Below are 57,671 nucleotides of genomic sequence, written 5' to 3'. Positions count from 1 at the left end.
CATCGAGCGAGCCATCGGCCAGCGCGATATTGGGGGTCACGTAATCGGTGAACTCCACCAGTTTGACCTTGTAGCCCTTGGCCTCCAGCTGCGGCTTGATGGAGTCGGTCACCATGTCGGCAAAGTCCCCGACTGTCGTGCCAATCACTATCTCTTTTTTGACCGGATCGGCGGCAAGAACGGAAAACGGCAGGCTGCTGGCCAGCAGTGCCAGCGCTGAGAGGGTAAAAAAGGAACGACGCTGCATAAGGGACTCCCTGTCAAAATAATCATCAAAAGGTGGCAGGATGACGGCGACGACTACAATGGGCTTCTCGCCATAACCATCTAGCCATCCAAACGGCTGATGCGTGCAACCATAACAGAGCCTCTTCCCGTCGCCAAGCAACAAAACAGGGCAAGCTTAACCAAGCAACAGCCAAGCCCACACTTCATGCCTTGCTGGCCTTGATGCAGAAAATCTTTGATAAACCACACAGTATTGCCTTTGCCCCCTCCCCTAACAGGCCTCAACTGGCTTATTGTGATCATCAGTCGGGTCTGGGTAGCCAGAGCCCTTTGTCAGGCTCACCTTGCTGAAGAAGGCGCTCACTGGCAGCGTCATTCAGGGGCGGTAGCGTCTATCTTGGCAACAGAGCCCTGCTAGCTCGCATAGCAGGAGATAGTCTTATTCAATCCGTCGAGGAGTTACCGTGATCGATCACGTTGAAATCAAGACAGTGCATTTTGACGACTGCAAGCGCTTCTACCAAACCGTACTCCATCCACTGCATGTGGAACTCAAGTGGGCAGATGACGCTGCTGCCTGTTCGGCCGTGACAAGGTGAGCTTTTTGATCGAAAGGGGCGAGCGACATACACACTGCCATCTTGCCTTCAGCGCCACGACTCAGGCACAAGTCGATGCTTTTCACCTGGCGGGTATCCAGGCAGGCTTTCGCTGCAACGGACAACCAGGCTTTCGTGCTCACTATGCTCCTGATTATTACGCCGCATTCTTGCTTGATCCTGATGGGAACAATGTAGAGGCAGTGGCATATATTTAATGATGATAGGTTTTAAAGAAAGCATTACTTTGGGTTCGAGATAGAAAAGAGCAATTAAACAGAATAAACAGAAAGAAACGCTAATTATTTCGAGTAATTCCTCCTTTACCAACCAATTAAAAATATTGAAGGCTCGTAGAGGCAGAACTAGAGGGCTAGATAGAAACAGCATTATTTATTTTTTCCAAAAAAATCATATAAAAATATAACATTGGGTTGAAAATCATATTCTTGGCGATATAAACACCATCACAGCCCTCGCGCTCGTAAGAAACTTCTGACCACTCAATCTTTTACCAGGAATGCGCCTACATTCCCGCTTCCTAAAGCAGATAATGCAAAATGTCATAATTGTATGGCTGTTACTGAATTTACAATTTGAATTACTTTATTTTTGACTGATGCTGGCATTGCGGGTAGGTTTATGGGCCTTATCGACAGGGTGCCGTGACTCATATTTTATACGTCACCATGTCAATGGCGAACGACATGGAAGGCACGCTAAATCACGAGCAGGGAGCAAGACCACACCCTATTCAAGGAGTATTCATGAGCCCCAAACAACAGCTGATCGCCAAAGGCATCTTCATCGCTTCGACGCTTTTTTCTTTGGCCCTGATAGCGTTTGTTGCATGGTCCGTCGTCACGGTCAGCCCGCTGCACCCGGCCGGATCAGCCCCGTCACAGGGGGTCAGCATCGGCCTCGCACTGGCCATTGGACTGTTTGTCATGGCATTCAACTATGTAGCCTATCGCGGGCTCACTGAGCCGGTGAAGGGCTTCAAGGTCGTCTTCTGGTGCTTTATTGCGCTGCATCTGTTCGCCTTGCCGATCGGTACCGCCATCGCGTTGACCCTCATCTATTTGTGGAACCAGTCCCGTTCAACAGTTATCCGTCCACTGAGCGCCACACACTGATCTGACCCAAGGAGCCATCATGCTGACCGCCTCTACCACAGGCCTGCTGGTCGTCGATATTCAGGGCAAGCTGGCACGGCTCGTCGAGGATAGCCCCGCCCTGATTGCCAATAGCGCACGGCTGGTACAAGGGGCCCAGGCGCTGGGCTTGCCGGTTGTCTGGCTGGAACAGAATCCGGACAAGCTGGGGCCGACTGTGCCAGAGTTGCAGCCGCTGCAGAGCGGTGCCCCCGTGCTGACCAAGTTCAGCTTCGGCGCGCTGGGGGAGCCGGCAGTGGCAGCCGCCCTCGCCCGGACCGGCAGACGCCATTGGCTGGTGTGCGGCATAGAGGCTCATATCTGCGTCTACCAGACTGTGCTGGGGCTGCTCGGCAGCGGCGCCGATGTCTCCCTGGTGGTGGATGCGGTGTCGTCCCGCAGCGCCGCCAACCGCGACTTGGCCATCGCTCAGCTGGCCACCCGCGGCGCGCGGCTCACCTCGGTGGAAATGTGCCTCTATGAGCTGCTGGGGGATTGCCGCCATCCGGCGTTTCGCCCGATCCTGGCCTTGATTAAATAGCGGCTGACCACTCTCGGTCAGCACCTCACACACACGCGGCGCCACTGGCGCCGTTTTTATTGTCACTTGAGCACAAAACCCGCTGTCGGCATGGCAGGCTTGCCTGCCACACAACGCCAGCTTGGGGATGAGCCATATAAGATCAAGGCCTACTCAAAGCGGCAGCCTCGGCACGACCGCAGCCAGGGTGAATGATGAGTTAATAACATCTTGATCTATAAAGACAAACATCAATATCCACCAACTGAGAAATGTTCTCAATACAGCACATAAAGGGAATCGCAGGAACCCCCACATGGTTTGAAAAAGATTTGTAATGAGATTTTTTTGAGCCTTATCCCAGAACTGAAATGAGCGCTTTTTGGCTCTGTTTTTCCCGTGTATAGATGCCAGTCGCACCCAGGACGGTGCGATATAAGATGGAGTTTATCAATGAGAAAAACATCGTTGGCGTTGGCAATCTCGGCCCTGCTCTCGGCCCTGCCTATCGCTTCAGTTCAGGCTAATGAGAGTTGCACCCCACTCACCGGCAAAGAGGCCGGACTCGATACCGGCCGCAGCAGCGCAGCGCGCTGTCTGCCCGGCATCAATCCCCTGCAGGACCAGCAGTGGCATCTGCTCAACAGCGGCCAGAATGCCTTCAGCCCTCGCGGCGGCGTGGCGGGCAATGATCTCAACCTCTGGTGGGCACACCGCACCGAAGTATTGGGTCAGGGCATCAATGTGGCTGTGGTGGACGATGGCCTGGCCATAGCGCACCCGGATCTGGCAGACAATGTGCGCCCGGGTTCACGTAACGTAGTGACCGGCAGCGACGATCCGACTCCGACCGATCCCGACAGTGCCCACGGTACTTCGGTATCCGGCATCATAGCCGCGGTGGACAACAGCATAGGCACCTTGGGGGTAGCCCCTCGCGCCCAATTGCAGGGCTTCAACCTGCTCGATGACAACAGCCAGCAGCTGCAAAAAGATTGGCTCTACGCTCTTGGCGGCAACGCCGTCACCGCAGACAACCGGGTCTTCAACCAAAGTTACGGCATGAGCCTGGTCGATCCTGAAGGGGCCAACGGGCTGGATCAGGTGCAGCTCGATCGCCTGTTCGAACAGCGGACCCAGCAGGCCCAAGGCGCAGCCTATATCAAGGCAGCGGGCAACGGCTTCAACCGGATTGCTGCCGGCAACTATGTGCTCAACCGTACCGGCAACCTGCCCAAGCTGCCGTTCGAGAACAGCAACATAGACCCCTCCAACAGCAACTTCTGGAACCTGGTGGTGAGCGCCATCAATGCGGACGGGGTACGTTCTTCCTACTCCAGCGTCGGCAGCAACGTCTTCCTGAGCGCCCCCGGCGGGGAATACGGCACGGATGCGCCAGCCATGGTGACCACGGATCTGCCCGGCTGCGACATGGGTTACAACCGGGTGGACGATCCCAGCACCAACCGGCTGCACAACAACCCGCAACTGGATGCCAGCTGCGACTACAACGGCGTGATGAACGGCACCTCCTCGGCCACCCCGAACACCACAGGCGCCATGGCGCTGCTGATGTCCGCCTATCCGGACTTGTCGGTGCGGGATCTGCGCGATCTGCTGGCCCGCAACGCCACCCGACTCGACGCCAATCAGGTGCCCGTACAGATAAGCTACACGGCCGCCAACGGCCAGCGCCGCCAGGTGACGGGTCTGGAGGGGTGGGAGCGCAACGCGGCCGGCCTCTGGTACAGCCCGACCTATGGTTTCGGCCTGGTGGATGTGAACAAGACCCTGGCACGCGCCGCCAGCCACGAACCGCTGCCGCCACTGGTGCAGCTGCCCTGGCAGAAGGTGACGATCCGGGATCGCGTCGTTGGTGCCATCCCGGATGTGGGCAGCAGCCCGACCCGCTCCAGCACGCAGGTCGATCAGCCATTGACGGTCGAGGCCGTGCAGGTGATGGTGAGCCTGGATCACCAGCGGCTGCCCGACCTGCTGATCGAACTGGTCTCGCCATCCGGTACCCGCAGTGTGTTGCTCAACCCCAACAACAGCCTGGTGGGACAATCCCTCGACCGGCAGCAGCTGGGCTATGTGCGCACCAAGGGGCTGCGTGACATGCGCATGCTCTCCCACAAGTTCTACGGCGAACCGGCCCAGGGCGAGTGGCGCCTGGAGGTGACCGACGTGGCCAATGGCAGCCGCAAGGTCTCGCTGCTCGATCGCAGAACCAACACCCGCAGCACCCTGACCGAACGCAACAACAGCCAGCCGGGTCAACTGCTCGACTGGTCCCTGCGGGTACTCGGTCACGACGCAGCCCGTTCCTGATCACAGAGGAGTCATAACATGAAACACAGCTTACTCAGCCTTGCCCTAGCAAGCCTGCTGGCCTCGGTCTGCGTGCACGCAACGGCCGACGAATCGGTGGTGATCGATGGCAAGCAGTACAACACCATAGAGGTGAATGGCAAAACCTACCTGACGCCGGATAACGGCAGCAAGAAACGGGTCGCCCGCAGCCTGGATGGCAAGGTGCCACAACAGACCCTGCGCAGCGGCGACGTCCTGCTGCAAGGGGTCGCCAGCCCTGAGCTGACCGTCAGCGGTACCCTGCTGGTCGAGGCCGATGACAATCAAGCCAAGACGCTGGCGGGTCGCCACGGTCTGCAGTTCAAGCAGAGCAGCGGCGGTATCGCCCTGCTGGAGGCCAAGCCCGGCACGGATCTGAATGCCATCGCCACCCAGCTCAAGCAACAAGGAGTCAGGGTGCAGATCGAACTGGCCGGTGCACTGAAACAGCCAAAGTGAGCAAGCCCTTGCGCTGAGAAGCCCAAGGTATCTCGCACGCAGAGGGGGGCCGCTGGCCCCTCTCTTCTTGCCCGAGCACCTGTACCCTGCACCATGCGCCCTGCACCTCGCGGCAAATCGCAACCCAAGCCGGACCGCCCTGTTGCCACCATCCTCAATGGTGGGTCATCCAGCCTCCCCTTTCCCCTCCCTGCCGCGCAGCCTGTGATGCGACCCCTGTCACAACTTGGCACCCTTGCTCCCAACTGCACATTTCTCGCTCCGCCAAGGCAAGGCGCAGCCAGCCCGACTTGCTAACCTGCCTGCGGCTCCGGCCATGGCTGCACCCTTGCACATGCACCCTGGCCCACCCTGAGCCGTCATCGATATCCATGGGAACCCGCCATCAGAGCGGCCGCCCGGCCCGATCACTTGCCGGTGTCGATATCGCACTTGCCTTTTTATTCAGACAGTTACGAGGAAGTCTTCATGCCTATCACGACAAAAATGAAAGCGGTTTCACTCGGTGTCAGCCTGGCGCTGGCCGGGCTGCTGGTTGGCTGCAACCAGAACGACTCGGATCCCCTGGTAAAAGACGATGCCTACTACCGCGGCCAGGCCGAAGCCATGGTGGCCAAGCTCACCCTGGGGGAGAAGCTGGACCTGCTCTCCGGCCCAGGTTATGGCAGCGCCAACGGCGCCATCAACCTCAAGCAGGATGTCGCCGGGGTGGCGGGCTACATCAACGGAGTGGCGCGCAGTGCCGACGGCATCGACATTCCAGCCCTGAAATTGGCCGATGGTCCAGCGGGCCTGCGGATCAGCGCCAACCGCGACGGCGACAGCGCCACCTATTACGCCACCGCCTGGCCCATCGGCTCCCTGCTCGCCTCCAGCTGGGACGTCAGCCTGATCAAGTCCGTGGGTGAAGCCATGGGGGACGAGGTGCGCCAGTACGGGGTCGACATCCTGCTGGCCCCCGGCATGAACATCCAGCGCAACCCGCTCAATGGCCGCAACTTCGAGTATTACTCGGAAGACCCGCTGCTGACCGGCAAGATAGGCGCCGCCATGGTCAACGGGGTGGAGAGCAACGGCGTCGGCACCACCATCAAGCACTTCTTTGGCAACAACTCGGAGACCAACCGCAATCAAATCAACGACATCGGTGAGCCGAGAACCTTTCGTGAGATTTATCTGCGCGGCTTCCAGATTGCGGTAAACGAGGCCCAGCCCTGGGCAATCATGACCTCCTACAACAAGTTCAACGGCACTTATGTCAACGAGCGCAAGGATGCCGTAACCGATGTGCTGCGCGGTGAGTGGCAATTCGACGGCCTGGTGATGTCCGACTGGTTCGCAGGCGACGTGGCCAACAACGCCTACAAGCAGGTGCTGGCCGGGCAGGATTTGATTGAACCTGGCAACGTCAAGGAGCAGTTGCAGCAATCCATCGAGCAGGGCGATCTCGACGAGGCCAAGGTGACCGAGGCCGCCATCCATATCCTGACCCAAGTGATGAAGAGCCCCTCCTACAACCAGCTGGCCGTCAGCAACAGCCCGGATCTGACCGCCCACGCCAAACTTGCTCGCCAGGCCGGAGCCGAAAGCATGGTGCTACTGCGCAACGAAGCCGCCGCCCTGCCCATCGCCGTGACCAGCAAGGTGGCCAGCTTTGGCATCAACCAGATCAACACCTACAAGGGTGGCACCGGCAGCGGGGACGTGAACGCCGCCAGCACCACCACCATAGCCCGGGGGCTGGCCAGCCGTTTCCCGGTCAACGACACGCTGCAAACTTACTACGGCGATTTTTATGAGGCCAACAAGGTCTATCACGAGGGGCAATTCGGCGCCAAAGGCTACTACACCTGCGATGAGGCCACCGTCAGCCCCGAACTCGCCGCTTTGATCACTACGGCTGCCGGTGAGCAGGATGTGGCGGTCATCAGCATAGGCCGTCAGGCCGGTGAGGGGGCAGATCGCACCGACAGCAAGGGCGACTACCTGCTCGGCGATGACGAAATCGCCCTTATCGATGCGGTGAGCACCGCCTTCCACGCCCAGGGCAAGAAGGTGGTGGTGGTGCTCAACGTCAACGGCGTCATCGACACAGCCCAGTGGAGCCACAAGGTAGACGCCATACTGCTGGCCTACATGGCGGGTCAGGAAACCGGCCATGCGGTGGCCGACGTGCTGTCGGGGGCAGTCAACCCCAGTGGCAAACTGGCCCAGAGCTTCCCGTTAAGCTACGCCAGCGTGCCCTCCGCCGGCACCTTCCCGGGTGAAGATACCGACGGTGACGGCGAGCCGGACGATCTCTACTACAACGAGGGGATCTATGTGGGCTATCGCTACTACAGCACCTTCGACAAGGCGGTTTCCTACCCGTTCGGCTTTGGCCTCTCCTACACCAGCTTCGGCTACACCAGCCCCGCCATCACCAGCAATACCCTGGCCGATGGCGCGGCCGGCAGCCTGGTGCTGACGGCAACCATCACCAACACGGGCGCCGTGGCAGGCAAGGAGGCGGCCCAGGTCTATGTCACCGCCCCCGAGGTCAAACTGCAAAAACCGACCATAGAGCTCAAGGCCTTTGCCAAGACCAAGCAGCTGGCACCGGGCGCCGCCGAGCAGCTGAGCTTCACCATTCCGGCCAGCATACTCGCCAGCTTCGATGAGGCCAGCAACCAGTGGATAGTGGAGCCGGGCAGTTACAGCGCCTACATCAGCCCCTCTTCGGATGTCTCCGCCACCACGCCGGTCACCTTCACGGTGAGCAAGGAGATAGTGGTGAGCAGCACGACCCCGGGCACCCTGGCACTGCCGGAAGGCGTGGACCCTGCCACAGTGACCACTGTCACCAAATAAGCCGGCGACAGTGACAGCATAAAATGATGGGAGCGGCGTGCTAACGTGCGCTCCCATTTTCTGTACCGGGAACGCTTGACGAGACCAGCGCCGTTATTATTGGCGAGTATTTCGGTAAGCCAGCGGCGTCATATTGGTATTGGCCTTGAAGAAACGATTGAAGGCACTCTGGGAGGAAAAACCTACCAGGTCGCTGATATTTTGCAGTGGCTGGTCCCCATCCCCCAATAAACGGCACGCCTCCATCATCTTGACCTGTTTCAAAATAGCCGAGAAGCTGCTGCCCTCCCCCTGCAATTTCCGGTTCAGGGTCCAGCGGCTGATATTCATGGCCGAACAGACATCCTTAAGTAAATTGTCATCGCCCTCCATGACACCACTGCGAATGTTATGGCGGATCATATCAGCCACCAGATTGGCAAAGGGCACCCGCTCATCAATGTCGAGGCAGATATGCTCAAGCTGGCTTGTCTGCAAACGGCAAAGGGGTCTGTTATAACCATCGGCTCGGCTATCCAGCAGGGCATTGCTTATGGTCAGGGTGCTGCCAGGCTGATCCCAGCGACAGTGGGTACCAAAGAAGTGATCCAGCTGGCGGTGAGAGCCCAGCGGCGTGCCAATGAGCCCCACCGACACCGTCAGGTTTGGCACATAGACCCGCAGGATCCGGTAGAGGATGACAAAATTGGGGATGGCCTGGCTGGCGCCCAGGGCGGCAGGCCCTTGATTGATATATTCATATCGGGTGTGAAACGCCCCCTCCCTCACCTGAAAATCGTCGCAGTTGCCGATGACGGTGCGATAGGCCAGCAGGGCTTCGATGGCGGCGCGAGGGGACGGCTGGTTCAGGCAGAGGCTGATGAGCGCCGGATAGTGCTGGTAGAGCTCGGCGATATCGTAAGACAGTATGCCCTCGTGAAAGCCATTCAGATGCCGCTGCATCAGGCCCAGCATGCGGTAATGGCTGTGGGCCTGGATCCGGCCATGCTCACGGTGGATATCGAATGGCGTCAGACCGGCAGCCATCAGGATGGCATCCGTATCTCCCCCTTGCTGCTGACAGGCTGCCAGCATTCTTCTGATCACTTGATTTGATACGCTCTGTGACATTTGCCAGCCTTGGCCACATTAATAACAAGAAACATATTTATTGATGAATCGAGTACAAGTGGAACCTATATTTTCAACCTGACCCGACATGAGGTGAATATGGTGATCCGCCAGTCTGTCCATGACATGGCAGGGTTATTATGGCGTGGTGAGGCAGTGAACCTATGTAACGGAGTGTAAGATCAGGATCTGGCGCGCTTATTTTGGCAGAGAAGTAAAAATACGACGTAAAAATAACACCGAGCAGTTATTAAAAGATAAAAACGGCGCCCTGTCAGGGCGCCGTTTTTATTATCACAGTTGTTAATCAACACAGACTCAGCAAGCCTTGTGTTGCTCCGCCAGATAGAGCCAGGTATCGACCACTGTATCCGGGTTGAGAGACACGGAGTCTATGCCCTGCTCTACCAGCCAGGCGGCAAAGTCAGGATGATCCGAGGGGCCCTGACCGCAGATGCCGACATACTTGCCCGCCTTGCGCGCAGCCTGGATGGCCATCGACAACAACGCCTTGACCGCTTCATTGCGTTCGTCAAACAGGTGGGCGATGAGGCCCGAATCCCTGTCCAGTCCGAGTGCGAGCTGGGTCATGTCGTTGGAGCCGATGGAGAAGCCATCCACGTGCTGCAGGAACTGATCCGCCAGCAGGGCGTTGGAGGGGATCTCGCACATCATGATCACCTTCAATCCTCGCTCGCCACGGCGCAGCCCGTTTTCGGCCAGAATGTCCATCACCTGGGCGGCCTCACCCACTGTGCGCACGAAGGGGATCATCACCTCGACGTTGGTCAACCCCATGACGTCGCGCACCCGCTTGATGGCTTCACACTCCAGCGCAAAGCAGGGACGGAAACTGTCGGCTATGTAACGTGCCGCGCCACGGAACCCTATCATGGGGTTCTCTTCGTGGGGCTCATAGTCACGCCCGCCGACCAGGTTGGCGTACTCGTTGGACTTGAAGTCCGACATCCGCACTATGACCCGCTCCGGCCAGAACGCGGCACCCAGAGTGGCGATCCCCTCGGTCAGCTTGGCGACATAGTATTCCCGCGGGTTGTCGTAGCCTGCGATCATCTTAGCGATGGTGGCCTGAAGCTCCGGGCTCTGCTGGTCGAATTCCAGCAAGGCCTTGGGATGCACACCAATCATGCGATTGATGATGAACTCGAGCCGCGCCAGACCCACACCGGCATTGGGCAGCTGGGCGAAATCAAACGCCCGGTCCGGATTGCCGACGTTCATCATGATCTTGATGGGCAAGGGTGGCATGTTGCCCACTTCGGTCACAGCCACATCGAAATCGAGTTCGCCGTCATAGATTAAGCCGGTATCCCCTTCCGCACAGGAGACGGTGATGAGCTGACCCGGGGCAATATGATCGGTGGCGTTGCCGCAACCCACCACGGCCGGAATACCCAGCTCCCGGGCTATGATGGCGGCGTGACAGGTACGCCCGCCCCGGTTGGTGACGATGGCGGAGGCCCGCTTCATGATGGGCTCCCAGTCCGGATCCGTCATGTCGGTAACCAGCACATCGCCGGGCTGCACCTCGTCCATCTGGCTGATGGAGGAGATGACCCGCGCCGGGCCCGCACCAATCTTGTGGCCGATGGCTCGCCCTTCGATCAGCACCTTGCCCGCCTGTTTAAGGGCAAAACGCTCCAGGGTGTTGGCCTCCTGGCGGCTGCGTACCGTCTCGGGACGCGCCTGCACTATGTAGAGCTGGCCATCCTGTCCATCCTTGGCCCACTCGATATCCATGGGGCGACCATAGTGCTGCTCTATGATGAGGGCCTGCTTGGCCAGCTCCATCACCTCGGCATCCGTGATACAGAAGCGGTTGCGCTCGGTCTCGGTCGTGTCGACGATCTTCACCTGACGGCCATGACCTGCATCGTCCGAGTAGGTCATCTTGATAAGTTTGGAGCCGAGGGTCTTGCGCACCACGGCAGGGCGCCCGCCCCTGAGGGTTGGCTTGTGCACATAAAACTCATCCGGGTTGACTGCGCCCTGCACCACCATCTCGCCCAGGCCCTGAGCGCCTGTAATAAAGACCACGTCATTAAAACCGGATTCGGTATCCAGGGTGAACATGACGCCGGAGGCGGCGAGATCCGAGCGCACCATGCGCTGGACGCCGGCCGAGAGCGCCACGCCCTTGTGGTCATAACCCTGGTGCACCCGATAGGAGATGGCGCGGTCGTTGAACAGTGAAGCAAACACATGCTTGACGGCAATCATGACGGCATCGATGCCGCGTACGTTGAGGAAGGTCTCCTGCTGACCGGCAAAGGAGGCGTCCGGCATATCCTCGGCGGTGGCGGAAGAGCGCACCGCGAAAGAGGCATCCAGACCCGCACTCAGCTTGTCGTAAGCGGCGCAGATCGCCTGCTCCAGTGCTGGCTGGAACGGGGCTTCGATCACCCAGTCGCGGATCTGCTGACCCGCCCGGTTGAGGGCGCCTATGTCGTCCACATCCAGGGTATCGAGCAGATCATGGATCTTGCCGTTGAGGCCGCTTGACTCCAGAAACTCGTTAAACGCAAAGGCCGTGGTCGCAAAGCCACCCGGCACGGATACACCGGCACCAGAGAGGTTGCTGATCATCTCGCCAAGGGATGCGTTCTTGCCGCCAACTCGTTCTACATCTTGCATTCCGAGTTGTTCGTACCAGAGTACGTACTGTTGCACTTGCATGTCTCCAGGTTGGTGGGCTCGGGTGCCATGGCACCTTCTGCGCCAAATTAGGTGCGTGAGTTATATGCGTTATTGTCCGTTTCTACTGTTGCCAACGACCATGAAAACGTTTTCTACTTGTTGTCAAAAAAATCCCCGAGCAAGATTTGGGGATGGTCGAATGACACAGACATTCTACAATGCCAACACAAAAAGGTAACGACTCAGGTTTGCAAGCCACTTCACAACTTGGGAACAGCAGACCGGTTGACAAAATAGATATGGTTTCGAGAGATACTGACTGCTCGCAACCTCGCCAACCCGTATCACAGGAGCGTCCCGTGCACACCGTATTCTATGTATCCGACGGCACTGCCATCACGGCCGAAGTATTCGGTCACGCCGTGTTGAGCCAGTTTCCACTGGTGTTCGAACAAGTCACCATCCCCTTCGTAGAGACCCTGGAGAAAGCCAGGCAAGTGCGGGCGCGTATCGACGAGCAGTTCCGCCAGACCGGGCTGCGCCCCATACTGTTTCACACCATAGTCGACCCCCTAGTACGAGAAGAGGTGCTCAAAGCCCAGGCGAGCGGCCACGACTTTCTCAACACCTTCGTCAGCCCGCTGGAACAGGAGTTGGGGGTCAAGGCCGAGCCGAGACTCCATCGCACCCACGGCATGGAGAACCGCAAGCTCTATGACGATCGCATCGAGGCGGTCAACTTCGCACTGGCCAACGACGACGGCATCACCACCAAGGAGTATGAGGAGGCGGACATCATCCTCATCGGGGTCTCCCGCTGCGGCAAGACGCCGACCAGCCTCTATCTGGCGCTGCAATTTGGCATTCGTGCCGCCAACTATCCCTTTATCGAACAGGACATGGGCACCCTGGTGCTGCCCACCGCCCTCAAGGCCAATCGCCACAAGCTGTTCGGCCTCACCATAACGCCCCAGCGGTTGCACGAGATCCGCAATCAGCGCCGCGCCAACAGCCGCTACTCTTCGCTGGAACAGTGCGAGCAGGAGTTGGCAAGCGTGGAGCGGCTGTTTCGCCAGGAGGCGATCCGCTTCCTCGACACCAGCTCTCACTCGGTGGAGGAGATAAGCGCGAAAATTCTGGAGGCTACCGGCATGCGCCGTCAGCTCTATTGAAAGGGGAAAATATCTCGGAAATCAACACATTGCCGACTTCATCTCAGGTGGCAAGTTGACGGGACAGATAAGCAGAAATGAAAACGGAGCCCAATGCTGTAGCATATGGCTCCGTTTTTGTGGCACAGCTAGCGGGGACGAGAGCCAGTGCTGTTCAACTCCTTGTTGTTCATCAGCATGGCGTAAAAATTGAGTACGCCATAGCGCCTGCGTACTCGTTCAGTCAACCAGAGCGCCGGCAGCAGACCAACAGCGCCAGCTGTCAGCAGCACGGTTCGAAAGTGCATCACCAGATAGTCGTCACCCTGCACTGCCCAGACCAGCATGCATCCCGCCGCCATGGTCAGCAACAGGGGCGAGAGCCAGACCGTCAACCAGAGCGCGACGCCCAACAAGCTGCCAATAATACGTTGCATGAAGCCTGTCCTTTTCACTGAGGAGGCTTTATAAAACAGGAATCACTGAAAGAGTCAACTGAACAGCATTCGATTGTTCACAATACAGCCAGCCACTCCTCTTTTTGTATTTGGAGTCCTTAAAAACCTGCTTTATGCCGAAAAAACCAACGAATGATAAGGAAAACAGGTGCGTTGACCGCTGATTATCACTATTCTGCTTCCGTTGGTAGCCGCTACAAAAAACAACAAGCGACCTACCGTAACGAAATAAATACGGATTTCGTCACGTTTCAAGCACGCATTGCCGTGCAAGGTCACATGGAGTGACTCGACGGGCGAGATGACAGACGAGTGACATCAGAGACGTAAGGAAGGAAGAATGGATCTTCAACAAGACGGCGAGGAGCTGAAGCGCGGCCTGAAAAACCGCCATATCCAGCTCATCGCATTGGGCGGTGCCATAGGGACCGGCCTGTTTCTCGGCATTGCCCAGACCATCAAGATGGCGGGCCCCTCAGTGCTGCTCGGCTATGCCATCGGCGGCTTTATCGCCTTTCTCATCATGCGCCAGCTGGGCGAGATGGTGGTGGAAGAGCCGGTAGCGGGCTCCTTCAGCCACTTTGCCTACAAATACTGGGGTGACTTCGCCGGTTTCGCCTCCGGCTGGAACTACTGGGTACTCTACGTGCTGGTGAGCATGGCCGAGCTGACGGCGGTCGGCATCTATGTCCAGTACTGGTGGCCCGAGATCCCGACCTGGATGTCGGCTGCCGTCTTCTTCGTGCTGATCAACGCCATCAACCTCTCCAACGTCAAGGCGTTCGGCGAGATGGAGTTCTGGTTTGCCATCATCAAGGTGGTCGCCATCGTCGGCATGATTGGCTTTGGCGGCTACCTGCTCGCCAGCGGCAACGGCGGACCGGATGCCAGCATCACCAATCTGTGGGACCAGGGCGGTTTCTTCCCCAACGGCATCAGCGGTCTGGTGATGGCGATGGCGGTGATCATGTTCTCGTTCGGTGGTCTTGAACTGGTGGGGATCACGGCCGCAGAAGCGGATGACCCCGAGAAGAGCATACCCAAGGCCACCAATCAGGTGATCTACCGCATCCTGATTTTCTACATTGGCGCCCTGGCCGTGCTGATGTCTCTCTACCCCTGGGGCAAGGTCGTGGAAGGCGGCAGTCCCTTCGTGATGATCTTCCACGCGCTGGATAGCAACCTGGTGGCAACCGTGCTCAACATGGTGGTGCTGACCGCTGCGCTGTCGGTCTACAACAGCTGTGTCTACTGCAACAGTCGCATGCTGTTCGGTCTGGCCAAGCAGGGCAACGGCCCGCGCAGCCTGCTCAAAACCAGCAAAAGCGGTGTGCCCGTAGTGGCCATCTCCGTCTCCGCAGCGGCAACCCTCTTGTGCGTGCTGATCAACTACCTGATGCCGGGCAAGGCGTTCGAGTTGCTGATGGCACTGGTGGTCTCGGCACTGGTCATCAACTGGGCCATGATAAGCCTTGCGCACCTGAAGTTTCGCAAGAGCAAGCAGGCCGAAGGGGTTGAGCCCAAGTTCAAGGCGTTCTGGTATCCGCTGGGTAACTATCTCTGCCTCGCCTTCATGGCCGGTATTCTGGTCATCATGTACCTGACCCCGGGCATCCAGATCTCGGTACTGCTCATCCCGGTCTGGATCGTTGTGCTGGCCATTGGCTATCAGCTCAAGCTGAAACGTCAGGAACGTCTTGCCGCCGACCTTGGCTGATTTTTCCGACGCTCGTTATTCAAATGCCGGTCACTGACCGGCATTTTTCTATCCCTCTTCTACCTGCTGCCAGGTACTGAGCACAGGGATGCAAGCCATCAAGCCTGCCCCCCTTGCCTGCCATCAAGCCTGCAAGAGCGGGAACCTGCTGCCCGCCAGGCGATATCACTTGCTCGCTGATGCGCGCAAACAACTGCCGTAAAAACAACAAGCCCGAGGGGTGAGCCTCGGGCTTGGGACAGGTGAGGGACAGGGCCGGAGGCCATCACCTCACTCCAGCAGGAAGACGGCTTCCACGTTGTCCGTGATGCTGATCTGCTGCTGTTGATAACTGTTTTCCATCATGTCGGCGGCAGGGGCCATGGCGGCGGCCTTGAGTGCACGGCTATAGATGGGCATGGGGGTATTGTTGCGGTACTCCACGCTGTAAACCTTGCCAAGCTTCATGCCGAACGCCTTGGCCAGGGACTCCGCCTTGTTCTTGGCATCCTCGACCGCACCAATACGAGCCTGCTCCTTGATGATCTGCGGCGACTTGAGACCGTACTCAATCTGGGAGACTGACTCCAGACCCGCCTTGAGAGCGGTATCCATCAGCTCGCTCAGTTTGTCGAGCTGGTAGAGTTTGACCGCGAGTTGACGCTGGGCACGGTATCCCACCAGTTCCGGTTTCTTGTTCTGCGGATACTGATACTCGGGAGAGATCACCAGGTTGCCCGCTTCCACATCGTTGCGCTTGATGCCCAGCCCTTCCAGCTGACCAAAGAAGGCCGCAACCTTGCTATCGACCTGCTGCTTGGCCTTGATGCCCTGCTTTTCCAACGCAGTGACCGCAACATTGAGGGTCAGCATATCGGGTTCGGCCTTTTGCTCGGCATAACCACTTACCACCAGATGTGGGGCTTGCGGTACTTCGAGCGCGAATAACGGAGCACTGACAACCAGAGCGGAAAGGGTAAGAAGGGAACGCCACATATAAAAAAACCTCAATCAATTAGAGTGAGGTCATTATGCCCGTGGCTGAATGGGATTCATATATCGTGCAATGGCGGTATCTGATCCAGTACCTGATTGGTCATATCGATGCTGATGCTGATCTCATTGCCCATCGGCTCAGGATGACTCGAGGCAACAGGTGCGACACTGCGGGAAGTGATCAGGTCTTCATCATCAAAATGGAACGAATCCCACGACAGAACATGTCCCTGTACCTGGCTAATGGGGTCTGCCAGCGTGGATGTGGTCAGTGGAACACAGTCGATACTGTCGGAGTGAATGAGCAGATCCTGCAAGCAGGCATGGCTCAAACTCTGCAGCGAATACTCCTGCTGCCCCTCATCATGCCCGACCAGCACCACCCTGTGAGGTGGCTCAGCATCCATTGCCGGATTAAATGCGATGGTGGCCGCCGCGAAATCCACATTGAGGGAACCCGCCACGTCGCCATCTTCGCTTTCAAGATCCAGCCCGTCAATCCGGTCACCCGCCATGGTTGCCTGATAGCCAAACTGGCCGGTGCAGGTAATGCTGCCCTGCCCGTCCCAGCTATAGCGAATGCCATCAATATCGACCCAATTAAATGACTGCATGGTGACCCTCTCCTCTACTGCCGCTATCTTAGCCGCCCCCTCAGTCAAAAAACAGGGGCCAGGCATAGCCCGGCCCCGCTACCTGATTACGGATCAACCTTGAGGTTACCATCATCCAGCAGTTGCTTGATGATATCCTGGTTAGACCCCAGGGAGGCAAGATCAAGGGAGTTCTGGAACTGAATCGTCAGCTCGGAACCACCGACCACACCATCAGGGTCTATCGTCAACGTCTTGTTGGCGGTATCAAACTGCAAGTAACTGTCCAACGCCGCCGCCAAATCATCGTTGCTGCCGCCAGTGGGAACCCCAACCAGCAAATCAGACAGATCCAGCACATCCCCCCCACTGGCCATATTCCCCAGGGTAAAGTCCGTGATGTTGTCCGTACTGCCATCTGCATCGCCAGCAAGCCACTTGAAGGTATCGCTGCCAGCGCCCCCTGTCATGGTGTCGCTACCGAGGCCGCCGATCAGAATGTCATCACCCAGACCACCGATCAAAGTGTCGTTGCCTGAGCCTCCATGCAGGTAATCATCCCCTTCACCACCATCAAGGGTGTCATTGCCTTCCTGACCAAAGATAATGTCATTGCCAGCCCCGCCCAGAAGAGTGTCATTACCACCGCTACGACCACCTTCAACACTCAGCTCTGTGAGATGGGTACGGATATAGTCCACCGTCTGTTCACGGGTCCAACCGTGACTTGTTTCCAGGGTTTCGAATACCAGCCAACCTGATCCTGCAGGCAAGGTCAGGCCCAACTGGGTTGCCAGCGCATCAGTATTGAGCGCATCACCAAACAAAATGTCATTGCCTGCGCCCCCATCGACCACATCATTGCCAGCCCCAAGCAGCACGGTTATCTGATCACCCTCGGTCAGTGCCGCCGTCAATTGCTCGGCACTGGTCACAATCTGGGCTTCCCCTATCGGGGCGCTGAAACCCTGCTCGACCCGGATATTGTCTATTCGCACTTCGGCAGTGCGACTGCTGGAGTTATCAAGCAGCTCAAACACAAAGCCATATTGCCCGGCTGCAAGCCCGTTGGTGGTGATGGTACTGTAAGATGTTGTCCCAGATGTACCAATACCGGTGATCGTGCCACTTTGTAGTGGGCTGGCCAGATCCCAAGCACCGCCATCGAGCCTTACCAGCTTCCAGGTGAAGCTGTCACTGGAATTGACAGAACTCAAGGCATACTGGAACTGCAGGCTTGCGCCAGCTTGTGCCGCCGAAATCTGGATAGCGTTGGCAACGGCCAGCGCCAATACGGTTCTGTCAGTATCAGAACTCGTACGGTCATCCCTGATACGCAAGTAGCCTCCAGTGACAGTATGGGCCCCCTGTGGATCACCGCTACGTACCCACCCCGAGGCTGCATTGATGCCACTGCCTCCACTGCCAAAGGTAGCCAGATCGAGGAAGCTGCCAGCGGAGTAGAACTGCGAGCCGGTTTCCGTCGTGTTGTCAAAGAACTTGAGCAGCTCCTGATTGACGCTGTTGGTCACCCCGATGGCATTGACCTGACTGATGCTGCTCAGCGATTCAAACGCATCGACAGACTCCTTGACCACCGTGTAGGTAGTACTATCGCCCGGACCGGCAACCTGATTGCTGTCGTTGATGTAGTAGGTTGGATTGCCATCCGTGACAAAGAAGGTCAGGTTTTCATAATCGGGATCTGCCTGACTGCCGTTATTGAACCACTGCACAGCCTGATTGAAGGCTGCCTCATAGTTGGTCCCTCCATTGGCAACCAGAGTATCAATGGCACTGGTCAAGTTGATCACATTGCTGGCATCCAGACCTACAATGGTCACGCGTTCACTGGCATTGGTGGCAAAACTGATCAGGGTGATATTGATCTCGCCATCATGATCTTTGAGCTGATTGGCCAGATGGGTCAGGGATGCCTTGAGCATGCTCAGGCGTCCGCCTTCCATACTGCCGGACACATCGACAACCAGAGCGATATTGTAGCTCTGGCCCGGGATGAAATTGGTGGTTGTGCCACCCACATCCCCGACCAGAATATCGTGACCAGCACCGCCTGCCACAACACCATCCACATTGCCATCCGAGTTGGGTACCTTGTGATCGTCGCCTGTGCCTGGTGTCCCCGTGCTGTCGGCGGTATCCGAGGAGTTGCTGCCCACCACCAGGATATTAGACGCCACAGGGGGCTCATTGCTCTTGACCGATACAGTGAAGTTGGCGCTGGCCTGATCGCCATCGCCATCCGTCAAGGTAGCGCTGAAGTCGAGCTCAATATCGGGGGGCGTTATCTTGTCTATCACCCCTAAGTTCTCAATTCGTACCGAGTCATTACCATCCAGCACAAAACGCACGTAGAGCTGACTGAATTCGCCGTCGGGCTCTATGCTGGCCAGCTGCATTGCGCCATTCAGACCTGACAGGACAAGCTCCCCTGAGTCGACGACGGTGACACCATCGGCCGCATAGGCCACCCACTGTATGGTGCTCGTATTGGTATTGCCAACCCCATACACATTGAAAGAGAGGCCATCAACTCCCGTCGTGGTGGATACCTTGAACCCTTCGTTATTGTCCAGGTTGCCATTTTTGATCCCGAACCCGTTGTTGTTCGGATTAAGATTATCTGCATCGCTGCCAGGTAGATTTTGAGGGTTATTGACACTGCCATTGAACAGCAGTCCATCGAACAGGACACCAATCCCGCCAGCAGTCACTCCGATCGTCTCAACCGGCCCACCGGCACCGAACTGTGAACCGATCGAGAAGGTCTGGGTTGGCTGCGGAGTGACAAGATTGAAGCTGTAAGTATTGTCTTCATTGAGTGTCAGGGTATAGAAGACTTCGGGTGGTTGCCCACTGCCATCAATAGTGGCCACCAGGGTCTTCCCGTCCATAGACAAGGTCTCGGTGATCCCGGCCAGATCCGGCCATCCGGTCAATGTCAGTCCACCACTGGCCAGAGAGCCGTCGGCCCCAAAGGAGACGCCAAACAATCCCCCCGTGGTGATGGTAGCCACATTCATAACCTCAAGGCTTTCGATACCTGTGATCACCGGCATATCATCTTCAATGACAACACTGACCTGCTTGGTATCACTCAAATCACCGTCGCTGACCGACAGGTTGAATGTAAATGTCTCCAGCCCTTCCTGATTGTCTCCAAATTCATGATCGATGGGGCCCAGCAGGTCGACCGTGTATTTGCCCGTCGGATCCACAGATACCTGTATGACCGGGTTCCCACCCACAGAGCCAACCAGGATCGCAGAGCCGATACCGCTCCACACAACAGGCTGCCCCCCGGAGCTCAAGCTGGATGGTGATGAGAGAGTAAAGGTAAAGGCACTGCTGTCGATGTCCGTCACACCTGCCGTGGCATTGGCTGATGTGCTGTCAGTGGTATCGCCCGGATTGGGTGAATTATCCGGATTGGCGCCAAGCAGCCCCTCTTCAGAGATACGCAGATCCGAGACGGTCAGCATGGGGGCATCATTGGTCGCAGTGACCGTCACGGTGAAGTCCTGATTGGCAGCACCCCCCTCGTCCGTGGTCCCCGCTACATTGCCATTCACTACCCCGCTCCAGTCCGCCGGCAAGGTAAAGCCCGGCACGCCCGCCACGCTCGCACCGCTCCAGCTGTAACTGCCACCGCCATTGGCGGTCCAACCCGCCATCACCGCACCTTCCGGCACATTGCTCAGGGTCACCGTCACGCCGGTCACCTCTTCCGAGCCATCCGTATCCGTCGCACTGACACTCAACTGCGCCGCCAGCGACACCGCCACCGGCGCATCCGTTTCACCCAGCACCAGGCTGGTCGCACTGACACTGATGTCCCCTTCCACGTTGATGGTCACAGTCCCGCTGCTGTTGGCGCTGCCCTCGTTGGTGGTCGCCACCACTGTGTAGCCTATCGGCGCACCGTCGTTGGTCGCGCTGCCCGCTACCCCAGTCGTGGAGTAGTCCGCCGGGAACACCAGCCCAAACGCACCCGGCAAGGCCCCGCCGGTGACTGTCACCGTCAGCACGTTACCCACCAGGGTGCCCCCCACCGCCGTGGTCCCCGCCGGCAGGTTGTCAAAGGTGTACACCAGACTGGTCCAGCTCTCGGAGCCATCGCTGTCACTGAGGGTCACTGTGTTGGTCAACTCCACCTGCAGCCCGGCATCAGTCTCGGTACTCACCACGTTCAGTGCCTGCGCATTGAAGTCGATGTCATGGCCAGCCGTGACCGTCACGGTGAAGTCCTGATTGGCAGCACCCCCCTCGTCCGTGGTCCCCGCTACATTGCCATTCACTACCCCGCTCCAGTCCGCCGGCAAGGTAAAGCCCGGCACGCCCGCCACGCTCGCACGCAGCCCGGCATCAGTCTCGGTACTCACCACGTTCAGTGCCTGCGCATTGAAGTCGATGTCATGGCCAGCCGTGACCGTCACGGTGAAGTCCTGATTGGCAGCACCCCCCTCGTCCGTGGTCCCCGCCACGTTGCCATTCACTACCCCGCTCCAGTCCGCCGGCAAGGTAAAGCCCGGCACACCCGCCACGCTCGCACCGCTCCAGCTGTAACTGCCACCGCCATTGGCGGTCCAACCCGCCATCACCGCACCTTCCGGCACATTGCTCAGGGTCACCGTCACGCCGGTCACCTCTTCCGAGCCATCCGTATCCGTCGCACTGACACTCAACTGCGCCGCCAGCGACACCGCCACCGGCGCATCCGTTTCACCCAGCACCAGGCTGGTCGCACTGACACTGATGTCCCCTTCCACGTTGATGGTCACAGTCCCGCTGCTGTTGGCGCTGCCCTCGTTGGTGGTCGCCACCACTGTGTAGCCTATCGGCGCACCGTCGTTGGTCGCGCTGCCCGCTACCCCAGTCGTGGAGTAGTCCGCCGGGAACACCAGCCCAAACGCACCCGGCAAGGCCCCGCCGGTGACTGTCACCGTCAGCACGTTACCCACCAGGGTGCCCCCCACCGCCGTGGTCCCCGCCGGCAGGTTGTCAAAGGTGTACACCAGACTGGTCCAGCTCTCGGAGCCATCGCTGTCACTGAGGGTCACTGTGTTGGTCAACTCCACCTGCAGCCCGGCATCAGTCTCGGTACTCACCACGTTCAGTGCCTGCGCATTGAAGTCGATGTCATGGCCAGCCGTGACCGTCACGGTGAAGTCCTGATTGGCAGCACCCCCCTCGTCCGTGGTCCCCGCCACGTTGCCATTCACTACCCCGCTCCAGTCCGCCGGCAAGGTAAAGCCCGGCACACCCGCCACGCTCGCACCGCTCCAGCTGTAACTGCCACCGCCATTGGCGGTCCAACCCGCCATCACCGCACCTTCCGGCACATTGCTCAGGGTCACCGTCACGCCGGTCACCTCTTCCGAGCCATCCGTATCCGTCGCACTGACACTCAACTGCGCCGCCAGCGACACCGCTACCGGCGCATCCGTTTCACCCAGCACCAGGCTGGTCGCACTGACACTGATGTCCCCTTCCACGTTGATGGTCACAGTCCCGCTGCTGTTGGCGCTGCCCTCGTTGGTGGTTGCCACCACTGTGTAGCCTATCGGCGCACCGTCGTTGGTCGCGCTGCCCGCTACCCCAGTCGTGGAGTAGTCCGCCGGGAACACCAGCCCAAACGCACCCGGCAAGGCCCCGCCGGTGACTGTCACCGTCAGCACGTTACCCACCAGGGTGCCCCCCACCGCCGTGGTCCCCGCCGGCAGGTTGTCAAAGGTGTACACCAGACTGGTCCAGCTCTCGGAGCCATCGCTGTCACTGAGGGTCACTGTGTTGGTCAACTCCACCTGCAGCCCGGCATCAGTCTCGGTACTCACCACGTTCAGTGCCTGCGCATTGAAGTCGATGTCATGGCCAGCCGTNGAGCCTGTAAATCCAATTGTGTAACCGCCCACGAATAAGTAACTTTTTCAAAAGGATACCTTCGTGGGTAAGCAAATGGACCAAGACAAACTCAAAGCACTGGCCGCTGAGCTGGCCAAAGACATCAAGTCTGAAAAAGATCTCGGCACCCTCACCCAACAGCTGATCAAGCTTACCGTCGAGACCGCGCTCAATGCCGAGATGGACGAGCATCTGGGCTACCAGAAACACGCCCTACAAGGCCGCGGGACCGGCAACAATCGCAATGGCTATTCCACCAAGTGCCTACAAGGGCAGCACGGAGAGGTCACTATCCAGGCGCCTCGTGACCGTAACTCGTCCTTCGACCCTCAGTTCGTCCGCAAGGGCCAGTCACGCCTGACCCAGATGGACGACCAGATCCTCGCCCTCTACGCCAAGGGCTTGAGCACGCGGGATATCGTGGACGCGTTCAAAGAGATGTATGACGCCGACATCTCGGCGGGGCTGGTATCGCAGGTGACCGAACGCGTCATCGAGCAGGTCCACGAATGGCAAAACCGGCCGCTGGATCCGCTCTATCCCATCGTCTATCTGGACTGCATTGTGCTGAAGATCCGCGCGAACCAGCGGGTGATCAACAAGTCGCTCTATCTGGCACTGGGCATCAATATGGAGGGGCACAAGGAGCTGTTGGGCCTGTGGCTGGCCGAGACCGAAGGGGCAAAGTTCTGGCTCTCGGTCCTGACCGAGCTGAAGAACCGCGGCCTGGAAGACATCCTGATCGCGTGTGTGGACGGTCTCAAGGGCTTCCCTGATGCGATTGCCGTGGAGTATCCCCAGACCAAGGTGCAACTGTGTATCGTCCATATGGTGCGCAACTCGTTGCGCTATGTCTCCTGGAAGGACTACAAGGCGGTGACGGCTGAACTGAAGCAGATCTACCAGTCTGCGACGGAACGTGAAGCTCANAGCGCAAAGGCGTAGTCGGTGATGCCGTGCTCTTGCAGCAGGATGGAGAGGATTTCATCAGGCTTTTTCGCCTGGAAGATGCGGGAGTTCTGGCGAAGGCCCAGTCGCCACAGGGCCGGCTGCACCATGAGCTGATAGCGGGTACGGCGAAAGCCGCTGTCCCCTTGCGCAAAGTCACTCACAACCCCGCACACCCGCCGCTGCAGCTCGCCGTTGTACCACACCATCAGCTCGCAGGGCTGGTCCAGCACATCGGCAAAGTCGACATCCGGCTGGGGGCTGGCCAATTCCAATCGCAACTGGAACGGGCTATTCAGCGCCTCTTCCAGCGCAAACTCGGCCACCACGAAAGTGCTCTCGGGCAGCGCCCCTACCTTGACGGTGAATTGTAATCCTGTGCTGTCTGCCATAACGCTGTTCCTTATCCTGCCTGTCCGCTGCCCGAGCCAATCACAACGCCACCGCAACCGATGGAGGTACCGGTCACGGCGATGGGCTTGCCGTTGACCAGAACGGTGCCCACGCCACCCGAGATGCTGCGCGGATGGGGGGGATTATTGGGCTTGTCATGGGGCGCCAGCGGATCGCCCTGCCGGGCCACCGGTTTGCCATCGAGGAACACATCGGGGCTGGCGGCAATCACTGGGGATGGGTGAAAACCATCGTGGTCGGTGCCTATGTCACCGAGCAATGCAATAGAGGGACACATATGAACTCTCCGTATGGGCAAGGGAGCCACCCGAGGGACTCCCGCCATGCCTCGTGCTCACCGTCGTGACCATGGGCTCAGATACACTTGGGGTGGCTACCAAGCAGCCTTTGTGCCATGACAAAGACGCCGATAATACTTTTTTAAATCAGTCCATTAGGTTCATGGACCTCAAGGCTGGCAGGGGCTGCTGCAATAGCTTGCGCAATACAGCGTGATCACCAGGCCATAGATTGCTTTGGTAGTCGAACACACCATAAGGAACGCAACTTTTTGCTCAGTGCAGCATGATCAACTACCTGTGCTGCTCCGCTGCAACTGGTAGAGACGGATATTGAGTGCTTTCAGGTCGTTCTCCAGACCTTTCAGCTCGGCTGCCGTGACGGGCTCCTGGGATGCCTTTCTCGCCTCCAGTTCGCTCAGGCGCAGACTGAACGGGATATCCTGCATCAGGTTTTTCTGCACCTCATAGAGCTGGGACTTCAGATAGGAGATGGTCACCGTCTTGCGCTGACGCTCCAGCTCCAGCAGCTGATCGAGCAAGGCGTCGACACCGGCGCGAGCATCCAGATAGGTCGGTACGCTGATCACATCCCCCTGCTGACCTGCCAACGCCGTCTGCCACTGCTTGTCCAGCGCTTTGACCGCCAGCGAGTCGGGATAGAGCATCTGCAGCGAGTTGCGCAGCCCTTCCCCATAGCGATACCAGTAGAGCGGCGAGGTCTGCTCAAGCCGTCCCAGCTGGGCTTGATAACGGGACACCAGCTCACTTTCCATGCCTTGCAGGGTCTGTTCGCCAAGTACGATGCGTGCCTGGCGGATATCGTCATAACTGAGGGCCCGTGGCAGCTCGGCGGCCGGTTGCTGCAAGCGCTGGGCAGCCACGGCTTTCTCCTGCTGCAGATGCTGCCAACCCAGCCAGCTCATCACCGGCAGGGCGCAGCTGAGCAGACCGCAGCCAAACCAGAACCAGGCAGGGCGCTGCTTGCGGTGAGGTTCAATCTTGAGCACTGTGGGTTTGACCTGCCCCTTCTCGCGACCAATCAGTATGCTGCCCTGGGGCAGGTGTGGCGTGCTGGAAGAGGACGCTGAAGAAGAAGGGCTGTCGTGCTCCATGTCGGACTTGAAGAACACCATGGGCGGGATCTGCAGCTCCTCCTTGAGACCGGGCTCATCGGAGACGATGACGATCTCGGTCTCGTCGAACAGATGGGTATACCCCTCGATGAAGTGCACCAGATTTTCGACCCGGGGAATGCGGCTCAAGCCCACGTTGTGCAGCTTCTCGCTGATAAGCTGCAACGCCCGCTCGCAGCGATAGACGAGGCGCTTGTCTTCGTGGCTGATCTGGTACTGGCGGATCACGTCGCTGATGCGGGCAATGAACCAGTCCAGCATCTCGATACGGGCTCGCTCCTGATGCACTGGTGGCCAAAAGCTCTCCCATTGGGTGACGATCAGGTTGGCCAGAAACTCGCACCCTTCGGTAAAGCCGTTCAGCCCTTGCAGGCGCGACCGCGCCAGGGTGAAGTAGATGGCGGTCTGCAGGTCCACCCCGTGCTTTTCAAAGATAAGGCTCGCGAGCCGATGGATCTTGAGCCAGTCCACCTCGGGGCGGGAGGCGTGGCTGAGTTTGTTGATCTCGCTGCGCAGCGCCTCGTACTCCGGCAGCATCCTGGGGTCACGCCCCACTTTCAGCGCCTGCTGACCTTGTTGATTCTGTGACATATCGGCTTCCAAAGCTTGAGGGGGCACACAGTGCCCCCACTTTATCAATAGAGAGACTCAGGCAATCTGAACTGACTGAACAGGCCGCCGGTGAAGGGGTTTTGCGCGCTGTCGGTGTAGACGCGATAGGTCATGGAACCCTGATCCACCGGGAAGCGCACATCGAAGGTGGCTTCATTGACCTGGGTCAGCTCCCCCTTGTCCATCAGTCGGAACATGGCCCAGGGGCCGACGAAGCCTTCGCTGCGCGGTGAACGTTCCCTGGCTGCCGGCACCAGGGTGATCTTGCTCTCGGCACCGTCACGCATGGTGTTTGGCCACACCAACGGCACCTTGGTACGACGGCCATGGGCATACTCCAGCAACTGACCGTCCAGGTTCAGCACGCTGCGCCGCTTGTTGGCGGTGAGCTCGATGGGCTCGAGGGCGAACTGCACCTCCAGGTTGCCCTGCTGGGTGAAGAAGATCTGGCGGATACGAGCGGCTCTATCCAGCTGCTTCACCAGCTCGGTCTGGATGGGCGAGCTGAACTCTCCCTCCATCAGGCCGCTCTCCACCATGGGCTTGAGGTTGACCTGATAGAAGCTGTCCAGGGTGCCACCCGGCGCGAAGAAACGCTCCATCTCGGACAGCGGCACATCCTTGGTTGAGCCCGGATCAAACGGATAGCGACCGGCCAGCTGACTGTTGAACGGTGCCAGTACCTTGTCCTGCCACTCTCGATTAAGGGACGACATGGCCAAGTCGATCACCAGACGAGAGCTCTGCTCGGAGAGCTGACCCACCCAGCGATCCAGCGGGGCCGGCAGGCTGCGGGCATATTGCTGCAGGGCGAACACGGGATCGGCGTACTTGTTGGTCAGACGCAGCTGCACCGCCTTGAGGGCGGACTGGCCCGGCTCGGTGGCGTTGACGATGAGTTCCAGATAGTGCTGCAGCTCCACCAGCTTCTGATTGACCTCCTGGATAAGCGGCCCCTGCTCGCCACGACCGCCAAGGGCGGCATTGGTCGCCATGAAGGGACGGCCGATGCGGGCCGTGATGGCCTGCGCAGGATCCCCTTCCACATCCGATATCTTTCGGATCCGGGTGTTGTCATCCAACGAGGCCAGTACCCGCTGGAAAGGCTGATCGTTGCCGGTAATGGCAGAGAGTACGTCCAGTGCCTGCTCCGGGCTTTCAAGGGTCTGCACGTCCAGGTTGGTCAGCAGTTTCTGCCACTGGTTGACGTAATCGGTGACATAACGGTCGTTGACCTGACGACCGATCTCCTTGCGATCCGCCTCGCTCAATTGACTCAGCCTGCGCTGACCCAGCACCCAGGCATCCATGGCGGTGAGATCAATCAACGCCTTGTCCTGCTTGAGGAAGAAGTCGTTGAAACCGGGCCAGGTCAACAGGCGTGGCACTTGCCCTGCATTGTCACTGCGCAGGGCAAACACGGTGTCAAAGGTTGGCCCCACTTCGTCACGTACGTTGAGATCCGGCGGCAATACGTCATTCGCCTTCACCACCAGGTTCTGATAGACCCGCTGATACATGGGCAACTTGCCAAGCTCGCGCTGGGCGCCGTAGACAGGCTCCTTGAACGGTGCGAAGGCGATGATGGCGGCCTGATCACGGGCAGCCCTGGCACCATGCCAGTCGGTATGATCGAGGGCGTAATCCAGGTGCCCCATCAGCTGCTCCTGCACAGGGCCCTGCCCCGGGAAGGCGCGCTGCCAGCGGCTGGCCATGTACTGCTCCACCAGCTCCTTGTTGCGACCGGAGGCATCATCCAGCATCCGCATCACCCGCAGTATGGAGAGCTTCTCCTCGCTGCCGGCCGGCGCCTGATTGAGATCCTCCAGCAGCCCCTGCATCTGGGCTGGCAAAAAGCGCTGACCCAGCAGTTGCAGATAAGAGCCTTCCACATGAGGACCGATTTCGTCCCCCTGATAGAGACCCAGATCCGCCACCAGCGGCGTCCGTTCGCGGTAGTTGCCAAAGGCGAGGGTCGCCTCGCGGATGAGGTTCAGACGCGGCAACTGACTCACACCGAAGGCATGCTCATCGACGACCTCGTTGGTCTCCATGAAGGCTTGCGCCTTGGTCAACACATTGCGACCGGCCTCTTCGTTGACCCGATAGAAGTAGTGCCAACCGCCGATCAGGGCCGCCGAAAAGAGTGACAGGCAACCGAGGCCAATGGCCATGCGCCGACGACGATAGAGAGTATGCAGCCGGTTCTCCCCGGCCAGGTGGGCCTCGGGGAAAATGATGGAGGAGAACAACTTGCGCACGAAGTAGGTATTGGACTCCCCGCGCAGGGCCGAGTGAATGGGCTCTGGCAGGTTGTAGCGGCGGGAGGCCGCCTGGGCAAACGCATCGAACGGCACCCCTTGCTGATAGACGGAGCTGATATAGACGCCGCGCACCAGCAGTGGCTTGCTCTCCTCAATTTGCAGCGTCTCATCGAGCAGCGCAGTCACATAATCCTTCAGCCCCGCCAGCTGACGCACGAACGAGAAAAGCGCGTTGCGCTGGGTGGCATCGAGTCGTGCCAGCATCAGCTCGGGCAGGTTCTGGTTGAGGTTGTCCACCCACTGATCCCAGAACAGGGCCAGATCCTGCTGCCAGGATTTTCCCCGGCTGTCGGCCGGGTTGAACGTCACCCCCAGCACGGCCTCGCGGGCCTCCTTGTCGAGCTGCTCATACACCACATCGAAACCGCGCAGCAGATCGAGCTTGGTAAAAGTGACATAGAGCGGCAACCGGGTATTCATGGTGGCCGACACCTCTTGCAGGCGAGAGCGCATCAGCTGGGCATAAGCCTTGCGTTCGGCCACGCTGGCGCCGGAGAGCCAGGCCAGATCCACGGTCAGCACCAAACCGTTGAGGGGCTGGCGGCGGCGGTGTTCGGAAAGCCAGTTCAACAGGTGCAGCCAGAGCCGCTCATGCTTGCGCGCCAGGGGATCGAGTTCCGGCTCGGATTGAGACAAGAGCTCACCAGCGGGATCCAGCATCACTGCCTGCTCCCCCAGCCAGCAATCGATCAGCTGATCCTGCGCCACGTCCCTGAGCTCGGTATCGAGTCTGGGGTTGAGCTTGTTGGCCGGATTGGCTCTGTGGATCAGGCTGCTCTTGCCGCTGCCGGGCAGACCCAGCACCAGATACCAGGGCATGGCGTAGATCGCCCCCTTGCCCAGGTGTTCGCCAAGCGCCTGCAACCAGCGATTGAGAAACAGCGCCTGCTTGTCGATGAGCCCTTTCACCGGATCCTGCACCAGCACGGTTTCATGCTGACGCTCGGCCTTGAGTTGCTGCATCTTGCACCACACGCGCCAGGAGAGGATCCCCAGCATCAGCCAGAGCCAGAGCAGGGTAAATACCACCCGCCCCCACAGCGGCTCGAACGGTTTGGCGCCGCGGATCTCGAGGCGAGGACCCAGCCACCACACCAGAATGAGGGCAAGTCCCCAGAGCACCACGCCGAGCAGGGGCCAGGAGGGTTTCAATTTCGGCAGCTGTTGCCGCAGAAAAGTTAAGATGGTTTTGAACATAAAATGTGATCCAACTCCGACTCAATGACTCATTTCGGCACTTATTTCGACAACGGGGCCGCATGGCTTTCCAGGCGACTGACCAGCCCGGGCTCCCATTGCGCCAATCCCAGGCGACTTGCCTCTTGCCACAAGTGTTGATAGTGCTGGCTAGCCAGCGAATTCATGCCTTCCTGCGCCAACAGCTCCGCCTGCACCAACTGGGCATGGAAGCGGGCTCTTGGCTCTTTCAACTGCGCCATCCTTTCATCGAGCAGGGTGAGGGCCGCAGCCACCCCCAGCTCCCCATGACGCAGGGCAACCTCTTCGGCCAGACTGGACTCCCCATCCCCACCTGCACCACTCACCTTGGTGGGCTGCAACCAGCGGCTGCACTCGGGTGACAGGAAGGGACTGCCATCACTGAAGGTGAGATCCCGCAGCGCCGGCAGACGCTGCAAGAAACCATCCAGCTCCTGCGCTATGGCCTGGGCAACGGTGCCAAACCCCAGCTTATGGGCCACTTCGGCCGAGAGCCGATGCCCCTCGAACCAGTAGGGCGCCAGGGTCAGGCTCTGTTCGATCCGCTGCCAGAGCGCCAGATCCGGCGCGGACCGCTCCAGTGTGGCCAGAGCGGCGCGGTACTCATCCACCATGTCCACCGACATGGGGGCCAGCTGGGTTTTATTGCCCTGAGCCGTCATGGGTGGCGTGGTGATCCCGGCCCAGATGGCGTGGCGACGCAGACGATAGCCCACCGCCGCTTCCGGCTGGCGCTCGATAAGCAACTCGGCCACCTTGAGCTGGGTCTGGCGCCAGGCACGATCGTTGGAGCTGTCAATCTCGACTCCGGAGCCCTTGCTGCTGCCACTGAGCACCATGGTTCCCGACATGCCGCTCGCACTGGCGGTGGCAGCAACAGTGCTGCTTGAAGGTTGGCCACCGGCATCTGCCTGGGCCTGGGCAACCTGCTGGCGCTGGGCCCGTTTCAGCCCCATCAACAAGGGATAGAGCAGCTCCCCCTTGTCCGGGCACTGGGCCAGCCAGCCAGCCTCCAGCTGCTCGGCCTGGGCCAGCAGCTGGGCCAGTTCAGCCGGCGAGGCGCTCTCGCTCACCCGCGGTAAAGCTCCTTCAAAGCGTTTGACAATCTGCACCATCAGCCGCTGTTTCTGGCTGGTATTACCGGGCCAGGCTTGCAGCCAGTAGGCCCGGATCCAGGACTCCAGCAAGCTGAGCGCAGCCCCCAGAGGGGCCGCCTTGGCCGGATGTTGCAGGCAGCGCAGCAGCTGGGCCAGCACCCGCATGTCCTTGGTGCGGCTCTCCAGCAAGCCAAGGCAGGCTTCGGCCACCGCATTGAGATCCACCTGGCTGTGGGCGAGCGATCCCAGCTTGACCAGTTCGGTCTCCACGTAATCCCAGCGCGGCTCGTCGGCCAGCACGGCACCTTTTATCTGCTCTTCCGGCAAACTGGTGAGCAAGCGGGCACACCAGGGGTGTTGATAGCTCATGGCACCCCCTACCAGCGACACTGTTGGCGCAGGGGCTGCAGCGCCTCTTTCAAACCACTGAGATCGACCCGGAGCAAGGCGCCGTTGTCGGCCTTCACCTGCAGCTCGCGATGACCTATCCAGCGCTTGAGCTCCTCGATGGCGGGCAAGCCGCGGCCATATTCCAGCAACAGGCCCTGATCCCGGATAAACCAGCTCTGGGCGTTGCGGCTGGGCTGACCATCCAGTTCAATCTGTACCCGCTCACCAACCCAGGGGGCATCGAGCCTTAACCGGATATGGGTAATGCTGTCGACACAGCCTATGGCCAGGGTCGCCCCGCGCAAGGCTGGGCGAGTGAGGGTTTCGCTGCCACGCCCCGCATCGCTTTGCAGCAGGAAGGGAGCACTCTCTGGCGTGCGGGCCTGCTCCTGTGTCCAGATGGCCTGCCAGGCGGCCGACTTGGAGGCGCCGCCCTCGCTCGTCTGGGTGAGGCCATTACCGATGGCGTCATAGCAGGCCAGCCGGATCAGCGGCGATGGCTCGCGGCGACACGCCTGGAAACTGGCCATGTCTTGTGGGGGTAATGCGCTGCCGGTCGCCAGCAACAGGGGCAAAAGGCCAAGGGCGCTCATCAGTTCACCTCCAGTTTCTGGCACTTGTGATCCAGGGTGCGCTTGGGAATATTCAGGCTCTCGGCCACCAGCATGCGATTGCCCTGGAAGTAGCGCAGACGCGCCTCGATGACGGAAGCCTCGTACTGCTGCATGGCCCGGCGCAGATCCCGGATGTGGTTGTAATCATCCATGGAACCGGGCAACAGGGCGCTGACTCGCTCGCGCAGCTCGGGGGGCAGCGCCTCCAGTACCACCTCTTCCCCGTGACGGGTGTGGGCGCAGGCGACCTCCAGCAGATTGCGCAGCTCGCGCACGTTGCCGGGAAAGTCATAACTTTGCAGTTGCTTCAAGAACTTGCGCTGCAGCCCCGCCAGGGTCTTGCCATCCTGGTCGGCAAACTGGGCCATGAAGTGCTGGCACAACAGGGGGATGTCATCCATGTGCTCCCGCAGGGGGGCGATGAGCAGCAGACACTGGCAGAGGCGGTGATAGAGATCAGCCCGGAACTGCCCCTCCTCCACATGGCGGGTGAGCGGCTGATGGGTCGCGGCGATGAGACGAAAATCGGAGTGACACTCCTGCTCTGCCCCGAGCGGTCGATAGCTTCGAGTCTCGAGCACCCGCAGCAGCTTGGCCTGCATGGCGGCAGGCATGTCGCCCACTTCATCCAGAAACAGGGTGCCGCCGTTGGCCTGGGCCACCAGCCCTGTCTTGTTGGACAGCGCGCCGGAGAAGGCCCCCTTCTGGTAACCAAACAGCTCGCTCTCGATGAGGTTCTCCGGAATGGCGGCGCAGTTGATGGCCACGAACGGTTTGGCGGCGCGATCCGAGCACTGATGCACCAGCCGGGCGACCACCTCCTTGCCACTGCCTGTCTCCCCCTGGATGAGCACGGTCAGCTTGTGCCGGCCCGCCAGGCTTATCTGCTCGCGCAGCCCGCGGATCACCGCCGACTGGCCGATCAACTGATCGCCCAGCAGCTTCTCATGCTGACGCTGGCGCTCTCCCTCCCCCTTCATCTGGCGCAAGGAGTCGCGCAGCACGCTCTGATCCCGGCGGCTAAGCCCCAGATCGCGAATAAGGGTGAGCTGGTTGCAGAACACCTGTGACAACTGGGCAAGCTCGGGGCGGGCCGCCCACTCTTGCAGCACCTCACCGCTGTCCATCATGGCCAGCACGGCGAACGGCTTGCCGTTGCCATCATTGAGGGGAAAGGCATGCAGGCCGCACTGCTGGCCCAAATTGGCCAGCAAGGTACGAAACGCTGCATGCTCGATGCGGGCGCCGCCGTGCAGGGAATCCCAGGTGCGGGACTGGGCCTTGTGCAGCACATAGGCGAGCGGATGGGAAAAATCATCCACCGCCAGCGCCAGCGACACCGCCTGCCCCTTGACCCAACCGCTGCATTCGAGCTGACGGCCGCTCACATCCAGCATGCCCAGCAGTATCCCTTTGGGCTGGAAGCTGGCATTGAGGGTCGAGGTCCACCAGTGGCACAGGTGCTGCTCATCGCGCTGCTGGGTCAAGGCGAGGGCAAATGCGAGGGCTTGTTCCATGTTCAGCCCTCCACCTCGGCCACGAACTGGCGCTCGCTCACAGAGAAACGCACCCGCTTGATGGGCTCACCTGCAGAGAGACGCTGCAGCAGTTGCAGGGAGACTGGCGGCAGCAGGGCACCGTCGATGACGGATTCCAGCATGCGGGCCCCGTTCTCGCTGCGATTGGCGCGGCGCAATATCTCCTCGGCCACCTCATCCTCCAGCACCACCTCGGCACCGAAACGCTCCTTGAGCAGCTTGACCAGTCGGTTGAGTTTGCCGCCCACAATCTGCACCAGGGTGTCGTGACCCAGCGGCAGATAGGGGATCACCTCCATCCGTGCCAACAGGGCTGGCTTGAAGAAGGCGGCCAGCTCGGGATAGAGCGCATCCAGCAGAACGTCGGGCTGCTCGGCATGATCGACTATGGTCTGGAAGCCGAGGTTGGAGGTGAGGAAGAAGACCACGTTCTTGCAGTCGATGATGCGCCCTTCCCCATCCGCCAGCTCGCCCTTGTCGAACGCCTGATAGAAGAGGTTGAGCACGTCCGGATGGGCCTTCTCCACCTCGTCCAGCAGCACCACCGAATAGGGCTTCTGACGAATGGCTTCGGTCAGCACGCCCCCTTCGCCAAAGCCGACATAGCCGGGAGGCGAACCAATGAGGCGGGAGACAGTGTGTTTTTCCTGATACTCGGACATGTTGATGGTGGTCAGATACTGGCGACCGCCAAACATCAGCTCGGCAATCTGCAGCACGGTTTCGGTCTTGCCGACCCCGCTCGGTCCCACCAGCAGGAAGGCCCCCAGCGGACGGCCCGGGCGGCGCAGATCGGCGCGGGCGGTGAGCAGGTGTTTGTGCAGATGGGCTACCGCCACATCCTGCCCCTTGATAAGCTCGCCGAGGTACTCCGGCAGACGGGTCACCACATCCAGCTCCCCCTGGGAGATGCGATTGAGGGGCACGCCGGTCCACTCGGCGATCACCGCAGCAACTTGAGTCTTGTCGACGTGGGCCGAGACCAGCACCTCACCCTGTTGCAGCTCGGCCAGCTCGCGCTCGAGCCCGGCCAGCTGGTCGGCGGCCGCTTGCGGATCCAGCGGCGCATCGGCCAGATCCAGCGCCTCTCTGGTCAGCATCTCATCCTGCTGATCGGCGAGCAGGGCGGCGCGCAGCTCGACAATCTGATGCACCAGCCCCTGTTGTTGCTGCCACTTGGCTTCCTGCTCGCGCAGGGCATCACGGCTGGTCTGCTGGGCAGACTGCAGCTCGGCCAGTCGCTCTGTGTTGTCACCCAGCCCGATCAGACTCTGGCGCTCCAGCTGGCGGATCTCCAGCTCACGCTGACGCAATGCGTTTTGCAGATGGCTGACGGCACGCGGCGGCGTAGTCAGATTGATGGCCACCCGGGCACAGGCGGTGTCGAGCACGTCGATCGCCTTGTCCGGCAACTGACGACCGGAAATATAACGGGCGGAAAGCTGGGCGGCCGCTTGCAGCGCCTCTTCGTCGATCAGCACACCATGGGCCTTTTCGTAGATGCTGCGCAGGCCGCGCAGGATCACGGTAGCCTCATCGGCATTGGGCTCGCCCACCTTCACCAGCTGGAAGCGGCGCGAGAGGGCGGCATCTTTCTCCACGTATTTCTTGTACTCGCCCCAGGTGGTGGCGGCTATGGTACGCAGCTCGCCCCGGGCCAGCGCCGGCTTGATGAGGTTGGAGACATCCAGCCCACCGGCCTGATTGCCAGCACCGATCAGCGTGTGGGCCTCATCGATAAAGAGGATGACAGGACGCACCGCCTCCTTGACCTCCTGCATTACCCCCTTGAAGCGTTTCTCAAACTCCCCCTTGACCGACGCACCGGCCTGCATGGCACCAAGATCGAGCGTCATCAGCTCCACCTCGCGCAATTTTTCAGGCACCTGATCCGCCACGATGCGCAGCGCCAATCCCTCTATGAGTGCGCTCTTGCCGACCCCGGCCTCCCCCACGACTATGGGGTTGTTCTTGCGACGCCGCGAGAGGATGTCGATCATGAGATCGATTTCGTGATCCCGACACAAAACAGGGTCCAGACGGCCCTGGCGTGCCTGCTCGGTCACGTTGATGGTAAAGCGGGCCAGCAGGCTGGCATCGGCTGGCAGGGCGGCCTGAGTTGAGGTGCCGTTTGTAGAAACAGTAACTTGGGTCTCGGCGGACTCTTTCACCCACTCGTCAAACTGCTGGCGCAACAGCTCGCGGTTGACGTTGGCCAGCAGCCGGGTCACAGAGCCTGGCAGGTAACGCTGGGGAGTCATCAAGAGCACCAACAGCATGACGCCGCTGCGCAATTGGGCGTGCTGCAGCTCGGCGGAAGCCAGCAGCCAGCTGTCTTGCAACCACTCCACCAGGAGCGGCGAGAAGGAGGGGTAACCCTGGGCATAACCACTGTCTGCACCGGCAGGCTGAAGCAGGGTTTTGAGCTCGTCGACCCCGACGTCGGCCCGCTTGAGGATCTGGCGCACATCACTGAGTGGTGTCTCCAGCATCTTGAGCAGCAGGTGCTCGATGCGGATCTCGGCCCCCTGATGGTTGACGCAGAGGGCCGCAGCCTCCTCCAGCATATGACGACAGATGGGGTTGAGTCTTTCCACCAGTACGGGTAGCTCTATACGAATCAAGGCGTGCTCTCCTCAGAATAATTATTTTAATAATTCGCCCAGTTGACGCAGTACGTCCTGGGTCTGGTTATTGAGTTGGTGATGATAGAGGCCAAATATAATGGCCAGGATCAGCGTGCCCCCCATGAACAGGCTGCGCAGGGAAATCTGCTTGCGCAGTCTGTAACGGGAAGCCTGACGACCGAGGTCGAGGTGAAAGACGCTGGGGGCTTCACCGCTTGTCTCGGGGGCCAGCTGCTTGTGCAACTGTTTGACGATGCGCTCGAACTCGTCACGCCCCTTGTTCATCACCTTGTAGCGCCCCTCGAAACCGAGGCACAGGCACAGATAGATGAACTCCAGGATGTCGCGATAACGCACCGGGTCTTCCTGCAGACGAGCGAGCAGCACGAACACCTTCTCCCCGCCCCAGGTCTCGTTGTGGAAACGGGTCAGCAAGGAGTGTTCCGACCATTCGCTCTGGCTACCCCAGTCGCGACCCATGACGGCCTCGTCGATGAAGGTGCAGAGGATGTAGCGAAACGACAGCACCACACCGTTCTCGTAGCCCTGTGCCATCAGCTCCTGCTCTATGGCCTGGATCTCGGTCACCACCCGCTGATAGAGCTCCGGCACCCGGTCGTAGCGCGACAGCAGGCGTACCCGCTGCACCAGCCCCAACAAGGGGGTTACCGCATCTATCATGGGGTTGATGCTCTGGCCGCGCAGGCGGAACCAGTAGTCCGAATCCATGTCCAGCTGCTCGGCATGATCGAACAGCAGATCGCTGAGTTGCTCGTTCTTGATAATGTCCGTGGTCATCTCTGCTTGTTTCCTTGATGCGATCACTGGCTGCGAATGGCCCAGAGCTGCATGTCGAGCTCGGGGAAATCACCGGCAATGTGGAAGGCGAGCGTGTTGCTGACCGCCAGCATCTGCCAGGCAGGGCTTTGCCGATCGAGCTGGAAGTAGCTGTAACCGGCGTGATAGGGCAGCTGGCGCGGCGCCACCGGCAGCGGCAACAACGGAATGCCGGGCAGTTGCAGGCTGATGAGCTCGCGGATCTTGTCGCTCGACGCCACCTTGGTCTGCTGCAGCAACTGCTTGCGCAGCTGCTCCTGCGGCATGCGGGCGCGCACCGCCAGCACGAAGTCGGCGCTTTGCATCAGCTCGCTCTCGTTGACCATGGCCACCATGACGCCGTACTGGTGCTTGCGCAGCTGGATGGAGACGGCACGTGGCGACAGCACTGTGCTCAGCGCCTGACGCAGGGCCAGCATCACAGGCTCGAAACTCACCTGCTGATCGTCGTGACGATAGGCGGCAAACTCGGGCGGCAGACGGGATTCATCGGTGAAGGTCATCAGCTCGCCACAGATCTGCACCAGCGCCTCGTGCAACCGCTCCGGATGCAGGGTGCCAAGACGCGCCAGATGGGAAAGCTGGGGCTGAGCGCGGTTGAGCAGTTGCAACATCATGAACTCGGCCACATCGGCGACCCCCTGCTGACCGGGGGCGGCAATGCGCTGGGAGAGACTGCGAGCCCGCTCGGCCACGAGGCCAGCCGATTCGCCGAGGAAGCGCTTGAGGGTCGGGATGGCGGAAACGCTGATGCTACAAGGCATGAAGTTGGGATCCAGCACCAGACCACCGTCCGGACGCTTGTCCAGAATGCGAGCGATGGCGAGCGAGGCATAGGCGCTGCGATCTTCGCGCTCCAGCATCAGCCGCAGGCTGACTCGCCCCACTTCCAGGGAGACAACATCCCCCCCTTCGCTGTGCAGATCGCGCACATCGTGGCGATGGGCCTGCAAGCGGGTGGCGACCTGGCCGCCCTGATTGACTTCGTTGACCCCGTTCACCGAGAGCGGCAATGCCAGGTAAACCTTCTGATTGGCGACCGAGGCATCGGTAATTTCCAGGGGCGCCGGCAGCACATCGTCATTGGGAATATTGAAGACGGTGCCATCGGGCAGTATGCCGGTGGCACCTACCAGGGCGATACGGCCAAACCCCAGGTAGTCCTCGTTGATGGCCAGCGACTGCAAGCCATAGAAATAGTCGCTGAGCGCACTCAGTCTGGCGTGCAGCGCATACTCTGAATGTCTTTGTTGTTGCTGGAAGTGCTGGGGCTTGATGAAGAGCCCCTCACGCCAGATAACCCGATTTCGACTCGACATGGTTATTCTTCTTCTTTTTGCAGTTCTACTTCATCCAGACGCAGATGAACCAGGATTTGATAGGCTCGTCCCATGCTTTTCACCTTGATGACTTTGCGCCACTCGGCGCTGTCCGGATCGGCATAACGCGCGATCACCCCGATGTAGCGGGTCTTCTCATCGAGCTTGATGGGCGGCAGATACTTGAACTGGCCCGGCAGCAGTGTGTAGTCCTGATGATCCAGGTAGTTCTTGCCAAGGGCCTTTTCCACATCCTCGGTCACCTGGTCGTAATCGGTGGCGAGCAGCTTGGAGTCTTCGGCCAGCAGCACCACCTGAAACTCGATGGGTGCCGCCTCCCCGCTCTCGTTGGGGTTGACATCCCGCTCGGCCAGCAGGCTCAGCCCCAGGGTGGTGGCTTGTTCATCGTTGCTGCCCACCTGGATATCCGGGTCCATGGCCACATCGGCCATCTTGCCCATGGTGGTACAGCCTGCCAGGGCCAGCAGACAGGCCCCCAGCATCAGCGCACGTATCATCAAATCAGTCCCTGTTGCTGACGCACGGCCTGGTCGTATGCCTGGGCATAGACCTGATGGAACAGCTTGTCGAACCCCTGCTGACGGGCAGAAGTGAGCTCGCGGTAGTAGTGCTGGTACATGTTCCAGGCCCAGCCTTCGTCGGCCACACCGGGGGCGCCGGTACGACGGTAATGCTCGAAACGGCCAATCAGTGCCTCTGGCGAGAAGGCTTGCAGTATGCTGTCCAGCGCCGCGCCAATGGCCTGTTGGTTCGCCACATGATGAATGCGCACATTGCGCAGGCTCTCGGCCACGGCCGCTGGTGCCGTCAGATGAACCGGACTCTTCTGCTCGGCAAACATCACCGCCAGGGTCTCGTCATAGTCGAGGCCAAGGCGCAGCGGGTTGTCTTCGATGGGACGCAGGTGCTTGTCTGCCAGCGCCGCCTGATCGGTTTGCAACTGCAGCAGTCCTTCCACCATGGCGCGCACCGTTTTGCCCATCTCTTCGAGCATGTCGTGAGCCTGCTGGGTATCCTGCAACTGCAGGGACTGACCCAGGCCGCGCATCAAGGGGGTCAGCGCCACGTGATCTACCCCCTCCAGCGGAGGGTGGTAGTCGGGGTGATTCTCTATGGTGGGCATATCCAGAAATTCTTGGTTCATGGTGTTCTCGACAGCAGAAAAAGGGGCGAGGGATACGGCATCCATATCCGGTTGTGAACGCAGTGGTGACGGCTGGCGGGGATCCACCAGCGGGGTCAGCACCGAGCGTTCATGTTGCAGTGCCAGCAAGGGGTCGACGGCGAGGGCGCGTGGATCCTCCATGGCTTGACTGGTCTCCTCCCCGGCAAGCCACTCATCGAGCTGCTCGGAGGGCCGGTTGCCCAGCACCTGATGCAGGTTCTGCTCGGGGGAGATGGCCCCCAGATAGGCGCGCATCCGGAACGGACCGACGATCAGTTCGTCACCCTGCTCAAGGTGTACCTTGCGGGCCCGCCCTATGGGCGAGGTCGCGCCGTTGATGTAGGTCTGACCGCTCAGATCGCACAGGCAGAAACGGCCATCGTTCAACTCGATCCGGGCGTGGGCCGGCATGACCGAGCCCAACCTGTCACGCAGTTGCCAGTCATCCTGCTCTGAGGCACCCAGAGTGCCCCCCATCTCGTCGAAGCGGTACTGCACCTGCTGGCTGCCATCGAGCTGTTCGCTGTTGAGCACCACCAGGGAAAGTTGCTGATTAAAATCGTCCACATTCACTCCTGCACTGATTCCTACACCGAATTTCCTGCGTTTATTCCTGTACACAGATAGTCACAAACGGGTCGCTCGGCGGTTGGCCGAGAAAGGTACTCCACCCCAGGCGCGCGCTCTGCTCTTCCCCCAATCGCAACCCCCTGGCCTGCTCCTGGCCAAAGCCGAGTCGCAGATCCCAGGCCAATTGGTCGCGCAGGATGAAGGAGACAAAGGTCACCAGCGCATGGAAGTGTTCCCCGTTCGGGAGAAAACCGAGAAACTGGCCAAAACTCAGGTCATTTATCTTCAATAAAAACTTGCCCGCACAATCGTTCACCTTGTCACCGATGACGAAGTCGCCGCCCAACGTGGCGCAAGCACCGCCCAGCCGGTTTTGCTGATCCTGATGGATGGGTACCTTGCGCCACTGCCAGGCACTCACTTCCACATCCGCCAGATCGAAACAGTGCGCCACCAGACCGGCCACCACCTCGGGCGAGCGGCTGGGGCTGGCCAACATGCCTGCATAAGAGAGCATCTTGGCGCGATTGACCGGCAGGCTCTGGCAGACGGCCTCATTGCCCAGCCCCACCAGGGCAAACATCAGGCGGGAGAAACCATCCTCGCCGTTATCCTGAAAGCGCACGTGATAGCGATACTTGCGCCAGATCCTGTGCAGCAACGTCAGCAGGCGGTGGTGAAAGAAGTCCAGAAACAACCCGAGCTTCTGCTCCCCTTGCGCGTACTCCCACGCCAACGAATCCAGGTAATAACCTGGCATGGGTGACTGGCTGCCGTGCAAGCCGAGAAACGCTACTTCAAGCTCATGGCGACCCTTGCCATCGCGACCCACCTGCAATACATCGCTGGTGGGAAAACCCAGAGACGCGGTCGCCTTGAAGCGGATATTTTCGTCACTCGGCAAATGGTCGAGGCCGCGCTCCTGATCGGCACCGTCCAGCTGGTTGAGCAGTTCAACCAGCTGGAAGAAATTGAAACGGGGCGCATCTCTGGTGGAGGTCACATCAGGGAGTGCTGACCGATCTGGACTGGCCATTGATAGCGCTCCTTGTTGTCGAGATTGACCACCTCCAGCAGGTGGAAAGCATTGACGCTGGCATACAGGGAGAAAAAGTGAGCCAGTACGGTACTGAAGAGATAGAGCTCCCCTTCGCTGCCAAAGGCGGATTGGCGAATGGAGAGTACCGACTTGAGCCCGCGCACCGGCATGCCGCGCACCAGCCTGTCCACCGGTTTGGTCTCAATCTCCTCAATCCCCGCCAGTCGCTTGCGCGATGCCTGTTCAGCCTGCTTATCATGAAGCGCGGGGAAGTCATAGGTGCGCAGCACTTGCACCAGGGCATCCCGACGCAACAGAGAGACATAGTTGAGCGACAGGTTGGAGATGAGGGTCCAGTGCAGACTGCCATCCAGCGCCGGACGCAGCGGCCGGGTCGGCCGGATCAGGTTGCGAAAGGTGGCAAAGGAAGGCGAGCTGCCGGTGGGCACACAAATGCTGCCAGCCTTGAGACGGGCCGCTCGGGAGCGGTTGGTGCACGTCAGCGTGACCGAAATGGATTCGTCCAGCTCGACCGTGGTGGTCTCATCCCCGCGTACAAACGAGAGGTTGTGCTCGAAGCCATCGCCGCTGACCGACTCTTTGACCCGCACCCGGTAATAGAGTGCCAACCTGTGCTTGGCCCGTTCGATCTGGTGCTGAAAACTTTCAAACGGCTGGTAGATACGCGGCGTACCGCGGGAGCGGCCCAGGTTGCCTTCCACCCAGCCCTCGACCTGATCCACCGAGAAGATTTCGAAACTGTCAGCATGGCGATAACTCGCCTTGAGGGGATATTCCGCCTGACGGCCATTGAGGTTGACCGGCTCACTGTCGTGCTGGAACAGGTTGATGGCCGGCACACAGTTGAGCATGAAAGAGTCTGGGCGGATCTTGAGCTCCGCAGGCAAGGGCTTGTCGAAACAGAAATGGAGCTTGAATTCGCTCACCGGCAAGGGTTGTTTCGGCCAGTCGCCGCCGCTGAGTTCAAAGAAGAGAAAGCTTTCCGGGAAGCAGAAATACTCCTGCAAGATCCGGTAGCCGGAATAGACATTGTTCGGATAAGGAAGGAGCGCGTCGTCGCGCTCGAAACCGACCGATTTCAGGGCCTTGGCTTCCTGGCGAAAGCGCTTGCCATCGATCTCCAGCTCGATATGGGAGAGCTGGTTGGCGAGCCAGAAATAGAGCTCATAGGCTGTATAGCTGTCGCCACCGAGGAAGAAACGCAGCTTGTCCAGCTGCAACTCGCAGAGCGGCAAGGGAGCATGCAGGGCAATATCCAGCGAGATGGTGGAGAGATCGTTACCACTTTGCGCCGAGATATGGCGGATATCTGCCGGATAGACCCAGGCATCGTGACAGGTCTGAAAGTGACAGGTCACCTCGTCGATGGGCAGGCTGTCGAGCTGACACCCCTGCTTGACCAGCGCCGGTTGAGCGATGGCCCCCGGAATCACCGAAAACTGCATTATGGTCATGCTGGGTACGGGGCGCAGATAGTTGGGCCAGAGCATATTGAGCAGACCATGGGTCAGCTCGGGAAACTCATCCTCGATCTTGGCGCGCAGATTGCCGGTGAGAAACGCGAAGCCTTCCAGCAGGCGCTCCACATCCGGATCGGTATTTTGCTCCGACAGGAAACGGGTGAGCTCGGGATAGGTATCGGCAAATTCGCGCCCTTGCAGGCGCAAAAAAGCCAATTCATCCCTGAAGTAATGTTCCAGCGACATTGATCAGACCATGCGGTAGTGACGGTGACTGTCCATATGGACGTTGAACGAGGTGACCTGCTCTATATGCTCCAGCCTCACGTGGGCCGTCACCTGAAACGACATCTCAAGCGGACTCGCCTGATAGTCGGGTGACCGTACATCCACATGAATGATCCGAGGTTCATAACGACGGATGCACTGCCGGATCGCCTCACGGATCCGCCCCTTGATATCCGCACTGCCCTGAGTAGCGTCATTGAGATCAATGACACCCAGATCGGGCGCGCTGCGGCAATTGCCGGGACGGGTATTGAGAACCTGTTCGAGCTGCCGTTTGACAGATGCGATCAGTTCCTCAGACTCCGTGCGGGGGGAAGAGCTCAGCCCCTCCCCCCGGATACGATCAAACAGACTGGCCGCATTTCCTCTATCCCAGGAAGAGAGATACGGCATCGGGCATTATTCCTTGTCCAGTCGACCTACCAGAGACAGCTCGAAGCTGGCTCCCATGTACTTGAAGTGCGGACGCACAGCCATGGCAACCTGGTACCAACCCGGCTCCCCTTCCACGTCCAGCACCTTGATCTGGGCGGCACGCAATGGGCGACGGCTGCGCACCTCTGCCGGCGGGTTTTCCTGATCCGCGACGAACTGCTTGATCCAGCCGTTCAGTTCACGCTCCAGATCCTGACGCTCCTTCCAGGAGCCGATCTGCTCGCGCTGCAGCACTTTGATGTAGTGCGCCAGGCGGTTGATGATGAACATGTAGGGCAGCTGGGTACCCAGCTTGTAGTTAGTCTCAGCTTCCCGGCCTTCCTTGGTATTGGGGAACACCTTGGGTTTTTGAACCGAGTTGGCGGAGAAGAAGGCTGCATTGTCGCTGTCTTTACGCATGGTCAGGGTGATGAAACCCTCTTCTGACAGCTCATATTCGCGACGATCGGTGATGAGCACTTCGGTCGGGATCTTGGCTTGCAGCTGACCCATGGCCTCGTAGACATGTACCGGCAGATCGTGGATGGCACCACCGCTCTGCGGACCGATAATGTTCGGACACCAGCGATACTTGGCAAAGCTGTCGGTCAGGGAGGTGCCCATCAGATACGCGGTATTGCCCCACAGGTAGTGGTCGTGATCCGAGCTGATGTCTTCCTGATAGTTGAAGCCCTTGATGGGATTCTCGGTCGGATCGTATGGCAGACGGGCCAGAAAACGCGGTGCGGTCAGCCCCAGATAGCGGGCATCTTCCGATTCGCGCAGTGCGCGCCACTTGGTGTAGGACGGGCCTTCGAAAACAGACTTGAGATCCTTGATGGAGGACAAGTCCGTGAAGTTGTCGACCCCAAAGAAGGCGGGTGATACCGAGGAGATAAAGGGGGCATGCGCCATGGCGCCAACGGCACTGACATACTGCATCAACTTGATGTCGGGTGAGCTGTGGGTGAAAGCATAATCACCTATCACGGCACCGACGGGCTGGCCACCGAACTGGCCATAACCACTGGAATAAACATGCTTGTAGAGGCCGGACTGGGTGATCTCGGGGGAGAACTCGAAATCTTCCAGCAACTCTTCCTTGGTCGCATGCAGCACCTGGATCTTGATGTTTTCACGAAAATCAGTGCGATCCACCAGCAGCTTGAGTGAACGCCAGGAAGATTCCATCTCCTGCAATTCTTTGGCGTGCAGGATGACGTCCATCTGTTTGCTCAGCTTCTTGTCGAGTTCGACAATCATGCTGTCTACCAACGCCTTGTTGACAGGATCGCTGGTGGTACCGTTATCAAGAATATTGGCGATCAAGGCGGCAACGCCTTGTTTGGCAACACTGTAACCCTCATCAACCGGGCTGATACGGGCCTGCGCCATGATTTCGTCCAGCAAGGACGGGGAGGCGGTATTGGCCCCCGCTTGAACCTGTTCTTCGACCAAAGACATGTTGTTTTCCTTTCTCGTCAATCAATCCAACCTACCGATCACTCGGCAGGCTTAATCAAATCCAGCTCCTTGAGCAGTTGCTCACGAGCTTCATCACTGGACAGCAGGTCCTGCAAACGATTGCGGAAGGAGGGAATGTTTCCCAGCGGTCCCTTCAGGGCAACCAGCGCCTCACGCAGTTCCAGCAGCTTGCGCAGTTCGGGTACCTGCTGGGCCACGCTGTCAGGGGTGAAGTCATCCAGTGACTGGATCTTGATCGAAACCGGCATCTCCTCCTGGCTGTTCTCCTCCAGGCGGTTGGGAACGTAAAAATTCAGTTCCAGTGCAGATTCTTTCATGACGGAAGAAAAGTTGTTCTTGTCGATGGAGACGGTCTGACGCTCCTCGATAGGGGTTTCTTCGGTACGACCTTTCATATTGCCTACCACCATCATGGTCAGCGGAAGTTCAACTTCTCCCTGCTGCCCACCGGTTGCCGGCACATATTTGATATTGATGCGTTCTTTGGGCGCAACAGTGGCGCCATCGATACTCTTTCCCATGCTCTAAATACCAAGTTGTGGATCTGCCAAGACCCAAAAGCTTATAGCCGATGGATTAACCAACAACTGTCAAAAATGACAGTTGACTGTGTCGCTGAATAGCGACACGCGAATCCATAGGCCGACTGATATGTTTTTGATACAAAAAGAGCAGAGACTCTAATAATCAAAAACACAATATACACCTTGTTATCCATACAACCCGATTATGCCTCTGCTCTTTGTCAGAGGTCATGTTGGCTTAAAGCGCCATTTGCGGCGAATGGTATATTCATCCATTCAGCAACGTCAATAAGACATGATCAAAATAAAACATTTACGTTAAAAAACAAATACTTATGCTCAACCCCTGAAAAAACAAAAAATATTAAAACCTATATGCAAGATGAAACAAAAGATATTCGAGATGACTATTATAAAAGAACATCCAATAAAGCAATGACGACGCGACAGGTATTGACGCCAAGCACCTGTTGCTGCGTCAACCCTTGTCACATATGTTCATTCACTCATCTTTAAACTCATCTGGCACAGGAATTACCAATGGAAGGGTAAAAAGATACATTTAAACAAAATAAATATAATAAGAGGTGACACTCAATGCCTAGATGACAGGCATATGATTTACAACGCTTTTAATAAAAAATTCATTCGATTAAATCGCGCCTTTCAACTTAACGAACCAGTGCTGCGCCAGTTTCTGACCGGAACTCTTCTCTTTTTCTGCCATCCCCTTTTCCAGCTCATCGCGCGCCTTGGTTGCATCACTATTACCATCCGTTGCAGCAAGCAAGTACCATGCATAAGCATGCAATCTGTTACGTGGTGCTCCCCACCCTTGCTCACGCATTATTCCCATACGATATTGCGCGTTTCTGTGATTGGCATTGGCAGCCAGTCGATACTGCTGCAGTGCCTGACTGTAATCCTCCTTGCCACCCAACCCCAGTCGTAGCATCTCGGCATAAGCGTACCGGGCATCGACATTGCCTTGTTGGGCTGCCTGCGCAAAACTCTGACGGGCTGAGGCCAGCTCCCCCCGTTCTTGTTGCAGCTCCGCCAATGCAACTTGTGCCTGACTGAACCCTCCCTGGGCCGCCAGCGTCAACCAATGCTCACGTGAAACAACATCGGTCTGCAGCAAGCTCAACTGATATTCAGCCTCATGGGAACCTCGACCAGCCGCCAGTTCCAGCCAATATCGGCCCAGCGCAAGATCCTGCGTTACCCGCTCGCCGGCCTGATAGGCCAATCCCAACCACAACTGGGCTGGCGCCGAACCCGCGTTAGCAGCACGCTGATAGGCAGTAAATGCCTCTGCCGAACTTACCTGGCGAGCAAGCACCAGCAAGGCGTCCGGTTGCTGCTGGGCGGCAGCCTTCTCAAACCAGCGCTGGGCAATATCGGAGCGCTTGTTTACCCCCTTTCCCTGCTCGTAACGCAGCCCGAGTTGGTACTGAGCGTCACGATTGCCCTGCTCGGCCGCTTTTTCCAGCCATTTGATGGCCTCGGTATCGGCACCGGACTGCTTGGCATACCACTGCCCCAGGATCAGTTGCGCTTGGGCATGATCCTGTTTGGCCGCCTGTTCGAACCAGTCGAGACACTCGCTGACCAATTTGCCTTTATGGTGGAGCTGGCAATCCATCCCCAGCTGATAACTGGCCTCACGATTACCCAGTTTGGCCGCACGTTGCCACCAGTCATTGGCCAACGTTGGGCTCTTCGGCTCACCCAGGCCGGACTGATACCAGCGACCCACCTGCAACGCCGCTTCACCACGAATATCGCTATCCGCCGCCAAGGGGCCCGATTGCTGAGCTGCCTGCTTCATCCAGCGCATCGCCTCGGGATAATCAGGCTTGGCAGCCAAACGCTTGGCCAGTTCATACTGGGCTTTGCCATGGCCCTGTTGGGCTGTTTGAGATAGCTCTGACTCAGTGAATGATGCAGTTGTGGTACAAGCGGTTAACCAGCTGCTCGCCAGTGCAAGCCATAAAGCACGGTATGTCATGAGAAAAATCTACGCTGATAGAAGTTGAAGATGAGTAGATGCCATATTACTGGCAGCTCCGTTATGCTACGTGACCACCTGATAGGCATAAAGCTGATGCCGCGCCGTCCCTGACTATTAGCCTTACCTATCAGAAGGCCCCGATACTCTCTGCCAATTCTGCTGCCATGGCATGGTCGTTATCACGACGACAGATCAGATACTGGGCTAACCAGTTTTGGTACTGCTTCATTGATACCTCTTAAACCGCAATCCAAATCAATTGACCGGATCGGTATCCGTCTTGGGTTGTGCGGCGCGGTAGGCATCCATAATCGGAGCCCAAGCCATGCCACTGGGGGTGGGGTACTGTTGATAGGCATCACCGTATGCTTTATCAAAATCGTCGAACCACTCTTTGTAAACTTTGGTGACGGGATTTTCCTTGTCTTGCGAAGTTTGAATTTCCTTAGCAATCCCCCTGGCCAGCAGGATATCAGGTGTCACTCTGACACTGGTTAAAAATGCTTCCACATAGCCGCCGGTAGCCATGCCTAAGCCAATGTTATCTCGACGCTCTTCGCGCCACTCATCTCTCACCTTGATGCGATAAGGTTGTGCAATCATGCTTTCCAGTTCTGCTGGCAATACCAAGCTAATGCGATAGCGCTTTTTGTCATGAAATGAAATCCACTCTACTTCTACCTTATCGGGGACGGGGTGAATATCACGACGCCCCTTGCCTATGCGCCAGCGATAGTCTTTTTCTTTTAACCCTTCAGCCCCAAAAAATCCGGCGGAACCATTCGTCGAGGCATCAACCAACTTGCCATGGCGATAAAAGAGTACCTCAGTAACCCATAGTTCATCTGAGTTGGAACCGACCATATGCCACCAGTCCAGTTGTTTGGGGCCTGTGGGGGCTGCTTGGCATGCTGCGACTAATGGCAACAGCAGCAGTAAGAGTATCCAGCGCATTAATTAACCGGTTCATTGTCAGTGTGAGGTTGTTTGGCACGGTAAGCATCCATGATGGGGGCCCAGTCCATACCTTGCGGAATTGGGTGCTGCAGGTAAGTGGCGCCATAATCCTTATCAAATGCCGCAAAAGCATTATTGAATTGTTTGGAAAGTGGCACCTTTTCGTCTTGCCAAGGCCTTATTTCCTTAGCTATGCCTCTTGCTATTAAAATATCTGGTTTGACTTTGAACTTGGTTAGAAACACTTCAACGTACCCCCCTGGAGCAAGTCCAAGTGCGATGATATTTCTTCGTACTTCTTGGCGTTTTTCTGCATTCAATATCCAGTAACCTTGTGCAATCTGAGAGTTTAAATTTGATGGGAGCATCAAAGTGATGCCGTAGCGTTTTTTGTCATGGAAGGAAACCCATTCAATATCAACTTTATCAGGAATTGGCTGGTTGTATAATTTTCGTCCTGCACCTATGCGCCAGCGATAATCCTTTTCTCGTAAAGCCTCAGCTCCAACATAACCAGCATCACCGTTTGACGAGCCGTGAATGAGCTTCCCCTCCTGATAAAAATTGGCCTTTGTGTGCCATATTTCATCCGCGTTGGAGCCCACCATATAAGACCAATCCATAGTCTGTGGGGTGCTTGCAACACCTGTAGCGCTAAAACCCAGCAGACCCAGCGCTAGTAAAGGAAGTTTTATCCAACTGAATTTCATTATCCGCCTTCCTGATTATTGTAAATTTTACGTCCATCTCTACCATCGATATTATTCGCCATATTGACCAATCCAGTGTCTGCACTATGATGCAAGTATTCAAAACGAAGATAGCGATAGGCATCTGATGTTAATTTATTCGCTAAGTTTTTAACTATACCTCGTTCTTTAGCGGCATTAATCCATTGCTCATCTAGCTTGGCTAGATTGGAATGAGGAATCCGAATACTCAATGGTACTAGTGACAAATCAGCTCTTGCTTCATCCCATAATTGAAATGGAACTCCCACATCTCTTGCCGCTTCAACCATCATGTGTAGTGGAATGCGTGAGTATTCACCTTCAACCACGCGATTGATCAATACTTCAACTTCGACATTCATTTTATCTGTCTTGGGGTGTCGACTGCTCCTCACTCGCAGGCTGATCTTATTCCTCACCGGCGCACTCGCCACATTAGGTAAATCAACAACCTCATTACCCCAACCCTTAATCACCTGTTCCTCGGCATACAGTTTGGCTCTTTGGTAGGCTCGGCTTTTCTTAGGGTCGAAGAACATGGACGACTCCTCGCTCCGACAAACTTTGATAGCAATTTGTTCGGTGATAGCAGGATCGCTATTGGGATTGCTCAAACTCCAGCGGCTGTAATAACCACCGCCAACATCAGAGTGAGCCCCAGGCACTATGACTTCTGTGAAGTTTGGTGCAATTTTGGCACCCAGTTTATCATCGGTGATGCGAGTCAAGGCAAAGAAAAAACGCCATTCATCGGCGGCAATAAGATGAACCACTCGCTCAGCGCAGTCTGGGGACAGGGTTACGTTTCGTTTCCTTGCAGAGGTTGTTACAGTATCAAATAATCCAGCAAATTTTATACGGCAATCATCGCGACTAGCCCAATCGAAACCAGCCTTGAGCTGAATTCCGCTCTCTTTTTCCATCGAGTTTGCTAACAAATGCCCTGTTTTCCCATCAATAAAATTAATAAATTGCCGAGCAGCGGAAGCACCACGACTAAAACCAAATACGTCAAATTCAATTTTATGAATACAGTCAGTCTTAGAAAGAATTTCGCCTAATTGTTCATTTATTGTTTCAATAATTGTTGTGTCGCAGGCCTTTTCTACTTTGGATAGACTTGAAGTACTCCCTAAATCGGATGCTTGGCCAGCTCCAGCATCCTCTTCAGCATTCTCCGTGCCGATCCCATCAATATACACCTTTGCTAAAAGCTCATTGCCTTTCGGCACCCGATATAGTTCATAGGCTTTACCAATATTGGTAATGTCATTTGCTTGGCTTGCAACCTTTAGAGGAACATCCCCCGCCTCGCATTGTTTGCGCAGTGCTTCACGTTCCTCAGGGGTGGCACATTGCTCCAAAAATCTCTCGATCCCATCCTTGCCAATCAAATGGTTAAAAGTGTTGTTCGAAGTACCATCGAAGAAGAGCCCAACCCGCAAGATATTGATCTGATAGCCTTTAACTTCAATCACATAGGAGTGCTTGGTGAAAAAGCGAGTAGGCTGAGCCTGTCCTGACTGATGTCCTTTCGGTAGCGGCTGTTCTGGCTCGGTGAGACAAAGGTCGCCAGTGGTCACCTTGATATACTCTCGTTTGACGTCGCAGTGCCCGAATAACTTGTCTGTATAGGCGGGTACCTGTGTGGTCTCACCCTCCTTGAGGGCCTCACGGGACTGCGCCGCCTTGAGCCAGGCTGGCGTCTCGATTTTTACAGCCACCGGGCCAACTGCAAAACCACGCACCAGAGTAGGCCCATCCTTCAGGGTGACTGTTTCTGACTTGCCTGTTTCGTCAGTTAAAGTGGCCTTGAGCCCCTTGAACGAACGGTTGTGCTCATCACGAACGTCTATCTCTATCCAGTTATCATAACGTTCGCAAGGGATACAGTGGGGATCTGCCGCCATCAGGATACTCCTGTCAATTCGTGATGTTTGTTCAGCCAGTTGGCTACCTGAACCAGCTCATCATCGGTCAGCATCAAAGGCGCCCGTATCTCTTCAAGAGGCAAATTGGCCTGCAAGGCCAAGGCGCCAGCCACCACACCATCGCGCACATCCTCTTGCAGCCCATCCTGATTGGCCTGTTTAAGGGTGGGTAAAATGGTCCCGGCCGGGTCAGGATGGCGCTCCATCATAGCCGTCATGGTCTGCCATAACCGCCGCCGCAAGATGTAGGCATGACGGTTCTCGTCGTAGAGTCCAGCCAGATGATGAGGCCGGATATGAAACCAGGGAGTTTGCAAGGCCGGTTGGAACCGGGCATTGGGCGTGCGAACGAAGGCTTCATCATGGATCCAGAGCCCGGAACAGGGACCCAGCACACTATCGCGTTCATCAGGGGTCATGGCGCTGAGCATAGGCAGAAAAATGCGTGGGTCAGAGAAACGAAACCAGACTGCTTCTCCCTCGCGTATCGCTTCTATCAGGCTCTGCCAATGGCGGCGGATCAGCTCCACTGATTGGTCGCTGATCAGGTAGAAGCCGCTCAGGGCAGGATTGGCCATCATGAACTCAGTGGAAGGCGCAGGTAGCAACCAGGGCCCCAATGCAGACTGCTCATCAAAAGCGGTACCGGCAAAAAGTGGATTGGCATTCTCTCCATCATATGCATAGAAATCCGCCACGGCTGACATCGCCTGGGCTCCATCGATGACGGCATACGTCTCACCCGCTTGCTCGCCAGCGAGCCAATCAGATAACGTCATAATACGGAAACCTCTATCAGTCGCTTGATCTTGCTGCGGTTGTCCGATGCATTGTCAGAGGTTGGAATCGTATTGAGCAAGGTATAGAAATCACCTCTCATGGAGGAAACCACCCGATCGACCCTTAGCTTGGTCTGCGTCGGAAACAGCATCTCAGCTTCCCCCTTGAAGTGCGCCGCGTCTCCCAGCAGACGACCACCATGACCGGCAGGCAGGCGGATCTTCAACAAGGTATCGTTGACCCAGGCCTTGTCCGGTGAGGTACTCATGAATCCTGACTCAACAACGATATTGCCCACCCCAGTGAACTGCTCTTTCAGGGCTGCAAGCTCCGGCTTGTCCAGCGCCAACCCTCGGTACACGAAAGACAAATCAGGTGAAGCCGGCAATTTCGCCAGACCAGCCTCCACATCGGCAACATAGGCCTTCATTGCCTGGTTAAACTCACTCGCGGATGTCGGCTCATCATTCAAATAGCTGCGACTTAGCAGGGTATCGATGGCCTCTCGCTGCTTGTAGGGGCGATCACGCAAATAGTTATTGAGCAATGTGTACCCCTGCGCCGAATAATATCTAAGTGCTTCATCCGCTTTGGATATCTCTACCGTTGCCCACTTCTTTGCCGGCTTTTTGCTTTCCCCTTTGGCCGCAACAGGTGGCGGCGGTGGCATCCCTGCGCCTCCGGCAAGCTGGGGTGGGACGGGTGGTGGAGCCGGTGGCCCCCCGGCAGGCTGGGGTGGTACCGGCGGTGGGGCTGCTGGACAAGGCTTGGCCAGCGGTGCCATGGACTCCATGCTCTTGTGAATGGCCGGGGCTGGCAACGTTGCCGGTGGTGCCGTAGGCACTTCAACATTACCTGGCAGGATTGGGGCCTTGCCCCCCCAACCAGTACCTGAACTTGGGCTGCCACCCGAGTTCATCTTGATGGTGGGGCCGACCAGAGTAACGCCGCCACCATCGACCTTGATAAAACAGCCGCCCACCTTGACGGTGATCTCAGATCCCGCTTCCAATACCACTTTGGCGCCGGCCTTGACGTGCACTTCCTGCCCTGCCTGGGTGAGCCAGCTCTGCCCCAGCTTCTGGTGCATGGAAGCATCGACAGTCAGCGACAGGTCACCCTTGATATGGTCCCGCTTCTCCCCCTCCACCGTCAGGTGGTCGTTGGCCTTGATCCGAGTTACCCGCTCGTTGTCGATATCTGTATGCTCATCATGCTTGATGTGCCAGGCGGCATCATTTTCGATGAGCACATTCAGGTCTTTCTGACCGTGGATGTAAATCTCTTCCTGCCCCGCCTGGTCTTCAAAACGCAGCTCGTTGAAGCCCTCACCCTGATGGGTCTCGGTGCGCAGCACGGTACGGGTCTTGTTGGCAGGCAACTCATAGGGCGGCCGGTTGGTGGCGTGGAAGGTGCGGCCAGTGACGATAGGCTGGTCCGGGTCCCCTTCCAAAAATGAAACGATAACTTCGTGGCCGATGCGCGGAATCGCCATCATGCCGTATTGGCCACCCGCCCATCCCTGGTTCACCCGCACCCAGCAGGAGCTCTGGTCGTTTGAGCTACCATATCTGTCCCACGGGAATTGCAGCTTCACCCGGCCATGTTCGTCGCAGTAAATCTCTTCCCCTTCAGGGCCCACCACGATGGCGATTTGCGGGCCGTCCACCATGGGCTTGTGGGGGGCTTGTGGGCTGCCAATGCGAGCACGCCAGGTGGTCGCAGCTTTGACCACATCAAACGCGTTGTGGTAGACGGTCGGGCCGCTGCCCCCCTCCTCTTCCAGCGCCTGTGGCTGCATGCCGGTGTGGCTGATGCGCACGATTTGCCAGTCGGCATTGAGGCTGCTATTCGGGTGCTCGGTCAGCGAAAAAAATTGGCCCGGCAGCAGGGCTGCACTATTGGATTTGCCGCTGCCCGCCACAGCGTCATTGCGCAGCGCATCGAGCCGGTGCTGGGCAAACGCTTTGCCGCTCGGGTCCTGCTTGTAGCGACCGGGAAAATCAAAGTGCTGGTAAGTATCGCGCTGGTGCTCCAGCTCGCAGCCCTGTTTCTTGTGGGAGAGCCCGTAGGCCGGGGTCTTGAAGCTGTAGTCTTTCAGCTCCACGTCAGAGGGGCGCACCGCCTCGCGGTAGTGGAACTGGCGCACATAGGGGCCCTGCTCCAGTGAGCGGTTGCCGAGATTGAAAAAGAGTTCGGGGCCGGCGGTCAGCGCCGCCGCATCGTCGGCAAACACGATGCGGTGTTTGCCCGCGTCAAATTCATGAAAATAGAAGAGCCCCTCTTCGGCGGCGAGCCGGTTGACGAACGCAAGGTCGGTTTCCCGGTACTGCACGCAGTATTCCCGCTGGGCGTGCTCGTTTTTCAGCGCAAAGGCGTAGTCGGTGATGCCGTGCTCTTGCAGCAGGATGGAGAGGATTTCGTCGGGTTTCTGCGCCTGGAAGATGCGGGAATTGTGACGAAGCGAAAGCCGCCACAACGCCGGCTGCACCTGCAGCTGATAGCGAGTGCGGCGAAAGCCGCTGTCCCCTTGCGCAAAATTACTCACAACCCCGCACACCCGCCGCTGCAGCTCGCCGTTATACCACACCATCAGCTCGCACGGCTGGTCCAGCACATCGGCAAAGTCGACATCCGGCTGGGGGCTGGCCAATTCCAACCGCAACTGAAACGGGCTGTTCAGCGCCTCTTCCAGCGCAAACTCGGCCACCACGAAAGTGCTCTCGGGCAGCGCCCCTACCTTGACGGTAAATTGTAATCCTGTGCTGTCTGCCATCGGTGAGCGCCTCTGAGATATGGTGCAGCCCCGTACATTCGGGGGCTTTTCAAACTGTGTGAGAGATCCGCCATCGCCCTGGTTTTTCTGACACCATGGCTACCGCACGCCCTTGACGGCGTGCGACAAGACGTGAATTCGGTTTTTTCTTGTACCCACTCGCAAAGAGCAAACGGGTACAAGAAAACATCGGGGCGGTGCAGAACGGGGGAGTAGAAGACAGTCGGCGAGATATCCTCAAATGGATGCTCGTCAATCGCGCAGATAGCAAAGGGCACCGCAAGCAGTGCCCCTTTGTATCAACTTACGCTTCGCTGGGTGCGCGCCAGTCGTCAGAGCCGGAGGTACCGGCGACCGTGTGTTCCCAGTCAATCTTGCGGTAGGCCAGAGAGACCTGGATCAGCTGGGTGAAGTCAGACTTCGCCGGATCCTGGCAGTGGGGCATCTGGCAGTCGATATCGACGATGGTGGCATCGGTCAGCANAGCGCAAAGGCGTAGTCGGTGATGCCGTGCTCTTGCAGCAGGATGGAGAGGATTTCATCAGGCTTTTTCGCCTGGAAGATGCGGGAGTTCTGGCGAAGGCCCAGTCGCCACAGGGCCGGCTGCACCATGAGCTGATAGCGGGTACGGCGAAAGCCGCTGTCCCCTTGCGCAAAGTCACTCACAACCCCGCACACCCGCCGCTGCAGCTCGCCGTTGTACCACACCATGAGCTCGCACGGCTGGTCCAGCACATCGGCAAAGTCGACATCCGGCTGGGGGCTGGCCAATTCCAATCGCAACTGGAACGGGCTGTTCAGCGCCTCTTCCAGCGCAAACTCGGCCACCACGAAAGTGCTCTCGGGCAGCGCCCCTACCTTGACGGTAAATTGTAATCCTGTGCTGTCTGCCATAACGCTGTTCCTTATCCTGCCTGTCCGCTGCCCGAGCCAATCACAACCCCACCGCAACCGATGGCGGTACTGGTCACGGCGATGGGTTTGCCACTGCGCCGCAAAAAGCACAGGACAGTGCCCACGCCACCCGAGATGCTGCGCGGATGGGGGGGATTGTTGGGCTTGTCATGGGGCGCCAGCGGATCGCCCTGACGGGCCACTGGCTTGCCGTCGAGAAAGACATCCGGGCTGGCGGCAATCACGGGGGATGGGTGAAAACCATCGTGGTCAGTGCCTGTGTCACCGAGCACTGAAATAGTGGAACACATCTCGACTGGCCTCTGTTGTGCTTTGCAATAAGGCCGAGATCCCGGGCCATATGGCAAAACACAAAAGCTCCGACCACATCCAGATGAACAGGCCGGAGAAAATTTGCACGGGTCTGGCAACCGCTGACACGGCAAGTGCCAGAACCCTGGGTGTGCAACAAGGAATAACGTCAATAAGAGAGCGGAGCTTACGCTTCGCTGGGTGCACGCCAGTCGTCAGAGCCGGAGGTACCGGCAACTGTGTGTTCCCAGTCAATCTTGCGGTAGGCCAGAGAGACCTGGATCAGCTGGGTGAAGTCAGACTTCGCCGGATCCTGGCAGTGGGGCATCTGGCAGTCGATATCGACGATGGTGGCATCGGTCAGCACGGTAGAGAAAAAGTGCTCCTGCTTGCCTTCCACGGAAGTGCGATACCACTTCAGGGTNCGCAGCACTGTGCGGGTCTTGTTGGCAGGCAAGTCGTAGGGCGGCCGGTTGGTGGCGTGGAAGGTGCGGCCGGTCACGATGGGCTGGTCGGGGTCCCCTTCCAGGAAACTCACGATAACTTCATGGCCGATGCGCGGAATCGCCATCATGCCGTACTGGCCACCCGCCCAGCCCTGACTGACACGCACCCAGCAGGAGCTCTGGTCGTTGGAGCTGCCATATCTGTCCCACGGGAATTGCAGCTTCACCCGGCCATGCTCGTCGCAGTAAATCTCTTCCCCCTCGGGGCCCACCACGATGGCAATTTGCGGGCCGTCCACCATCGGCTTGTGCGGCGCTTGTGGGCTGCCAATGCGGGCACGCCAGGTGGTACTCGCTTTGACCACCCCAAACTCGTTGTGGTAGACGGTCGGGCCGCTGCCCCCCTCCTCTTCCAGCGCCTGGGGCTGCAAGCCGGTGTGGCTGATACGCACGATTTGCCAGTCGGTATTCAGATTGCCGTTCGGGTGCTCGGTCAGCGAGAAAAACTGGCCTGGCAGCAGGGCTGCACTGTTGGATTTGCCGCTGCCCGCCACTGCGTCATTGCGCAGCGCATCGAGCCTGTGCTGGGCAAACGCCTTGCCGCTGCCGTCCTGCTTGTAACGGCCCGGATAGTCAAAGTGCTGGTAGCTATCGCGCTGGTGCTCCAGCTCGCTGCCCTGTCTCTTGTGGGAGAGCCCGTAGGCCGGGGTCTTGAAGCTGTAGTCTTTCAGCTCCACATCGCTGGGCCGTACCGCTTCCCGGTAGTGGAACTGGCGAACATATGGCCCTTGTTCCAACGAGCGGTTGCCAAGATTGAAGAAGAGTTCGGGGCCGGCTGTTAATGCAGCCGCATCGTCAGCAAACACGATGCGGTGTTTGCCCGCGTCGAATTCATGAAAATAGAAGAGCCCCTCTTCGGCGGCGAGCCGGTTGACGAACGCAAGGTCGGTTTCCCGGTACTGAACGCAGTATTCCCGCTTGGCGTGCTCGTTTTTCAGCGCAAAGGCGTAGTCGGTGATGCCGTGCTCTTGCAGCAGGATGGAGAGGATTTCATCAGGCTTTTTCGCCTGGAAGATGCGGGAGTTCTGGCGAAGGCCCAGTCGCCACAGGGCCGGCTGCACCATGAGCTGATAGCGGGTACGGCGAAAGCCGCTGTCCCCTTGCGCAAAGTCACTCACAACCCCGCACACCCGCCGCTGCAGCTCGCCGTTGTACCACACCATGTGTGTTCCCAGTCAATCTTGCGGTAGGCCAGAGAGACCTGGATCAGCTGGGTGAAGTCAGACTTCGCCGGATCCTGGCAGTGGGGCATCTGGCAGTCGATATCGACGATGGTGGCATCGGTCAGCACGGTAGAGAAAAAGTGCTCCTGCTTGCCTTCCACGGAAGTGCGATACCACTTCAGGGTCACTTTCGGCAGCATTTCACCAGAGGCCAGGGCGTTGTACATCAGCGGTACGGCCTTGTTCAGGGCAACGGTGAATTTGAACGGCTTGTGGACACGCTGACCGGCAGGCTGACCAGATTGCGGGTCAGTCGGTACGGTCACAACGTGTTGGAACTCTTGTACCAGCATCTCGTCTTCGTGACCTTGCACGAAGATGTTGCCGACGGAATCGGAGGTGAAGGCACTCGCGGTGATGTTGCCCTGGGTTTTACCTTCGATGCTGATATAACATGGAGTTGGCATGTGTATGCTCCTGATTGGTTGAACGGTAATGACACTCGACCGAAACCATTAGCAG

Annotated in this window: 40 protein-coding genes and 6 pseudogenes (1 of these 46 cut by a window edge); 9 read left to right on the top strand and 37 right to left on the bottom strand. The window is 58.2% G+C overall.

Annotated features, from left to right (window positions below):
* A protein-coding gene (locus AACX78_RS10565) for a MetQ/NlpA family ABC transporter substrate-binding protein (protein WP_059112171.1) crosses the window boundary here: on the bottom strand, positions 1-247 show its start. 584 nt of this gene lie to the left of the window's left edge; the window shows 247 of its 831 coding nt (coding positions 1-247); its start codon is at positions 245-247; the stop codon falls past the left edge of the window.
* 445 nt (positions 248-692) lie between these two features.
* Here AACX78_RS10565 and AACX78_RS10560 point away from each other — a divergent pair, with 445 nt between their 5' ends.
* From AACX78_RS10560 to AACX78_RS10535, 6 genes are all read left to right on the top strand, one after another.
* A complete protein-coding gene (locus AACX78_RS10560) occupies positions 693-827 on the top strand; it encodes a hypothetical protein (protein ID WP_265342327.1) in 135 nt (44 codons plus the stop codon).
* Positions 828-1,594: 767 nt separating this feature from the next.
* Entirely contained in the window at positions 1,595-1,963 is a 369-nt protein-coding gene (locus AACX78_RS10555; RefSeq protein ID WP_159166161.1) for a hypothetical protein, read from the top strand.
* A 19-nt stretch (positions 1,964-1,982) separates the two neighbouring features.
* On the top strand, positions 1,983-2,522 hold the full coding sequence (locus AACX78_RS10550; RefSeq protein WP_159166160.1) for a hydrolase: 540 nt from the start codon (positions 1,983-1,985) through the stop codon (positions 2,520-2,522).
* A gap of 432 nt (positions 2,523-2,954) precedes the next feature.
* The gene (asp, locus tag AACX78_RS10545) at positions 2,955-4,832 is read left to right on the top strand and encodes a serine protease Asp (protein ID WP_159166159.1); all 1,878 of its coding nucleotides are present in this window, start codon (positions 2,955-2,957) and stop codon (positions 4,830-4,832) included.
* Between the two features lie 18 nt (positions 4,833-4,850).
* Entirely contained in the window at positions 4,851-5,312 is a 462-nt protein-coding gene (locus tag AACX78_RS10540; RefSeq protein WP_159166158.1) for a serine protease chaperone, read from the top strand.
* Positions 5,313-5,780: 468 nt separating this feature from the next.
* Positions 5,781-8,162: a beta-glucosidase family protein gene (locus tag AACX78_RS10535; RefSeq protein ID WP_159166157.1), complete on the top strand. Its 2,382-nt coding sequence runs from the start codon at positions 5,781-5,783 to the stop codon at positions 8,160-8,162.
* Positions 8,163-8,258: 96 nt separating this feature from the next.
* On the opposite strand, the gene AACX78_RS10530 is transcribed toward AACX78_RS10535, so the two are convergent.
* Entirely contained in the window at positions 8,259-9,236 is a 978-nt protein-coding gene (locus AACX78_RS10530; protein ID WP_159166156.1) for a helix-turn-helix transcriptional regulator, read from the bottom strand.
* Positions 9,237-9,590: 354 nt separating this feature from the next.
* Complete coding sequence (gene ppsA, locus AACX78_RS10525) at positions 9,591-11,969, bottom strand: phosphoenolpyruvate synthase (RefSeq protein WP_201302830.1); 2,379 nt, start codon at positions 11,967-11,969, stop codon at positions 9,591-9,593.
* Positions 11,970-12,289: 320 nt separating this feature from the next.
* Here ppsA and ppsR point away from each other — a divergent pair, with 320 nt between their 5' ends.
* Entirely contained in the window at positions 12,290-13,102 is an 813-nt protein-coding gene (gene ppsR / locus AACX78_RS10520; protein WP_021140498.1) for a posphoenolpyruvate synthetase regulatory kinase/phosphorylase PpsR, read from the top strand.
* 128 nt (positions 13,103-13,230) lie between these two features.
* Here ppsR and AACX78_RS10515 read toward each other — a convergent pair whose 3' ends face one another.
* The gene (locus AACX78_RS10515) at positions 13,231-13,518 is read right to left on the bottom strand and encodes a hypothetical protein (protein ID WP_159166154.1); all 288 of its coding nucleotides are present in this window, start codon (positions 13,516-13,518) and stop codon (positions 13,231-13,233) included.
* 361 nt (positions 13,519-13,879) lie between these two features.
* Here AACX78_RS10515 and AACX78_RS10510 point away from each other — a divergent pair, with 361 nt between their 5' ends.
* Positions 13,880-15,256, top strand: coding sequence for an amino acid permease (locus AACX78_RS10510; RefSeq protein ID WP_159166153.1), 1,377 nt, complete (start codon positions 13,880-13,882; stop codon positions 15,254-15,256).
* Between the two features lie 270 nt (positions 15,257-15,526).
* Here the strand turns inward: AACX78_RS10510 and AACX78_RS10505 are convergent, their stop codons facing one another.
* The 3 genes from AACX78_RS10505 to AACX78_RS10495 all read right to left on the bottom strand — a co-directional run bounded on the left by AACX78_RS10505 (position 15,527) and on the right by AACX78_RS10495 (position 22,679).
* Complete coding sequence (locus AACX78_RS10505) at positions 15,527-16,231, bottom strand: SIMPL domain-containing protein (protein WP_201302829.1); 705 nt, start codon at positions 16,229-16,231, stop codon at positions 15,527-15,529.
* 56 nt (positions 16,232-16,287) lie between these two features.
* Entirely contained in the window at positions 16,288-16,845 is a 558-nt protein-coding gene (locus AACX78_RS10500; protein ID WP_159166151.1) for a hypothetical protein, read from the bottom strand.
* 86 nt (positions 16,846-16,931) lie between these two features.
* Complete coding sequence (locus AACX78_RS10495) at positions 16,932-22,679, bottom strand: VWA domain-containing protein (protein WP_159166150.1); 5,748 nt, start codon at positions 22,677-22,679, stop codon at positions 16,932-16,934.
* Positions 22,680-22,800: 121 nt separating this feature from the next.
* Between AACX78_RS10495 and AACX78_RS10490 the strand changes: the two are divergent.
* A pseudogene (locus AACX78_RS10490) lies at positions 22,801-23,682 on the top strand (IS256 family transposase); the annotation flags it as partial.
* Here the strand turns inward: AACX78_RS10490 and AACX78_RS10485 are convergent.
* The 30 genes and pseudogenes from AACX78_RS10485 to hcp1 all read right to left on the bottom strand — a co-directional run.
* A pseudogene (locus AACX78_RS10485) lies at positions 23,679-24,086 on the bottom strand (contractile injection system protein, VgrG/Pvc8 family); the annotation flags it as partial. The pseudogenes AACX78_RS10490 and AACX78_RS10485 overlap by 4 nt on opposite strands.
* Before the next feature lie 11 nt (positions 24,087-24,097).
* The gene (locus AACX78_RS10480) at positions 24,098-24,385 is read right to left on the bottom strand and encodes a type VI secretion system PAAR protein (RefSeq protein ID WP_159166149.1); all 288 of its coding nucleotides are present in this window, start codon (positions 24,383-24,385) and stop codon (positions 24,098-24,100) included.
* A gap of 291 nt (positions 24,386-24,676) precedes the next feature.
* Positions 24,677-26,113, bottom strand: coding sequence for a VasL domain-containing protein (locus AACX78_RS10475; protein ID WP_159166148.1), 1,437 nt, complete (start codon positions 26,111-26,113; stop codon positions 24,677-24,679).
* Positions 26,114-26,157: 44 nt separating this feature from the next.
* Positions 26,158-29,655, bottom strand: a complete 3,498-nt coding sequence (tssM, locus tag AACX78_RS10470; protein ID WP_159166147.1) for a type VI secretion system membrane subunit TssM — start codon at positions 29,653-29,655, stop codon at positions 26,158-26,160.
* Between the two features lie 41 nt (positions 29,656-29,696).
* Positions 29,697-31,142: a type VI secretion system protein TssA gene (gene tssA / locus AACX78_RS10465; RefSeq protein ID WP_159166146.1), complete on the bottom strand. Its 1,446-nt coding sequence runs from the start codon at positions 31,140-31,142 to the stop codon at positions 29,697-29,699.
* Between the two features lie 8 nt (positions 31,143-31,150).
* The gene (vasI, locus tag AACX78_RS10460; protein WP_159166145.1) at positions 31,151-31,756 is read right to left on the bottom strand and encodes a type VI secretion system-associated protein VasI; all 606 of its coding nucleotides are present in this window, start codon (positions 31,754-31,756) and stop codon (positions 31,151-31,153) included.
* Complete coding sequence (locus AACX78_RS10455) at positions 31,756-33,294, bottom strand: sigma-54 interaction domain-containing protein (RefSeq protein ID WP_159166144.1); 1,539 nt, start codon at positions 33,292-33,294, stop codon at positions 31,756-31,758. Before AACX78_RS10455 ends, vasI begins: the two co-directional genes overlap by 1 nt.
* Before the next feature lie 2 nt (positions 33,295-33,296).
* A complete protein-coding gene (gene tssH / locus AACX78_RS10450) occupies positions 33,297-35,939 on the bottom strand; it encodes a type VI secretion system ATPase TssH (RefSeq protein ID WP_159166143.1) in 2,643 nt (880 codons plus the stop codon).
* A gap of 21 nt (positions 35,940-35,960) precedes the next feature.
* Complete coding sequence (icmH, locus tag AACX78_RS10445; RefSeq protein ID WP_201302828.1) at positions 35,961-36,740, bottom strand: type IVB secretion system protein IcmH/DotU; 780 nt, start codon at positions 36,738-36,740, stop codon at positions 35,961-35,963.
* A 23-nt stretch (positions 36,741-36,763) separates the two neighbouring features.
* The gene (gene tssK / locus AACX78_RS10440; protein WP_159166142.1) at positions 36,764-38,098 is read right to left on the bottom strand and encodes a type VI secretion system baseplate subunit TssK; all 1,335 of its coding nucleotides are present in this window, start codon (positions 38,096-38,098) and stop codon (positions 36,764-36,766) included.
* Between the two features lie 2 nt (positions 38,099-38,100).
* Complete coding sequence (gene tssJ, locus AACX78_RS10435; RefSeq protein WP_005310697.1) at positions 38,101-38,616, bottom strand: type VI secretion system lipoprotein TssJ; 516 nt, start codon at positions 38,614-38,616, stop codon at positions 38,101-38,103.
* Positions 38,616-39,851, bottom strand: coding sequence for a type VI secretion system-associated FHA domain protein TagH (gene tagH / locus AACX78_RS10430; RefSeq protein ID WP_159166141.1), 1,236 nt, complete (start codon positions 39,849-39,851; stop codon positions 38,616-38,618). The genes tssJ and tagH overlap by 1 nt, the downstream gene beginning before the upstream one ends.
* A 40-nt stretch (positions 39,852-39,891) precedes the next feature.
* Positions 39,892-40,890 carry a type VI secretion system baseplate subunit TssG gene (gene tssG / locus AACX78_RS10425; protein WP_159166140.1) on the bottom strand — a complete coding sequence of 333 codons (999 nt, stop codon included), beginning with the start codon at positions 40,888-40,890 and terminating at the stop codon, positions 39,892-39,894.
* Positions 40,854-42,620: a type VI secretion system baseplate subunit TssF gene (gene tssF, locus AACX78_RS10420; protein ID WP_159166139.1), complete on the bottom strand. Its 1,767-nt coding sequence runs from the start codon at positions 42,618-42,620 to the stop codon at positions 40,854-40,856. The genes tssG and tssF overlap by 37 nt, the downstream gene beginning before the upstream one ends.
* Positions 42,621-42,623: 3 nt before the next feature.
* Positions 42,624-43,055: a type VI secretion system baseplate subunit TssE gene (gene tssE, locus AACX78_RS10415; RefSeq protein WP_087755878.1), complete on the bottom strand. Its 432-nt coding sequence runs from the start codon at positions 43,053-43,055 to the stop codon at positions 42,624-42,626.
* 6 nt (positions 43,056-43,061) lie between these two features.
* Entirely contained in the window at positions 43,062-44,540 is a 1,479-nt protein-coding gene (gene tssC / locus AACX78_RS10410; RefSeq protein ID WP_111588351.1) for a type VI secretion system contractile sheath large subunit, read from the bottom strand.
* Positions 44,541-44,578: 38 nt separating this feature from the next.
* Entirely contained in the window at positions 44,579-45,082 is a 504-nt protein-coding gene (gene tssB / locus AACX78_RS10405; protein ID WP_111588352.1) for a type VI secretion system contractile sheath small subunit, read from the bottom strand.
* Positions 45,083-45,737: 655 nt separating this feature from the next.
* Positions 45,738-47,096, bottom strand: a complete 1,359-nt coding sequence (locus AACX78_RS10400) for a tetratricopeptide repeat protein (RefSeq protein ID WP_159166138.1) — start codon at positions 47,094-47,096, stop codon at positions 45,738-45,740.
* A gap of 258 nt (positions 47,097-47,354) precedes the next feature.
* Complete coding sequence (locus AACX78_RS10395) at positions 47,355-48,053, bottom strand: DUF2931 family protein (RefSeq protein WP_159166137.1); 699 nt, start codon at positions 48,051-48,053, stop codon at positions 47,355-47,357.
* Positions 48,053-48,766 carry a DUF2931 family protein gene (locus AACX78_RS10390; RefSeq protein ID WP_201302827.1) on the bottom strand — a complete coding sequence of 238 codons (714 nt, stop codon included), beginning with the start codon at positions 48,764-48,766 and terminating at the stop codon, positions 48,053-48,055. The genes AACX78_RS10395 and AACX78_RS10390 overlap by 1 nt, the downstream gene beginning before the upstream one ends.
* A complete protein-coding gene (locus AACX78_RS10385; protein ID WP_159166136.1) occupies positions 48,766-50,697 on the bottom strand; it encodes a T6SS phospholipase effector Tle1-like catalytic domain-containing protein in 1,932 nt (643 codons plus the stop codon). The genes AACX78_RS10390 and AACX78_RS10385 overlap by 1 nt, the downstream gene beginning before the upstream one ends.
* A complete protein-coding gene (locus AACX78_RS10380) occupies positions 50,697-51,497 on the bottom strand; it encodes a DUF4123 domain-containing protein (RefSeq protein WP_159166135.1) in 801 nt (266 codons plus the stop codon). The genes AACX78_RS10385 and AACX78_RS10380 overlap by 1 nt, the downstream gene beginning before the upstream one ends.
* The gene (locus AACX78_RS10375) at positions 51,494-52,168 is read right to left on the bottom strand and encodes an ADP-ribosyltransferase (RefSeq protein ID WP_236556376.1); all 675 of its coding nucleotides are present in this window, start codon (positions 52,166-52,168) and stop codon (positions 51,494-51,496) included. Before AACX78_RS10375 ends, AACX78_RS10380 begins: the two co-directional genes overlap by 4 nt.
* A 195-nt stretch (positions 52,169-52,363) precedes the next feature.
* A pseudogene (gene tssI / locus AACX78_RS10370) lies at positions 52,364-54,274 on the bottom strand (type VI secretion system tip protein TssI/VgrG); the annotation flags it as partial.
* Positions 54,275-54,578: 304 nt separating this feature from the next.
* Positions 54,579-54,755 (bottom strand): annotated as a pseudogene (locus tag AACX78_RS10365) (type VI secretion system tube protein Hcp); the annotation flags it as partial.
* Positions 54,756-54,760: 5 nt separating this feature from the next.
* Positions 54,761-55,168, bottom strand: a pseudogene (locus tag AACX78_RS10360) (contractile injection system protein, VgrG/Pvc8 family); the annotation flags it as partial.
* An 11-nt stretch (positions 55,169-55,179) separates the two neighbouring features.
* Entirely contained in the window at positions 55,180-55,479 is a 300-nt protein-coding gene (locus AACX78_RS10355; protein WP_159166133.1) for a type VI secretion system PAAR protein, read from the bottom strand.
* A 188-nt stretch (positions 55,480-55,667) separates the two neighbouring features.
* Positions 55,668-55,913: a type VI secretion system tube protein TssD gene (tssD, locus tag AACX78_RS10350; RefSeq protein ID WP_339389640.1), complete on the bottom strand. Its 246-nt coding sequence runs from the start codon at positions 55,911-55,913 to the stop codon at positions 55,668-55,670.
* Positions 55,914-55,961: 48 nt separating this feature from the next.
* Positions 55,962-57,149, bottom strand: a pseudogene (gene tssI, locus AACX78_RS10345) (type VI secretion system tip protein TssI/VgrG); the annotation flags it as partial.
* A complete protein-coding gene (hcp1, locus tag AACX78_RS10340) occupies positions 57,101-57,616 on the bottom strand; it encodes a type VI secretion system effector Hcp1 (protein WP_159166132.1) in 516 nt (171 codons plus the stop codon). The pseudogene tssI (AACX78_RS10345) and the gene hcp1, both read right to left, overlap by 49 nt.
* Positions 57,617-57,671: the final 55 nt, after the last annotated feature.

Origin of the sequence: Aeromonas sp. 9A, from assembly GCF_963900955.1 — a bacterium.
Lineage (GTDB): Bacteria > Pseudomonadota > Gammaproteobacteria > Enterobacterales > Aeromonadaceae > Aeromonas > Aeromonas salmonicida.
This window is presented reverse-complemented; position numbering and strand designations above follow the sequence as displayed.

Coding starts and splice junctions, on each gene's coding strand:
- AACX78_RS10555 (WP_159166161.1), top strand. CDS start 1,595: ATGAGCCCCAAACAACAGCTGATCGCCAAAGGCATCTTCATCGCTTCG.
- AACX78_RS10550 (WP_159166160.1), top strand. CDS start 1,983: ATGCTGACCGCCTCTACCACAGGCCTGCTGGTCGTCGATATTCAGGGC.
- asp (WP_159166159.1), top strand. CDS start 2,955: ATGAGAAAAACATCGTTGGCGTTGGCAATCTCGGCCCTGCTCTCGGCC.
- AACX78_RS10540 (WP_159166158.1), top strand. CDS start 4,851: ATGAAACACAGCTTACTCAGCCTTGCCCTAGCAAGCCTGCTGGCCTCG.
- AACX78_RS10535 (WP_159166157.1), top strand. CDS start 5,781: ATGCCTATCACGACAAAAATGAAAGCGGTTTCACTCGGTGTCAGCCTG.
- AACX78_RS10530 (WP_159166156.1), bottom strand. CDS start 9,236: ATGCTGGCAGCCTGTCAGCAGCAAGGGGGAGATACGGATGCCATCCTG.
- ppsA (WP_201302830.1), bottom strand. CDS start 11,969: ATGCAAGTGCAACAGTACGTACTCTGGTACGAACAACTCGGAATGCAA.
- AACX78_RS10515 (WP_159166154.1), bottom strand. CDS start 13,518: ATGCAACGTATTATTGGCAGCTTGTTGGGCGTCGCGCTCTGGTTGACG.
- AACX78_RS10510 (WP_159166153.1), top strand. CDS start 13,880: ATGGATCTTCAACAAGACGGCGAGGAGCTGAAGCGCGGCCTGAAAAAC.
- AACX78_RS10505 (WP_201302829.1), bottom strand. CDS start 16,231: ATGTGGCGTTCCCTTCTTACCCTTTCCGCTCTGGTTGTCAGTGCTCCG.
- AACX78_RS10500 (WP_159166151.1), bottom strand. CDS start 16,845: ATGCAGTCATTTAATTGGGTCGATATTGATGGCATTCGCTATAGCTGG.
- AACX78_RS10480 (WP_159166149.1), bottom strand. CDS start 24,385: ATGTGTCCCTCTATTGCATTGCTCGGTGACATAGGCACCGACCACGAT.
- AACX78_RS10475 (WP_159166148.1), bottom strand. CDS start 26,113: ATGTCACAGAATCAACAAGGTCAGCAGGCGCTGAAAGTGGGGCGTGAC.
- tssM (WP_159166147.1), bottom strand. CDS start 29,655: ATGTTCAAAACCATCTTAACTTTTCTGCGGCAACAGCTGCCGAAATTG.
- tssA (WP_159166146.1), bottom strand. CDS start 31,142: ATGAGCTATCAACACCCCTGGTGTGCCCGCTTGCTCACCAGTTTGCCG.
- vasI (WP_159166145.1), bottom strand. CDS start 31,756: ATGAGCGCCCTTGGCCTTTTGCCCCTGTTGCTGGCGACCGGCAGCGCA.
- AACX78_RS10455 (WP_159166144.1), bottom strand. CDS start 33,294: ATGGAACAAGCCCTCGCATTTGCCCTCGCCTTGACCCAGCAGCGCGAT.
- icmH (WP_201302828.1), bottom strand. CDS start 36,740: ATGACCACGGACATTATCAAGAACGAGCAACTCAGCGATCTGCTGTTC.
- tssK (WP_159166142.1), bottom strand. CDS start 38,098: ATGTCGAGTCGAAATCGGGTTATCTGGCGTGAGGGGCTCTTCATCAAG.
- tssJ (WP_005310697.1), bottom strand. CDS start 38,616: ATGATACGTGCGCTGATGCTGGGGGCCTGTCTGCTGGCCCTGGCAGGC.
- tssG (WP_159166140.1), bottom strand. CDS start 40,890: ATGGCCAGTCCAGATCGGTCAGCACTCCCTGATGTGACCTCCACCAGA.
- tssF (WP_159166139.1), bottom strand. CDS start 42,620: ATGTCGCTGGAACATTACTTCAGGGATGAATTGGCTTTTTTGCGCCTG.
- tssE (WP_087755878.1), bottom strand. CDS start 43,055: ATGCCGTATCTCTCTTCCTGGGATAGAGGAAATGCGGCCAGTCTGTTT.
- tssC (WP_111588351.1), bottom strand. CDS start 44,540: ATGTCTTTGGTCGAAGAACAGGTTCAAGCGGGGGCCAATACCGCCTCC.
- tssB (WP_111588352.1), bottom strand. CDS start 45,082: ATGGGAAAGAGTATCGATGGCGCCACTGTTGCGCCCAAAGAACGCATC.
- AACX78_RS10400 (WP_159166138.1), bottom strand. CDS start 47,096: ATGACATACCGTGCTTTATGGCTTGCACTGGCGAGCAGCTGGTTAACC.
- AACX78_RS10395 (WP_159166137.1), bottom strand. CDS start 48,053: ATGCGCTGGATACTCTTACTGCTGCTGTTGCCATTAGTCGCAGCATGC.
- AACX78_RS10390 (WP_201302827.1), bottom strand. CDS start 48,766: ATGAAATTCAGTTGGATAAAACTTCCTTTACTAGCGCTGGGTCTGCTG.
- AACX78_RS10385 (WP_159166136.1), bottom strand. CDS start 50,697: ATGGCGGCAGATCCCCACTGTATCCCTTGCGAACGTTATGATAACTGG.
- AACX78_RS10380 (WP_159166135.1), bottom strand. CDS start 51,497: ATGACGTTATCTGATTGGCTCGCTGGCGAGCAAGCGGGTGAGACGTAT.
- AACX78_RS10375 (WP_236556376.1), bottom strand. CDS start 52,168: ATGCCACCGCCGCCACCTGTTGCGGCCAAAGGGGAAAGCAAAAAGCCG.
- AACX78_RS10355 (WP_159166133.1), bottom strand. CDS start 55,479: ATGTGTTCCACTATTTCAGTGCTCGGTGACACAGGCACTGACCACGAT.
- hcp1 (WP_159166132.1), bottom strand. CDS start 57,616: ATGCCAACTCCATGTTATATCAGCATCGAAGGTAAAACCCAGGGCAAC.